Source organism: Rhizobium sp. Root708 (genome assembly GCF_001429725.1).
Taxonomy (GTDB): Bacteria; Pseudomonadota; Alphaproteobacteria; order Rhizobiales; family Rhizobiaceae; genus Rhizobium.
Window position 1 is genome coordinate 1 of sequence record NZ_LMHV01000004.1, and the last position, 55857, is coordinate 55857.

Here is a 55857-nt window from a genome sequence, read left to right on the forward strand (position 1 = left end):
TGGTCTGCCCCCTGAAAAGTGATCCTTCTTGAAGTATGGCTTATGAGCCGAAGAAGGACATTGGAATGGCAGCGAAAAGACACAAGGCAGAAGAGATCGTCACGAAGCTTCGTCAGGTTGACGTGCTGAATGCGCAGGGCAAATCAATGGCGGAAGCGATCCGGTCGATAGGCGTAACGGAAGTTACATATTACCGCTGGCGGGCTGAATACGGTGGCCTGAAGGGCGATCAGGTAAAGCGCCTGAAGGAATTGGAGACCGAGAACGCTCGCCTGCGCCGGGCAGTTTCCGATCTGACATTGGACAAGATGATCCTTGCGGAGGCTGCCAGGGGAAACTTCTAAGCCCCGCCCGCCGCCGTGCCTGTGTGGACCATGTCACCACTGAATTGGGCGTGTCCGAACGACGGGCATGCCGGGTTCTCGGCCAGCATCGTTCTACGCAGCGCAAAATCGCAAAGACACCGGATGACGAGGCGGCATTGACCGCCGACATCACGGCACTCGCTCTCCAGTATGGCCGCTATGGCTACCGTCGCATCGCCGCAATGCTGCACYRGGCTGGTTGGATAGTGAACGTCAAACGGGTCGAGCGAATATGGCGTCGTGAGGGGCTGAAAGTTCCTTCCAAGCAACCCAAGCGCGGTCGGCTCTGGCTGAACGACAGCTCGTGCATTCGGCTTCAGCCGGAATACCCCAACCACGTCTGGTCCTATGACTTTGTCGAAGACCGAACCCACAACGGAAAGAAAATCCGAATGCTCAATGTGATCGACGAGTTCACACGAGAATGCATTGCCATCAGGGTCGAGAGAAAACTGAAGGCGGTGGATGTCATTGATGTGCTCTCCGACCTCTTCATCCTGCGCGGCATCCCGGCACATATTCGTTCCGACAACGGTCCTGAGTTCATCGCCAAGGCTTTGAGGGAGTGGATTGCGCTGGTCGGTGCCAAAACGGCGTACATCATGCCGGGCAGTCCGTGGGAAAACGGCTACTGCGAGAGCTTCAACTCGAAGCTCAGGGACGAACTGCTCAACGGAGAAATCTTCTACACGCTCAAGGAGGCAAAGATCATCATCGAGGGCTGGCGGCAGCACTACAACACCGTACGTCCGCACTCAGCGCTCAACTACAAGCCACCAGCACCCGAAGCCACCGTGTGGCCGCGTCAGAACGGACCGGCATCAACCCCGGCGGTAGCGGCCAGACCCAGCATGCACTAACATTAAACCCGGATCACCCGATTGGGGCAGGCCANGTGGCCGCGTCAGAACGGACCGGCATCAACCCCGGCGGTAGCGGCCAGACCCAGCATGCACTAACATTAAACCCGGATCACCCGATTGGGGCAGGCCACTTGCCGGGGGCTTTGTCGTCGTCCCTGGGCGACGAGGCAACGATGGTTGCCATGGTAACGACGAGCACCGTCGTCACGCCGCTTCGCGGCAATCAAGGACCCACGGCCGCCCGTCGCTCGGAGCCAATCGTTGGCGTCGATCGGCCTCCCGGACGGCCCGCATTTTCGCCTCCCGGGCGGCCTGCTCGGCTGTCTCGAATGGAATTCGATCGTCAGCGCGTTTGCAGTCCAGCCGGACGACCGTGGCCCCCCCGAATACCTCGTCAACGATGCTCCGCAGCGCGGCCTCATCTTCCGCTCTCCGGGCGGTCAAGATATCCGCATCGCGCTCGGTCGCATCGACGGCATCGGCAAAGCCCTCCGCTCCGCCGTACTCGATGCGGCTCAAGAACGTTGCGGCGAGGCCGAACCGCATCCAGCGTCGCCAGATGGGAGCCTCCACCCGGCCGACGATGTCGTCGCGCTCGTGGAGTTCCTGTTCGCCTTCCTCCGTCTCCGAAGCTGTGATGCCCAGCTTCTTCGCCAGAGCGGCGGACACGACGCACGTTCTCGTGCCGGGCATCACGTCCACGTATTCGCGCCACCTCTGCACCATGAAGGCATTACCATCGATGGCGGCCGCCGCGACATCCCATGGGGTCATGGACGACGCGGCCTTCGTCACGTCCTTGTGACCGCCAGACACCTCCCACGCCATGCTCCCCTTAGCCGTGTATCCGCTCGCATCTTCACAGTCGTCAGCGACACGGACCCGGCAACCATGGCGATCGGAGACCTTGCCGCCCCTCGCACGAATCTGGTCCTTGTAGGCCGCCGCGAGCCACCGAGCGGCCTTCTCTGCCCGTTCGCGAACAAGGGCTTCAAGCACGGCCTCATTCTCGCCCGCACGGGCCTTTTCTTCGTCTGTCGGGCCGTCCACCGGAATGCAGAGGTGCTGGTGATAGTGCCAGCCGTTGACGCGGCTATAGGTTACTTCCTGCCCTACGACGACACCCATGATTCCGTACTCGTCCTGCGCATCGATCCACGCCCGGCCTTTCCGGGCCTTGCTGGAGGCGTCCTGAACGAGCTTCTTCACATCGGCCAGAGACATGTCATTCGAGTGGGAGGCCGTCAGAACCAGCATGCCGACTTGTCCACCCCTCCCGAAGGTTGCCTTGGCGACATCTTCAATCTTCTCTGCCCGTTCCAGCGCCTTCCACACCGCGCAGACCGGGCACAACCACGGCGACCCGCAGCGGTATACACCGGACACCCCCGCCCTGAATTCTCCGGTCGTCTCGTCACAACGGAGGTGGACGTTGACCGAAGCAGCGTCATATCCGGGGCGACCGCAGCCGCAGACGGCAGGTCCACGCTCGGCAGGATCGGCCGGACGGCAGAGCTTCTGGATGCCTCCTAGAAGTGACCACCTTTTGACAGAAGAAGAGCCCTGCGGGCGGGGGAGAGAAGGCCCTCCGATCCCACTGCGTGGAACCGTAGCTCCTCCACTCCCAAGGACCGGAGCTCCGCCCGGTCTCTGCGCGGCCTGACGGACTCGCCCAGCGGTGTCGTCGGCAGGACGTGGGACGCTTGCATGAATGGAGTCGAGGAGACCCGCAAATGCTCCCGAGGATGCGCCGGGCAGAGAAGCGAGGGAGAAGATGCCGGGTGCGGAAGCCTTGGCATCCAGCAAAATTTGTTGACGCTGTAGGGTAGGAAGTTCTGTCGATCGGGCTGGGCTATGTCCCAGCCCCCGGCTCAATTACCCGTCAATGGGGTATTTACAATTCTATCGCCGATGTTCATCATTATTGAACAGTCTCCAAAAAAGCCGCCGAGGGTTCCCAGCCCGATGACAGCGGCTTTTTTCATGCTCAGAGCATAATGCGCGTGGGTCAAGCGCCGATGCGAGACGATGCAAATATACCTGGGCTCCGGTTGTCCAGTCCGTTATGAGGTCAGCAGCCTCAAGAGCATTGTTCGAATCACAGGGATCAGTATTTTGGCTGGTATGAATGCAGAGCCTGTATTGCCGATCGACCGTGCCCCTGTTGTGAAGGTGGTTGACCTGTTCTGCGGAGCCGGGGGGCTTGCCTATGGCCTCAAGTCTGCAGGACTCGAAATAGCTGCGGGGGTCGACCTCGATCCGGCTTGTCGCCATCCATTCGAAAAGAATTGTGGCGGTGTATTCGCCGAGAAGAGTGTTGCGGACGTCACGCTCGATGAACTTTCCCACTGGTTTGCAGGGGCTGACGTTCGATTGTTGGCAGGCTGCGCTCCCTGCCAACCGTTCTCCACCTACTCGCAAAGCCGGAAGACTCCCGATGACCGCTGGTCTTTGCTTCGTTCGTTCTTAAGACTCGCGCTCGAATCGCGCCCAGAAATCGTCACGATGGAGAACGTACGGGGTCTCGCGAGCAAGCCAATATGGCAGGAGTTTGTCACCGGACTTCAAGAGGCAGGATATCAGACCGTCTGGGATGAAGTTCTCTGCAGTGACTACGGAGTACCGCAATCGCGCCGACGTCTTGTCTTAATCGCTTCCCTCATCGGGAAGATTTCCATGCCAACGGCAAGTACTCGGGGATCGAGTCCTACAGTTGCGCATGCGATCGCGGGCTTGCCTCGTCTGGAGGCGGGGGAGGCAGATCGTAAAGACCAACTTCATTCAGCCTGCCGATTGAGTCCAAAAAACCTCCAGCGCATTCGTGCCTCCAAGCCAGGCGGGACTTGGCGAGATTGGCCGGAGGCACTTCGCGCCGACTGCCACCTCAAGGAAACTGGCGAGACGTATCCGGCAGTATACGGTCGCATGAGCTGGGATGAACCAGCACCGACGATGACGACGCAGTGCTTTGGATATGGCAATGGACGCTTCGGACACCCGGAGCAAGACAGAGCTATAACGCTAAGGGAGGCCGCCATCATCCAGTCGTTCCCTGCTTCGTATTCTTTCCTGCCGAAAGGTGAAAGAGCGAGCTTCGCCAAAGTGGGTATGCTCATAGGCAACGCCGTCCCGCCCAAGCTCGGTGAAGCCATAGGCCACAGTGTAATGGCTCACCTTGATATCCCTGCTAGAACCGGTATCAACTCCGACGAGTATAACTCGTTGAGCGGAATCAGTTTGGGGGACATGAGTGGCGAAGGCACCGGAACACAAGGACTTCTCTTCTGAGCAGCAAGAGGCTGCCGAAAAAGAAATCATCGAACGATCGAAAAGGATCGACTCTTATCTGAGCGAATTCACCATCGAATACCTCGCCGACAAAATGAAAGGCGGGGAGTTCGTTGTTCCGCCATATCAGAGAGAATTCACATGGGAACCCTATCGAAAGTCGCGGTTCATCGAATCCGTTCTTATGGGACTTCCCATTCCATTTCTGTTCTTCTGGGAAATGCCGAACGGAAAACTGGAAGTGGTCGACGGATCCCAAAGACTTCGCACCATCGAGGAATGGATTCATGGTGATCTACAGTTGGGTGACCTTGAAGAACTGTCCTCGTTGTCGAATTCGAAGTTTTCCGATCTCCTGGAATCCCGTCAGCGCAAGATAAAGAACCGCTCCATTCGGGGAATCGTTCTTAACGAAAAAGCCGACGAGCAAGCTCGCTTCGACATGTTCGAGCGCATCAATACGGGTAGCAAGGCAGCGAACAAGGCTGAGGTGCGGCGGGGTGCTCTCGGCGGACCGTTCCTCAATCTCGTCATCGAACTGGCGAAACTGCCACGCTTCGCCAAGCTTGCACCAGTTCCTCAGAAGGCACTGAACGAACGCGAAAGGGAAGAGCTGGTCACGCGCTTCTTCGCGTACGGCGATGGCCTGCAAGGGTACAAAGATCGCCCTGCAGTCTTTCTTTTCGACTACGCGCGTCGAATGAACGAGGAGTTCACCAACAATCCAGCACTCGTCGCCGAATACCGTGCCCGGTTTGCTGACATGGTCGCATTCATTGAACAGAACAGCCCCAATGGATTCCGCAAGACCAAAACCAGCACCACAACCCCTCGTGTGCGCTTCGAGGCATTGGCGATCGGAACTTACCTCGCAATTAAGGATGACCCAGCGTTGAAGGTGAACGGGCCTGTAGATCCTGTCACGTCGTGGGTGGATTCGGATGGCTTCTCGAACGTCACCACTTCAGATGGCGCGAACGTGCTTTCCAAGCTTCGTGGCCGCATCAACTTTGTTAAAGAAAGGCTGTCCGGAAATGCCGGGAATCCTTGAAACTGCCTTTGATGAGCGTCTGAGCGAAGTTAACGCGTACCTGGACTTCCTCGATGCGTTGGAGGCCGCAACTCAGCGCGGCGCCCCGAGGTTTGGTGAGACAGGCGCGACCATATCGACCGACCAGACCGACATTCTAAAAGCTGGCGTCTTCGTTCAGCTTTACAACCTGATTGAGGCAACGATGACCCGTTGCCTGGAGGCACTTGCTTCGGCATCTTCAAACGGTCGATGGCTACCAGGCGATTTGACGCCAGCCTTCCGTAAGGAATGGGTGAAGGTGGTCGTGAACACCAATCAGGATCTAAATGCGGAGAACCGACTCCGTAACGCATTGACTCTAGCTGAGCTTCTGGTGACACCGCAGCCTCTCCGAGCCTTCAAGATTGAGAAAGGTGGAGGCGGCAACTGGAATGACACAGCGATAGAGGAAATGCTCGACCGCCTTGGTCTTCGCCTCGTCCTTGCGCCTACGGTTCGAACCGCTGCGAAACGTAGGGTCCGAGATAAGGATGGCCCGCTCGCGGTGGTGGTGAAGCTGCGGAACAAACTGGCCCACGGAAGCATCTCATTCAAAGAGTGCGGAGCAAACGAAACCGTCATTATTTTGCGAGCGATTGCAAGGGATACTGCAATGTACCTTCGAAGTGTCGTGCGGGCAGTCGAGCGTTCGATAGAACGCCATGAATTTCTTGTTCCCGCTAGGCGACCTGTCCCGGCATGACACGCGTCGATCCTAAGCGATCGGCGCTGATGGCCCATGTCAAAGGTAAGAACACCAAGCCAGAGATGATCGTCAGGCGCCTGCTTTTCGGGATGGGGCTGCGATATAGGGTTCACAGCAGGGATCTGCCCGGATCACCTGACATAGTGTTTCCGGGCAGGCGGAAAGTGATTTTTGTTCACGGCTGTTTCTGGCATCGCCATGCTGGGTGTCGGCTAGCGAGCACACCCAAGACGAGGGTCGATTTCTGGCAGGCAAAATTCGACGCCAACATCGCAAGGGATTCGAGAAATATTGATGCGCTTGAGAGGCTCGGGTGGTCAGTGCTTGTTGTGTGGCAGTGCGAGATCAAGGATCGCGCCGAACTGATCGACAGACTCGTTGCCTTCCTCCAAGTTGATCCGGAATGATGGCGGCTCTACGCCGAGACAGAAGCCTCCTATCGGCTCCGAAGGTTCGTGAATGGAGAAAAATCCACGCCTTTCGGACAAGGGATCGCCATCACCATCGCGACCTCCTCTGGCTCCAAGTCTTTGTAGCCGTAACGTTTGCTGACGCTGTCCAACGCGTGACCAAGCTGGAGATCTGCGATGCGCTCACCTAGATGATGACGGAACCAGTGCTTCGCGTTGTGCCGTAAGCTGTGAAAAACTTGGCTTTGATTCTCGTGAATGCCCAGATCGTGCATCCAATTGCTCATCTGTTTCTGCGCGGCGTCGGCCGGGTCCTTGGCGTTTAGGTAGCGGCTGAAAATAAACCCATCCGGTGCGCGAATTTTCTTGGCATAGTCGATGAACCCACACTCGTGCAACAAGGGGTGGATTGCAACAATTCGCTGGCTGGTCTTGGTCTTCGTGGGACGATCGACCTGCTCGCCTTTGATCAGCAACGGGAGACGCAGGTCGAAGACCTCGTTTCCATCGATTTTTACAATGTCGGTCTTCTGAAGGTAGACCAATTCAGCCATGCGCATGCCTGTCAGTAGTCCGACCAGTGGCAACCAAGCTTTGTGCGGTTTTTTCATCTTCCCGGGAGTCACACTGTCAAGGATCCAAATGTTCAGGGAACTGACCGAGAGAGGCTGGCGCACGATGGCCTCTTTCGCATCCTTCGGCATCGAGACGTTGTAGCTACTGAAGTCCTTGAGCCCGTGGAGGCCCGCCGAAACCTGACTCCATATCGTTCGAATCTCCTGCAGATGACCCGCGATTGTGGAGACCGCTAGGCGCTCCTTCCGCTCGCCCGCAGGCAACGCGTCATTTTTCTCGCCCATTTCGCGCAACGTAAGGCCGTCAAACATCGGGAACTTCGACCGATTGGCAGGAACACGAGCCATCACCGTCGCGAAGTCTTGTAGATGAACCGGAAGGTAGAAGCTTAGTGGCTCGTCGCCGATGACATCCAGCCACGCCGCGAAGGTCGTTTCCAACCGTTCCTGATATCTGGACCCCTTCTTGTCGGTGGGTTTCAATGTGCCCTTGCGTGCGTCAAGGACAGTTCGTCCGGCCACGCTGAACAGCGTCGAGAGCGAGTGCGCACGGGGATCGACTTTGGATGCAGACCGGGCGTCAGCCATAGGGGCCTCTATAGCGATTGGCTCGGCAGCCATAGGCGGCACTACGGCAGCCTGCCGTTCGATCCCTCCAAGGATGCGGACGGTGGTTTCGAATGTGCTCCGCTCGGCCTCCCATGCAACCTTGTCCATGGCGAGCGCGGAGCCGATCCTGTTCAACTGTGATCGCAATCCTACAAGGGTCTTCTTTCGCCGGACAACCGACGCCTTTTCCGACCGAATGTGGTCCGCCAACCTGCGGTCCATATCAGACGCGCCTTCGTCCCTGTCGAGCTCCTGAATCTCGTTTTCGAAGTTTCCAGCAGCGAATCCGAGATGGCGATCCTCCTTCGCTATGCCATCTAGCTCGGCGGCAACGGCTGCCAGGCTTGCAGACAGGATTTCTCGGGTCATCGTCTCATCCTCGATTAGAATCGTCATCGATCCTGCGAGAATCCGTGCCCTGCGCCGCGCCTCTCCAGCAGAAATCGGGCCGAGTCTCACTCGAATAGGTGATTTTCCCAGCCGTTCGCGGACGTTACTGGGGATCCCTTGCTGGAAAGTGAATCCCGCAGGACGGCGCCAAAGATACATGTCGAGCCCTTTCGTTGGCTCGCGATGTGTAAAGTCGGGCGTATCGGCGTGTGTAATCCGGAAAAATCGGCTTGAAATTAATCAATAAATTCAATGACTTGCAAATTTGGTGGGCCCGGAGGGACTCGAACCCCCAACCAAGCGGTTATGAGCCGATTGGGTTATCGTTCGGTAGTGAAGTTTAGCGCTGGTTAATGTGCATTAAAGCCCTGATTCTGCGCTATTATATCCGTGATAGTGTCGTTTAGCGGATGGTAATGCGGTTTAAAAGCGGCTAGATTTGTTGTCCAAACCGTTGTCCAATGTAGGCTGGCGTATGCCCAAGAAACATCTTACTCAGAACTGGCTCAAGGACGCTCCCAAAGCCCCCAAAGGCAAGAGGGTGGTCTATTCAGACAACACCGAAAAGCTGTGCGTTCGTGTAAATGATGAAGGGGAGGCGACGTTCATATTCGTTGCCCGCTTACCGGGAAAAATCCATCCTGCACCCCAGACGCTAGGCAAGTTCAACGCTCAGTCTTCCGACGACGAACTGCGATTGCGGAGTGAGGGGAAGCCACTTCCGCGTCCGCCAGTTGCGATGTCGCTGGCGCGGGCCAGAGAGTTGGCTGAGGAATGGAGCAGCCTGCTGAAGCGAGGCATCAATCCTGTCGAATACGAGAAGCGACTGGCGAACGATCGGCAGAAAGCGGCACGGCACACCTTCGCCAGTGTGGTCGAGGACTACCTCGCCGATATTCCAACCCGCAAGCGCAACCGTCACGTCGAGCAGGACGCACGCGAGATCCGTCGTGAGTTGCTTGAGCGCAAGGACAAGGATGATAACGTCATCTGGCAAAACACCTGGGCGGCCAAGAAGATCTCGGATGTCACCGACGCCGATATCGCGCAGCTTGTCGGTGCGATCCGCGATCGTCCGGCGCCGGGAATGGCATATAATGTCTGGGGTCACATCAAGGCGATATTCTCGTGGGCCATGTGGCCGGAACGTCGACAGGGTTACGAGCTGTCTATAAATCCCACAGCGCACCTGCAGCCGAAACATTTCAAGCTTAGCAAAACGGTAAGCACGCGCGTGTTTTCCGACGACGAGATCCGGGCCTACTGGGCGGCCGCCGAGGCGACACCGTATCCGCTTGGCGATTTTTACAAGCTCCTCATGCTTACCGGTCAGCGAAAGGCCGAGGTCTCCGATATGGAGCGTTCTGAGGTATCCCACAATCGACGGCTCTGGACGGTGCCGGACGAGCGGTTCAAAAGCGGTCAGTCCCACATCGTTCCGCTCTCCGATGATGCAATAGAGCTTATCGACAGCTTGCCGCGGTTCGAGGGGAAGGATTCGGGACAGTGCTTGTTCAGCACTACACTGGGCGTGAAGCCAATAAACGGGTTCAGCAGGGCGAAAGGTGCGCTCGATAAGGCAATGCTCGCCGAACTCCGCAAAGCGGACCCAGACGCGACCCTACCTGATTGGGTATTTCACGACGTACGCCGGACTGTGCGCACGAGGCTTTCTGGCTTGAGGATAAATGCTGATGTTGCGGAGATGGTGATCGGCCACGGCAAGACAGGTTTGCGCCGTGTCTATGACCAATATGAATTCGAACCCGAGATGCGGGAAGCCCTCGATCGTTGGGCCGTTGCGCTCAAGAATATCGTCGCACCGACGGCTCCTGACAACGTCATAAATTTCGACAGAAACACGGCTTGACGGTGCTTGATTTTCAGGGTTTCTGATGGATAACGCTGTTTAAGCGTTGATATGAAGCATCAAAAGGAGACGCCTAGAGAAGCTTGCCCTGACTAACGCATCCGCCAGTATCCCGGCACATACAAGTCCGACACTCTGCGCGCTGCATGTAGAAATCTCGATCGATCTTTCGACGGTTTCTCTGCGCGTGTTTGTTTCGGGCGAGCCGGTCGAGGCGGGTAAACGAAAGGCAAAGCTATGCGTCTACTGTCCCCGCAGGATCTCGTTGCGAAGGGAATTTCCTTCGAACGGTCACAACTCTTCGCACTGATCAAGATCGGCAAATTTCCTAAGCCGGTGAAAATGGGCCTGCGGCGCAATGCCTGGCTCGAGTCTGATGTCGATGACTGGATCAAGCAGCTTGTCGCTGAGCGTGATGGAGCCGCGGCATGACCGGGGCGGATCACGAGCACACGGACGCTGCCGTCGTTGCCGCCCAGTGGCTTGCCGAGCAGAACCCAGCGCCTCAGCCGATCATTCCCATCATGAGAGAACGGTTCGGTCTCACCCCTCTTGAAGCGTCTGAGGCATGCGCGCTGGCAAACAAGTTCCGTGTTTGTCGGAAGGCGTTCGGATGACCCGGCGCGCAGGCAGTAGCCGCTCCTTTGAAGCAGACCTATTCGAGGGGCCGGTCATGATCACGCGCATCTTCAGATGCTTGTCTTGTGGGCTGCAGTTTCCTGCCAGGCAGGTGCTCGATCCGGTCGAGCCGATGCCCTGCAAACGTTGCGGGAGGCCGGTATGAAAACAGACGCGTCAGAAAAGGTACCAGTCTCGGAACGTTTCTTCGCGATCGATCGCAATGTCTGGTCGCGGATTTGCGATCTCGGGCTTAACGAAGCGGTTTGCTACGTCGTGATCGCTGCAGGAGCGGGCAGAAGTCACACCGTCTCGAACTGGTCCGCCGAGGCCATCGAGAAACGCACCGGCATGCATCACGTTCGCGCGAAGGAAGCCATCGGAAGACTTGTCGAGCACGACTTCATGACGGTAACCCCCAAGGGCAAGCTCCGCCGCTATGATCTGAATATCAGCGTAGAGCCGGCGTTCATTTGGCTTCCGCTCTCCATTGTCGAGGGCGCCGCGGGGGAGCGTTCCCCGGTCCGCATTTTGCGGCAGGCGCAAGACATCAACGCTCTCAGGCTCTTTGTCGACCTCTACTTCTTCCATGACCTCGATGGGAACGGTGGGTGCGAGTGGCGACCCGGTGTCGGGATCAGAATTCCATACCAGCGCGAAATCGTGGGGGCATATGGCCCATACACGCTTTGGCGCTTCGATCCGATACCAAGCGAGCAAGGTGGCATTGTCATCAGCGCATATCAGGATGCGAAGTTCATCGTGCCGGATTTTTGGGGCGCATGGAGAATGCTGCGGCGTGCTGGCTTTGTCGATTTTGTCGAGCACCTCGTTGATGCTGATAGCCTTTCTGGCGAGGTCTATCATCCTCTTCCAATGGGCCGCCACGGCGAACCCGGTGAGCAGGCAATCACGAATGCGGCTTTAGCGGCCGGAAGGCGAATGATGTCGTGGCACGTCAGCGAGGACGCGGTGATCATCCCCGTTGAAGACCTGAAGCCAAACATACAGCTCATCGGGGTCGCGCGCCTCCTATACAAGCCACACACTAAGCAGACGAAAGCGTGGTTCGGACGAACCGGAGAGTGGGCGAAGATCGCCTCCGCTTTCGGTGAAATGGCTTCCGGTATCAAGGGCGCGTCGGATTCCGGTATCAAGGATAACTCAAGGAAGGCTCAAGGAGAGTTCTAGGAGGGATCAAGTTCTTGCTCCCCATTACTATCATGCGCTCATTGCCGCGCAGCTAGTCCTCATTGCCGGACCGGCTAGCCCGACCTTCGTTCGGACGCCAATCCTGAAATGCCAAACCTCTCAAGCGATGGAGAAAACGAAATGACCAGATTTGAAGACTGCTTCCCACCAGACATTGTCAGAGCTGTCTACGCTCGTCTCGGAAGGGAAGACGTCGACAGCCACCTGTCACGTCATCACCAGCAACAGGAGAGCAACGTGGTCTCGCTCATGGCCTATCGGCAGAAGATGAGGATTGAAGAGCAGAAGGTGGTGTTGTGATCGAGCGCGAGACACCCGCGAGCATTTCGCGACCATCAATCAGCGCCTGAAATGATACCAAGCGGTTGATAACCGGATGGCGAGTTTTGGAGTTATCGTTGCAAAGTCATGTTAATACAGTAATATAGGTTCCAGCGGGCAGCTCCTGCTTTCACGATATCCGCGCCGGTGACAACGCTTTGGACAACATCGGCGCGGATCCAGTGACGTTATTCAGCGAATGCGATCGACGGTAAGGCGATGGACCGGCGATCGAGAGCCTCAAACAGTGCCGATAAGGCCAAACGGAGTGTGCAATGCTTCCGACTGTAACCATCCATCGCATCAACGGCGAGACCGCCAACCTCCTCGAAATTGACGCCAAAGGCGCTGTGGAGAGATTTCCCCACGAGTGGTCGTTCAAGCCCTTCACGGCTGATCAGCGGCGTCAGGCTGAGCTTGCAGTCATGCAGGCTGACACTGCGGCAGCATCTTCTGCGCCAGGTGAGCACAAGGGGCCAGTGTCGTTGAAGAACGATCACCTGCTGACCAATCACGTCGACAAGGCAAACGCGGCTTAGCACCGTCCGCTTGAGGCGGCGGACGCTGTGAAAGCGGCGGCAGTCCCCACCCCCCTGCTCATGCCATCGCAACGCCGGCAGGGGGGTGGGGGCAAAAACCGCCCGCAAATTCCCAGTTCCACCCTCACGCTGTATTCGCGCCCATTGAGACATCGGGGTTCGAAATTTTCACCCACACGAGGAACATCGTGATGACCGAGCAGCAAACCATCTATCACCCCTACATGTGGGATCGCGGTATCGATCTTTCGAAGGCTGATGCGGAAGAAGCTTGTCGGCGCTGGCCGGACTCTTTCCGAAGCGACCGCCCTTGGACGACGGAGGAGGCCGATGCTCGTTTCGAAGCGCGGCGTGCCAACAGGCCTCCGGATGATGCCGTCGCGGAAGCCTTCATAGAGTTCATAGGTGTCCGCATGAGGCACGCCTATTGGACGTCTATCCCGACGCCGGCCGAAACCTTCTTCAACCAACTCTGAGGAATTTCCAATGCCCCTGAGCAACCCTTCTCCTCTCCCGTCGTCCCTGCCGCATCGCGCGGTGCCGCTGGATATCCAGACTGCGTTCTCGACTGGCCAGACGCTTACCGCGAGCGGCTATGTCAACAACATGCAGTCGCAGGTCGATATTGGCGTCGGGCTCTGGGAAGGTCGCCTGACGCTAGAATTGACGGCACTCGATCTGTCTTCGGGCGACGAAACGTACCGGCTACTGCTGCTGGCCTCGAATGATCCGGCCTTCGGTAACGGCAACGTCGAGGTGTTGGCGACACAGGACTTTGCCGCGGCGTCTGCTGGCCGGCTGCTGCCGACCGTGGTGCCGCCGTCGGTTGCCGTTCCTGCTGCTGGTCGACAGTCGAGCCGCTTCGTGGCCCCGGTGACGAACCTGCGCGGTCAATACCTGTTTCGATACCTTCAGCTCTATGCGCTGCTCGGCGGCACGACGCCCTCGATCTCGCTGGCGGCATGGCTGGCGGCGGAGTAGCCGATGCCAACCAGGCACGATGCAGATCCAAAGGCCTTGCTGGCGGCTCGCCGGCGTGAGGTCGCGAAACCCGGCCGTCACAAGGCGACGGGGCGCGGCTCCGGCCTGACTGCGTCGGTGCGGACCGCGATTGAGTATCTCGTCTTCGGTAAAGAGGGCGAACCCGCTACAATCCTCAAGCTGGAAGATGCCGCCTCCGCCGCCGGCATAACGGGTCGCGCGCTGCGCGCTGCGATGTTGAAGCCTTCAGTCGAGCAATTCTATCAGCAGCAGGTTGTCTCGCTGAGAAACGGCGAGAGAGCGGCCAGTATCAGGACGATTGCCCAGATCCGAGACGACGAAAAGTTGAAGGCGACCGCCGCCGGGCAGAACGTTCGGCTGAAAGCCGCTGACACTCTGGCGTTCGACAAGCCTGGAACGCAGGTGGTCAATCACACTCAGATCAACAATGTGAATGTAACCCCCGGATACGTCATCGACCTGACGCCAGATACGGATGACGAGGCGCGCGCGGCCGCGCGGCAGACACGTGGAATTTCGTCGACCATCGATCTGACGCCCGAGCCTGTGGTCGTAGCCAGCTCGCGCTAACTGAGGATATCGGAATGAGCATTGAGAACTGCCTTGCGCGCCTGGTCGCGGCGAACCGGATTAGCCAGAAAGCGGCGGATGATGCCCAGGCTCTGCACGAAGGTCTGCAGGGTCGGCTTTACCCATCGATGGGACCGGCGTCCGCTGATGCTGCGGGTGCGCTCGAAGCTGCCCGCGTGATGATGCAGGCGGCTCAAGAGCGAAAGCTGATGGCGGCAAAGCAGGCGATCCGGCAGTCCGAGATCGGCAATCGCATGGAGCTTCACCCGAAAGGGAAATCGACCGGCCTGATGTCTGCGCTGGTGCGCGACAACTGGGAAGGCGGGGCCGCAACCGGCGATGCGCTGAACATCGAGAGCCACGCCGAATCCGTCACCAAGAAGCTGCTCGGCATCATGAACGGCACGATGGACAAATATCGGTCCACGATGGCAGGTCTGCGGCAGGATACCGAAAGCATCTGGAATGTCGTCGACGAGGTTTACGGCGTCGATACCGGCGATGCGGATGCCAAGGCTGCGGCCCAGGCGTTCAGCGACACAGCGAAATATGCGGTCGAGCGGGTGAAGCGCGAGGGAAAACCGCTTTCTGTGCTCGAAGACTGGCGACTGCCGCAGAGCTGGGATGCGAAGCAGGTCAAGTCCGTCGGCGAAAATACGTTCCTCAATGATCTGATGACCGAATACCAGTCCGGCAATCTGAAGGTCATGGACAAGGCCGGTCAGGGCGATGCGCCGAAAGCTGCGGTTCCCGGCATCATCGCCAACGCGTACAAGGATATCACCATCGGCAAGGGCCAAGGCTCGGGTGCTGGCGGCTTCTCCAACCAGCTCCGCGTCTTCCGTTTCGAAAATCCAGACACCTACAAGCGCCTGATGCAGAAATACGGTGTTGGCTCGGGTGGGCTCTTCAATACGATGATGGGCCATGTGCAGTCGATGGCGAAGGAGATCGCGTTCGTCGAGGTTCTGGGTCCGAATTATGAGGGCACTTTCAACAAGCTGATCCAGTCGGCCCTTGAGGACCATTCGTCGCGCAAGTTGTCTCAGAGGGCTGAGGGGCGGCTGACGCTCAATGACCCCAGAACAGTCCAGCGGACCTTCGACGCTTTGACGGGCAAGCTCGGGGTTGCCCAGAGTGAGCTGATAGCCGGCATTGCTGGTGGCATGCGGAACCTGCAAACGGCATCGCGCCTCGGCTCCGCTGCCATCGCTGCGATCCCTGGCGATTCCATGACGGCAGTGCTCGCTGCCAATTACAACGATATCCCGGCCGCGGCAGTGATCGGTCGGCTGGTGAGAGATCTGTCGACCAACCGCGAAGGCGCCGAAATTCTCGCACGCCAGCTCAACCTGACCGCCGGCGCGGTGTTGGACACAGCGATCGGAACGCGCCGGTTTGATGACGAGGTACTTGGCCGAGGCTACACCGGCAGGATTGCCGACGGTCTGATGCGCGTCACTGGCATCAACACATGGACGGAAGGGCTCAAGCGCGCGTTCTCCATGGAATTCATGGGTATGATTGCGCGGCAGACAGAGCACAAGTTCGAGGATCTGGATCCGGTGTTCCGTGGTTTCCTCGGTCGATACGGCTTCGATGCCGGAGACTGGGACAAGCTGCGCGTTGCGCCGCACCTCGAAGCAGAGGGCGCCAAGTTCTTCGATGTCAACGGCGTCGAGGATCAGCGCCTGGCTGACCGGCTGATGTCTGCCATCATTGACGAGCGGCATTTCGCCGTAGTCGAGCCGGACTCGCGGGTGCGGAGTGTGATGACGGGTGGGATGCAGCGCGGCACCGTGCTGGGTGAAGCGGTACGGTCTGCGACCCAGTTCAAAAGCTTTCCCGTCAGCTTTATGATGACCCATATGATGCGCGCACTGACGCAGGGCAGCATGGCGAACCGGGCTTACCGGACGACGCAGCTTGTGCTGATGACAACAATCGGCGGCGCCGCCCTGGTACAGGCTCAGTCGCTCATCTCCGGTCGCGATCCGAACGATATGTCATCTCCTCTGTTTTGGGGGGAGGCCTTCCTGCGAGGCGGCGGCGGCGGCATGCTGGCCGACTTCCTCTACAGCTCGACCACACGCGGCAAAGAAGGCATTGCGCAGTATATCGCTGGTCCTGGACCTGGTGCGGTCATGGGCGCCACTGCAGATGTCATTCAGGAGGGCGCTTATCGCATAGGAAGGCTCTTCGGTCAGCGTGCCCAGCGCAGCCCGCCAATTAGCGGCAAGGACCTGGCGGACCATCTCAAGGCTTGGACGCCCGGATCGTCGCTCTGGTACACGAAGGCCGCAACCGATCGACTGATCTTCGACAACATCCAGGCGATGATCGATCCGAATTATCGGCAGTCGTTCAGTCGCTATGAAAAGCGGATGAAGAAGGATTTCGGGCAAACGTTCTGGTGGGCGCCGGGTGATGGTCTGCCCACGCGCGCACCACTATTGCGAAACGACTAAGCCGCTCGTCGAACTGGTCGGTCCCCTGAAATAATTTTGGGTTGTTCGACTGGCCCACTCGCAACCGCATTATGTTGCTGCTACCTCATCTAGATCAAGGCAGCGGGCTGGGGATAATGGACATCACAGAATTTTTGCAGACGATGCTTAAGGTATTAGGCAACGGCACGTTGAGCGTCTTCTTTGCAGTAGCAGTGGTTTCAGTGATCTTTTTTGCAGCCCCTGATCTGCTTCGGTACTGGTCAAGATTGTTGGTGTCTTTTCTTTCGAAAGACTCACCCAACTTGAGAGACACATTGGAGCGAGAGGCTTCATCTCGCATTCAGTTATCCGAGCGCCAGGTCTTCGATCGTTTGAAGACACAGGTGGAAAAAAGGATAGAAGAACACTTGCAGAGCGACGACTTTCTGAAAAAAGTCGTTCAGGCTAAGCTTGATGACACGCTGATTGAAGAAGTTGATGCCGCGCTATCGGCTCGTGTCCACGTCGAAGCCACCAAACTGAAAGCGTTGGATCATCTCAAGCTGACCTTGGACAGCAACAAGAAAAATCTCGAAGGACCAGCTTCAAGAGCTGAAGCAGCAGCAGCTGTTTCGAGGAGGCTTGCATACCTGTTCGCGATTGCGGGTGTACTTGTCGCGGGGCTCAGGTTGTATGTGGTGAATGATGCTCAAGTCGCGGGAGATATTCATTGGCCGACCGTTGCCTTGAGAAGCGGCCCTTGGGTCGGTTTGATCCTCCTCATAGAGTTTACGGCTCTCCTCTTCTTCAAATTCTATGGTCGTTCCATCGAGCTTCAAAGGTACTTCACGCGCGAACTGTCTGTCATTGAGAATCAATTTGCGGCGCTTCAGGTCACAATTGATCTCGGAGGTCCTTCGGATGCGGTACGCTCGGCGACCGCAATGTTGAAAGCGGGAGAGCCAAATGTTTTTCAGGATGAAAAGGCTGAAGACCTAAATTCGCTGACAAACGCGCTCACCGATCTTGCCGGCTTAATCAAGAAGGTAAAGCCAGGAGCCGAATGAAAAGCTGTGCTTTGCGACAGAAACGGTTCGATGTGAACGTATGTGAACAGATCGCAAACCACGCAGAGGACAAAAATGACCCAGACCAAGCGCGAGCGGCTTGAGGCCCTGACCACCGAACGAAGCCAGGCTGTCACCAACCTTGAAGGGCTCAAGCGGGCTCGCGCTCAAGCTCGGATCGACGGGGAGAGTTTCGACCGCGATGCCGAGATCGGCACTCTCCAAATCACCATTGAGGGGCTGGCGGAAGCGGTTGTGCTGGCGCAGGCCCAGGTCGATCGAGAAGAAGATCGCGCACTGGCTTTGTGGAAGGCAGACCGGGCTCGCAAGGTTGGGGAGGCAATCGGCACTCATGCTGATGCCTACCTCGCCTCCGTCGTGAAGGCTTCTGAGGCGATCGATACGCTGGTGGCTGAGTTGGGTAAGGTCAATTCAGCGGCTCTCTCGATTGTCGCACTCGGCCGCGAGATTCCCGGCCTGAACGATGTACCGCCGCTGAACAGCTCCACGGTCATGATGCGGCTCTCGGAACGGATCGGCCGCGCTTTCTCGCGCATTCAAGGGCTGGTGGCGCCGGGAAATTACGGTCGGCTGTCGTGGGTACCAGAACAAATGCGCGACGAGAACTGGGGCTCCGAGGAGCGCCTGCAGCTCCGCAGCGTGATCGAGGATCTTCTGCAGCGGCTTGAACAGGAGATCTCGAAGCAGCAAGCCCTCGCCAACGCCGAATAGGTGCCGGCGATGAAAGACCCGATCGAACGGAAGTATCTCGACAGCCGCGACATGATGGAGCGCTACCGCATCGGCCGCACCGCTCTGCACAACTGGATGAAAGAGGAGGGCTTCCCGAAGCCGGTCAAGCTGCGGCGGCGTAACTACTTCAAGCTTTCCGATCTGGTTGCCTGGGAGGAGGGCAACGGGGCGGACTATTCGCCACCCACGGCCAACGGTCTCCCGATCGTGTCGGACACCATTCAGGACTACAAGTCGTTCGTCAGGGCGATGGTGCTGCGCCGGCAGGCGTTGGGCCTACCGTGCACTGAGCTGGATATGCTGGCGGGCATGCAGGAAGGCTACACTTCCAAGCTCGAAAACTTCGGGCGGCCACAAGGCCGGGGGATGGGCCCTGAAGCCTTCCCACTGTGGCTGGGTGGCTTGAGGGTGGGCATCATCCTCGTCGATCTCGCTCGCCGGCCCTACAGAAAACGCAACTCGGCCGTCGGTATTGACGATGGCAAGGCCGCATGAACCATTATCCCGCCAACAAGCGGGGTTTTCTCATGGCCAAATCAGACAAGCTTTATGTGACCGACGCCGAGTGTGCCGAGCGGATCGGCTTGCAAACCCAAGACTTCAAAGACATGTTGCCGACCTTAGAGCGATCCGGGTTTCCGTTTCGAGATCCGCTCTTCAAAGACCGGCACTATTGGCCAGCGGTGAGGGCCTTCCTCGATAAACGCGCTGGGCTAGCGTCGTCATTCGTCCAGCGGAAGCCGTCCGTGCCGGTAGTCAAGGATGGCAAGGTATGGTGACTATGTCCCACGATTTAATTTTCGTCACCGAAGGGCAGCTTGCCAAGCGGCTCGGCTTGACCCTGGATATGCTGAAGACGGCACTGCCCGCCGCGACACAAGCGGGCTTCCCAGATCCAGATCCATTGTTCGCCAACCGCCGCTACTGGCCGGCGTGCAGCGCGTGGCTCGATCGACGATATGGGTTGTCTGGATCTGCAGACGGTCCATACCCGCCGGATGAGCAAGAACCTTGGAAGCCCAAGGCAGGCTGATAGGGCGAGTGCTTTGCAGGGCGAAAACATGCCGGTGATACTCACCGGCATGAGCATCACAACCGCCGATGATCGCGTCACCTCGTACGCACCAGTTGTCGCCACGACGAGCTTCGCGGCTGACTTTCCCGTGTTCGATGTCGCCGACATCTCGGTTTTCGTAAATGGAATCGAGCGCTTCGACTTCACCGTCAGCGCCACTTTCTCTGACGGGATATCCACAAACGCCACGGCTGTGTTCACGCCCGGGATCACTGGCGCTGTGGACGTGGTGGGCTCACGCGATCCTCGGCGTAGCAGCCGTTTTGTCAACGGCGCGGCGCTCCCAATTCCGGCGCAAAACCTTGCCCTCGATACCGTCGAAGCCGAAATGCAGGAGTCTGCCCGAGATCTGACGCGAGCTCATAAGGCTCCGTACGGTCAAGCTGGCGGGGTGTTCACCGCTGATCAGATACAGAATGCTCAACAGAATGCCGTAACTGCCAGCGCTGCTGCTGCTGCTGCCGCCGCGAGTGCTGCTGCCGCTGCGGTGTTTGATCCCACTAATTACTACACCAAGGCCGGGGCCGCAAAAGCGGCTCTGGCAGATGCCGATGTTCTTGGCCTGAATGACGGTGCCTTCAAGACGTTCACACTTGCCAATCTGATCAGCAGCATTTTTAAGGTAGCTCGAAAGATCGCTAACGCTGCATTTCAGGATGACGTCACATTCTATAGCGCTGCGGGTCTGACTAAAGGGTTTAAGTTTCTCGCGTCTGGAATCACTGCCGGGCAGACACGTGTCGTCACGTTGCCGGATAAAGACGGCACATTGGCCATGCTGTCAGATATCACTGGTGGTGGCCTTGCTCTCATTGCTGAAACAACGCCAAGCGGAGCAGCGATCGACTTCACCTCTCTGCCAGCCAACTTGAAGCACATCGTGGTTGTGTTTGATGAAGTTGTGAGCGGAGGTGCTGGCACATTTCTTGTGCGCCTTGGAACGTCGGGGGGATTCGTATCTACGGGATACACTAGTAGCGCGAGCTATTCAGCCTCATTTACGGGTCAGCAGGATACCGTTGGCTTTGGTCTGAATATTTCTACAGGCTCAAATACGTTCAAAGGCGTGGTCCATTTATATCGCCTAAACACAACTGATTGGATTTGCTCTTCAAGCCTCGGGCTCGGCTCAACCGCAATTATCCACTTCTCTGATGGTCGTTTGGCGCTTGGTGCAGCATTGACACAACTTCGCATTACCTCGGCTGCGGCCTTCGCCATCACTGGCACAAAAATCTCGATCTACGGAGAGTAGAGCATGGCCACGAGACTGGTTATCCCCTGTGATGGCAGCGATCCGTACGAAGAAGAGTTCGACCCGACACTCGAACCGGGTTATGAGCCATACGTCCCGGCGCCTGTCGAAAGTGTCACTGCTCGACAATTCAAAATGCAACTCGTGATCACCGGCATCAAACCGCAGGTCGATGCTTGGATCTCATCGCAGGATGAAATCGTACAAGTCGCTTACGAATACAGCGGCACCTTCGTGAAATCCGAACCGATGATGCAGGCAGGCTTTGTTGCACTCGGGTTTACCGACCAGCAACGCGATGACTTTTTCCTTGCAGCTTCCAAGCTTTGAACGCGAGAACCCGAATGTCAGATAAAATTCAGCTGCTCATCGATCGCCGCGAACGCGTCCAGTCGGACATTGCGGAGCTGGTGGCGGCCGACGTTGCATCAGTCCTCGCTGGGTCATCTTGCCAGTTCAGCGATTCGGTCAGCCGCCTGGCGCACGAGGTCAACATCCTCGACGCTGCGATCGAACGACTACGTTCGCTCGCGTAGTTCGCCAACAAGCCGCCGATAGCTACTTGTTGCCCCGGCCGAAGATGTAAGCGAGCGCACTGGCAGAGAAGGCCAGTGCACGTTCGGCTTGTGAGGACCAGAAGCCAGTGGCGTCTCCAGTGGCGCCGGCTTGCGACCAACAATAGAATGTGCCGGCTAAGCCAGCGACCATGACAAAAAAAGCAATGTAGGTCGGAGCCGTCTTCTCACCGCCAAGAGCGCGTCCAAGAAAGCCAAGGTCCTGTCGGCCCATGGTCTCGGCGTGACGATTGTTTTCTTGTGCAATCTTCAGCTGAAAGTCGTGCGCGCCGACTTGGGCTTCGTCGAACTCTGCATCATCACCACTTTTTGCTTGGATTGATTCCTTCGCTGCCTTCCGATCAAACGCCATATTCGAAAGCCAGCCTGTTCTTGATCACCGGAACGGATACCGCGAAGAGTTTTGAGAGCCCTTCTATCGAAGTTGTCTGCCAATATTGATCGAGAAGAAACCTTGGAACGAGTAAGTGGCCTGCGAACGCGTTCGCTTCCTTCTCGTGCGCCTCGCTGCCGCTGTAATCTGCATCTCGCATCAGGACGCTGTAATCCGATGAGCGAGCCCATTCCGCATGCAATATGTGGTGACCGAGCTCGTGCGCTATCGTGAAGGTCTGCCGAAGAGGATATTCCTGCTCGTTGGCGATGATGGTTTTTGTGTCGGCATCATAAAATCCAGAGATGTTGAAAAAGTCGCCTCCAAACCTGGCAAACTGCACCGCAACGCCAAGATTTCTCGCGATTGCTGCCGGGTTGATCGGAGGCGCAGTGATGCCGAACTCGTCGTGGATGCGCTTAACCTCACGTTTGACGCGGGCATAGTTCGGAATGGTCAACGTGTCCATTGATGCGCTCTCGGTGGGCTGATTTGCTTGAATATATGCGATGCAACGGTTTTTACCAATGCCGACGTGCATCTGGCGCTTCGATCGCGGTACTCACCTCTGCTTCTCGTCGGCATAGCTGAGGCGGATCCTGTTGCGGTCCTCGAACCATTCTCTCGGGGTCCGAACTCTTTTTTGATCCATCCGCATGTATGGGCTCAATAGTTCCGGCGCCCGGCGATAGAAGGCAATGATTTTATCAAAAGCTGCTCGTCGTTCTGGTGCCGCCCTTGCGTCAATCTCCATTTCGGCGTTTTTCGCGTTGAGAAGCGCAAACGTGTTCGCGAGTTCGTGAAGATACTCCCGCACATCACTGCCAAAGATGAAGGTCGATCCGTCAAGTGCTTCTAGAATTTCACGGTGAGCAACATGATCGGCTTTGCCGTCGATCATTACGCGATGGACAGCCTCACGCGCTTGCGTGAAAACCGAAAGACGCTTCTCAAAGAGATCGAGCACAACTTTTTGATGAGCCGTGCGCCATTGCAGGAAAGCGATGACGGCGACAGCAACCGCGACAACTGGGGTGAGTAGGGCCTGGAAAACCTGGATCCACGCCGGCATCACTGCTTTGCTCGTCGGTTGAAGGAGGAGACGATATCGTTGTATTCGGCCACGGCTTCTTTGCCCTCGATCTCGACGCAGGCCAGGTACTTCTCGACCGACGCCTTGAACTGCTGCACCTCGCGACGGCAGGAATCGAAATCGAAGCTGTCTGTGAACGGAAGATAGGTAGAGGTGCAGAATGGCTTGTCTGGGCGCTTGAGTTGCCGATCTTGCAACAGCGGCCGGAACTCTGAGCACTGAAAATCGAACGCGCTGGCATTTGATGACGCCATTAAACCCGCTGCAATTATCATGACGATCTTCATGCGACTCCCCCAGTTTGACAACGTGTGGCAGACTGGGGGTTGAGTAGTCAATGCTACTTCGCCGAGAGCCTCACTCCTGGCCCGCCCTCGATCATTGCGCCGTCATCTTGAAAGATCACACCCGCATCCTCCATCGCGCGCTGCATTGCGGTCAGGTTGTTGATGGACGGCACCCGGCGGCCCTTCTCAAAGTCGCGGACCGTGCTCTCGCTCAGGTTTGAGGATTGAGCCAATGCTGTCTGTGACCAATCGAGGAGGCCCCGAGCTGCGCGCGACTGTGCAGGTGTCATGCAATATCTCCGATCAATGAATTTCGTCTATCATAAACGAAAAACGTTGACAAAGACTTAAATCAACGGAATATGTTTGCTGTAAACGAAAACCGTTGAAGGGGTCTTTACATGTGCCTTCGGATTCTCACGTCGACTGGTCGAGGTGGCTACGTTGATGTTAGCAAGGTGAGCCTCGATGACATCCTCTACCTCTACGACCGATGTCCTGCCGAATATATCGACGAGCCTCGTGAGGATGTGATTGCTGCTTATCGGAAAGCCGAGCTGCAACGCGTCTTCTATGCCACCCAAAAGGATGAGGAATAAATCATGCCGAACACCACCGTTCCGGCCGCCGCCGAAGGCATGCCGTTAGTGACGCAGAGTGATGTCGATCGATCATATGACCTGCTTGCCCTGTTGGATATTGCAGCATTCGCGGCGGCGCATTTCGACGGCGCAGGAGAAAATATCCGCGATCGCCTGGACGGCAATCTCTCGGTTGTTCTCGACGTTGCGAGACGCTGGGCGAGCGAGAACCACGACGTGATCGAAAAGATGGAGGCGCGCCAGCCATGAAGTCGAAACCAGAGGCTATAGAGATCATCAACGCGCCCGATCACATCAGCGAATCAACGTGCTCGGCGCTCCTGGGGCTTCAAGATCGCCTCGGCAAGGTATGCGCACTCATCACACTCGTTGATTATGCCTTGATGGCGATGAGCGAGGACGATGACGGCAGTATCAATGCTTTGCAGGCCGGCATGTCGGAGATCCACGAGCAGGTGATCACCGTCTCAATGAAGATCGCCGAAATCCGCGCCGCAGACTGACGGGTATGTTGTCCAAACTGTTGTCCAGAAATGCTCAAGGGCTTAGCAGGAAAGCAATTTCCCTCGCTAAGCCCTTGATTTAACTGGTGGGCCCGGAGGGACTCGAACCCCCAACCAAGCGGTTATGAGCCGCCGGCTCTAACCATTGAGCTACAGGCCCGCGGCGGCTTTCAGCTGCCGTGCATCCGGCGCAATGGTTCGCCGCAGCGGTTTCGCTCTAACGTAAATCTCTTGCAGTCACAAGGGACTGCCGCAATAGCTTCACAATCGAACGGCAAGAGGATGACGTAATCCACAATCGGGGAGTGAAACATGCTGCCGCTGCGTACCAAGACGATCGCCTTCGGACTGCTCTTTGCCTTGCCTTTGACCGCGCTGCCCGCAGCTGCCGCCGAGCCGTCGGCGCGCGAGCCGGTTATCTCCGTTGCCGGGGAGGGGCGCTCGACGATGGCGCCCGACATGGCGGTTCTTACCTTCTCCGTCGTGAAGCAGGCGAAGGAAGCCCGCGAAGCCTTAGATCAGAACAACAAGGCGATGAGCGACGTGTTGGCGGCGCTCAAGAAGGGCGGGATCGCCGAGCGCGATCTGCAGACGTCGGGCTTCTCCGTTCAGCCGCAGTACCGCTATCCGCAGAACAATGACGGCGAGCAGAAGCCGCCGGAGCTCATCGGCTACCAAGTGTCGAATTCGCTGACGGTGCGGGTGCGGGATCTTTCCAAGCTTGGCGAAATCATCGACCAGTCGGTGACGCTGGGCGTCAACCAGGGCGGCGACATCCAGTTTACCAACGACAAGCCTGACGCCGCCATCGAAGCGGCCCGAAAGGATGCCGTCGCCGATGCGATCAAGAAGGCAAGAACGCTGGCGGAAGCTGCCGGCGTCAAGCTCGGCAACGTCATCGAGATCAATGAAAGCGGACCGCGGCCGCAGCCGGTTCCCGTCTATCGGGCTGCGATGATGAAGGAAGCAGCTGATTCGTCCGTGCCAGTTCAGGGCGGCGAAACGGGCTACAACGTCAGCGTCAACGTTACCTTCGCGATCGCACATTAAGGCTTTTTCCGGCCGATCCGAAGCCGGAAGCCCATTTTTATCGCCCTTGGTATCGAAAACGATATCAAGGGCTTACTTTTTGCCGAGGGGCGGAAAAGGGGCGATTGGGAACAAAAGGCTTCCTCACGCATATATTACACTATAACATTGATCGTGTTTCGATCGGCCGGAAACCTGGAGTTCTGTTTCCGCAGTGAATGCCGATCGTCAGGAGGAAATGGCCCCATTCCCCATCCAAGAGGAGACAGACATGACGAATGCCTTGCCGCCGCTTCACAATGGACATGCCCCATTCACCCTTCAGGAACTCTTCCGGGAAGCGCTTTATGCTTTCGAGGAATGGGATGCTGAACTCACCGAGCCGATCGTGACTTTCGAGGGACGTGTGTTTCCGATCGGACAAGTCTTCGAGGCCATGCGCCAGTGCGACGATATCGTTCCGATGAACATCGTCGGCGCTGTCACCGAGCGACTGACCAAGCCCTGGGAGGGTGAGGGGCCGCTCGATCAGATGACCTTCTCCACGGCCGCCCGCGTCATGGGCGTGCTCGTGCGCAAGCGGCTTCTTGCCAATGGAGCTCCCGACATCGTTGCTGTCGCCGAGCGTTCCGCAGAGCGTCGCTCTCGCGGCTGATAATGCGCTGCGGCTTCGGCCGCAGTTCGCCTTTCCGCAATCAACTACCGTTTCAGGGCCTCCTTGAGGCCGAGATTCTTTCGCTGTCGCAGATCGAGGTCCGCTTCGATGTGGGCGATGTGATGCAGCATCAGGCGACAGGCCTCGTCGAGATCCTTGTTCTCGATCGCGGTGACGATGTCGCCGTGTTCGGAATGGCCGCAACTGGAAACGGTGGACTGGCCGTAGAGTGCGATTACCAGCGAGGAGCGTGCGACCAGTTCGTCCATGAAGCGCTGCATGATGGCGTTGCCTGAAATCACCGCCAGCGCCAGGTGGAAATCGCCGGATGCCTTTATCTCGGCGCGGCGGGCGGTCTGTCCACGCTCTCCGATCAGGCGGCCTTCCTCCAACAGGAGCTGCTTGAGGTGCCTGATGTCGGTGGGGGTGATGCGTGTAGCGGCTTCCCGGAGGATGCCGGGCTCGACGAGCCGGCGTGCGGCGAAGATCTGGCGGGCCTCTTCGGGCGAGGGATAGGCGACAAAGGCGCCCCGATTTTTCTCGACGCTGACCAGCCCCTCATAGGAGAGGGCCTGCAGTGCTGCCCTCGCCAGCGTGCGGCTGACGTTGAACAGGTTGCCGACGTCGCTCTCGGAAAGCTTGGTTCCGGGCGACAGCCTGCGCTCGACGATCGCGTCGCGAATGGCGTCACGAATTTGCTGCGTGCCTGTTTCGGCTGAATCGTCAGCAGCCATGGAGGCGCCTGAAGCTGAACTCATGAAGATGGATACCCTATAGCGAGCGGATGATAGCTGCGTTCGCGGCAAAAGTTAAACGGAATTTGGTGTCAAAGTGACGCCTAGATTGTATACGATTTTTTGCTTTAATTGCAGACGATAGCCTATTTTGTGTGCACGGTTCCGGATGATGCAAAAATGATCATCGGTCGAGCTTTTGCAGGAAAATCCATGTACTGCAATGAGTTGATGCACTGCAGCGGAAACTGGCACGGCGAATGCATTGTCTTTCTCAAACAGGGGAAGACCAATGTCGAAGGCCGCAGAGATCGATATCGTATCCGTTTCCAAGGTGTATGGCGCCACCACGGCGGTCCATTCCATCAGCCTGAAGATACCGGCCGGTTCGTACTGCTGCTTTCTCGGCCCCTCCGGCTGCGGAAAGACCTCGACGCTGCGCATGATCGCCGGGCACGAAAGTATTTCGTCTGGCGATATCAGGCTTGGCAACACTGTCGTCACCGACTTTCCACCGGCCAAGCGCGGCACGGCAATGATGTTTCAGTCCTATGCGCTCTTCCCGCATCTCGACCTCGTCGACAACGTCGCTTTCAGCCTGAAGATGAAGGGTGTCGAGAAAGACGAACGCCGGACCAAGGCGCTCGAGTTGCTGAAACTCATGCAGATGGAAGCCTATGCGACGCGGCGACCGGCGCAGTTGTCAGGCGGGCAGCAGCAGCGTGTGGCGCTGGCGCGTGCGCTGATCACCGACCCGGAAGCGCTCTTGCTCGACGAGCCTTTGTCGGCGCTCGATCCGTTCCTGAAAATCCGCATGCGTGCCGAACTGAAAAAGCTGCAGAAGAGCCTCGGCATCACCTTCGTGCATGTGACGCACAGCCAGGAAGAGGCGATGGCGCTCGCCGATATCATCGTCATTATGAATGACGGCAAGATCGAGCAGGCGGCAACGCCGCGCAAGGTCTTCGAGGAGCCGGCCACCGCCTTCGTTGCCCGCTTCATGGGGGATCACAATGTTCTCTCCGGGCGGGTCGTTTCCTCGCAGGATGGCGTCACCACGCTTCAGGTTCCGGAAGGCCAGACATTCTCGGTACGCGGCAATGGCAAGCACGCCGGCGAGAGCGTCGATATCGGCATCCGCACCGACCGGGTTCGTCTGGCCAGCGCCACCGACAAGACGCTCGGCTTCAACGGCATCGTCTCCAACATCGAATATCGCGGCGCCTCGGTGAAGATCACCGTGGTCGGCGCGGGCAGCGATGACTTCACCGTCATTGCGTCCGACGGCGATTATTTCGCCAACCCCGCATCGGTCGGCGATGCGGTGTCCCTGAGTTGGGCCCTGGAGGACGCCGTTCTCCTCGGCCGCGTTTCGGCATGAATCTCAATTACCACAAAAACCAGAGGGAACCGACATGACTGATACAACGAAAACCACCAAGACGGGTCTCATGGCCAAGGGCGTGTCGCGCCGCGGCCTGCTGAAGACGGGTGCCGCCGCCATCGGTGCCGCCGCAGGCTCCGGGCTCATCGCCGGTTTCCCGACCATCTGGGCGCAGTCGAACATCACGCTTCGTCAGTTCGGCACCGGCGTTTCCAACATCAACGCCATTGCCGAGCAGTGCAAGAAGGACCTCGGCATCACGCTCGAGATGACGGCGACCGACAGCGACGCCGCCGCCCAGCGCGCCGTGACGCAGCCCGATAGCTACGATATCGCCGACATCGAATACTGGATCCTGAAGAAGGTCTATCCGACCGGCGTCATCCAGCCGATGGATGTGAAGAAGCTGAAGTATTACGACAAGGTCGTTCCGCTGTTCAAGAACGGCAAGCTGAAGGCCGATAGCGTCATCGCGCAGGGCACGGCGCCGCACACGGTCGGTTACGTCGAGAGCGCGGATGCCAAGACATTCGCCAAGGGCGAGACCGAGCTCTTCACCATGATGCCGACGATCTACAATGCCGACACGCTCGGCATTCGTCCCGACCTCGTCGGCCGCGATATCACCACCTGGGCCGATATCATGGACCCGAAGTTCAAGGGCAAGGCCTCGATCCTCAACATCCCGTCGATCGGCATCATGGACGCCGCGATGATCATGGAAGCGCTTGGCAACATCAAATACGCCGACAAGGGCAACATGACCAAGGAAGAGATCGACAAGACGATCGAGTTCCTGATCAAGGCCAAGCAGGACGGCCAGTTCCGCGCCTTCTGGAAGTCGTTCGACGAGTCGGTCAACCTGATGGCCTCGGGCGAAGTGGTGATCCAGTCGATGTGGTCGCCGGCCGTCGCCGCCGTCCGCTCCAAGGGCATCGCCTGCAAGTATCAGCCGCTCAAGGAAGGCTACCGCTCATGGGGCGGCGGTCTTGGCCTTGCCTCGCACCTCAAGGGCGCCGAACTCGATGCGGCCTATGAGTACATCAACTGGTACACATCCGGCTGGGTCGGCGGCTACCTCAACCGCCAGGGCTACTACTCGGCCTGCATGGACACCGCCAAGGGCTTCATGACCGAGGACGAATGGGGCTACTGGATCGAAGGCAAGGCCGCCAAGGGCGATATCATGTCGCCTGAAGGCAAAGTCATGGAGAAGGCCGGTGCGGTTCGCGACGGCGGCTCGTTCGACGAGCGCATGGGCCATGTCGCGTGCTGGAACTCCGTCATGGACGAGGACCGCTACATGGTTCGCCGCTGGAACGAGTTCATCGCGGCATAAGGCGGACTTCATCCGCCTCGGCGGGTGCCGCTTTCCCCTCCCCAAACCCTCCCCACAAGGGGGAGGGAGCGCGGGCGCTGCGGTACGGAGCCTGTTCCTCCCGGTGAGCGTGGTGGCAGAAAACTCCCTCGCTCTTGTGGGGAGGGTGCAGCAGAAGAACTCCCTCCCCCTTGTGGGGAGGGTTGGGGAGGGGTCTTCCGATCCCTCCCGCTTTCCATATCAAGGCAAATCCGAGAGGATGGCAGATGGCGACGATCGCTTCAGCAGAGACAAACGAGACGACTGAGCGGGTGCGCAGCCCGGGCTTTCCGCTGGCGCCATGGGCTGCCTCCTATCTCCAGGCGACGCCGCTCATCCTGATCCTCGGCTTCTTCTTCATCCTGCCGATTTTGATGATCGCGGTGGTCAGCTTCTGGGATTACGACTTCGCCGGTCTCTATCCCGATTTCCTCACGATGAACTACGCCGAGACGCTCGGCTCGTGGGTGACGTGGAAGACCTATCTGAACACGCTGAAGTTCACCGTCATTGTCTGGGCGCTCACCGTCTTCATCGGTTTCTGGGTCGCCTATTTCCTTGCCTTCCACATCCGCCGCACATCGACGCAGATGATCCTGTTCCTCGTCTGTACCGTGCCGTTCATGACCTCGAACATCATCCGCATGATCTCGTGGATCCCGGTGCTCGGCCGTAATGGTTTGGTCAATTCGGCGCTGATCGAGATGGGAATCATTCCGCGACCCATCGAGTGGCTGCTCTATTCCGATTTCGCCGTGGTGCTCGCCATGGTGCATCTCTACACGCTGTTCATGGTGACGCCGATCTTCAACACGCTGATGCGTATCGATCGCTCGCTGTTCGAGGCGGCGCGCGATGCTGGCGCCAGCGGCTGGCAGATCCTCTGGAATGTCGTCATTCCGCTCGCCAAGCCCGGCATCGCCATCGGTTCGATCTTCGTCGTCACGCTCGTCATGGCCGATTTCTCGACGGTGCAGGTCATGTCCGGCGGGCAGAGCGCCTCGGTGGCGCTGATGATGAAGAACCAGATGTCGCTGCTGCAATATCCGGCCGCCGCCGCCAATGCCGTCGTGCTTCTGATCGTCGTGCTGATGATGGTTGCCGCCATCCTGCGCGTCGTCGACATCCGCAAGGAGCTTTGAGATGGGCCACGAAAAGCGCACCATCGAATTCTACGTGCTCGCCGCCTTCTTCATCCTGTTCGTGCTGTTCCTCTACGGCCCGCTGTCGGCGATCCTGATCCTCTCCTTCCAGGGACCGGATGGCGGCCTGACATTCCCGCTCAATGGCGTTTCCGTCCACTGGTTCTTCAACCTGTTCGAAAAGCAGGCGGTGGGCGATTTCGGGGCCTCGTTCCGCCGCTCCTTCACGCTCGGCTTTATGGTGATGATCGTCACCGTCGTGGTGTCGCTGCTCGCAGGCCTTGCCTTCCGCCGCCGGTTCCGCGGCGCGACGCTGCTGTTCTACGCGACGGTTGCCAGCCTCGTGGTACCGTCGATCATCATTTCGCTCGGCATCGGCGTGGTGTTCCAGCAAGGCGGGTTGAAGCCGGCCTGGTACTCGTCGGCCTTCGGCGCGCATCTGACATGGACGCTGCCGTTCGGCGTGCTGATCATGTTCGCCGTCTTCAACCGTTTCTCGCCGGCCTACGAAGAGGCGGCGCGCGATCTCGGGGCGACGTCGTGGCAGACCTTCGTGCATGTCGTGCTGCCGATGATCGCGCCCAGCCTTATCGGCGTCGGCCTGTTCGGTTTCACGCTCTCCTATGACGAATTCGCCCGCACGCTGATGACGTCAGGAAGCTACAACACGCTGCCGCTTGAGATCTACGGGATGACGACCAACGTGACGACACCGGTGCTTTATGCGCTGGGCACTGTGACGACGCTGTTCTCCTTCACCATCATTCTCGTCGCGCTCGGCATCATGATGATGCTGCGCGGACGCCAGGCAAAGACAAGCTGATCTCATGCGCATCCTGATCGTCAATCCGAACACGACCGCCAGCATGACCGAGAAGGCGGCGACCGCCGCACGGCTCGTCGCCGCCAGCGGCACCGAGATCATCGCCGCCACATCGAGAATGGGGCCGGTGTCGATCGAGGGGCATTACGACGGGGCGCTCGCCATTCCCGGCTTGCTGACGGAGCTCAAGGAGCGGGCAGGGACCTATGACGCGGCCGTCATCGCCTGTTTCGACGATACGGGGCTGGAGGCAGCTCGCAGTTTCGCCGATGTGCCTGTGCTCGGGCTTTGCGAATCCGCCGTCGCCACCGCCGGCTTCCTGGCGCAGCGCTTCACCGTGGTGACGACGCTGGAGCGCTCGCGGGTGCTGATCGACAATCTCGTGCGCCGCTATGGCATGGGCGACCGGGCGAAGGTCCGGGCGTCGGATATCCCGGTGCTGGAACTCGAGGACGAAGCCTCCGGCGCCATCGGCAAGCTGCGGGCGGAAATCGAGCGGGCATTGTCGGAAGATGGGGCGGAGGCGATCGTTCTCGGCTGCGCAGGGATGACCGATCTGGCGCGGGAGCTGCAGGAGATTTACGGTGTGCCCGTGGTGGATGGGGTGGCCGCGGCCGTCAAACAGGCCGAGGCGCTGGTGTCGCTGGGTCTGTCGACCAGCAAGCGCGGCTCCTACGCATCGCCATTGGCCAAGCCCTTCAGTGGAGCGATGAGCGCCTTTGCGCCGATGCGGGCGGCAAGCTGACCGATGACAATATCCTTTGATTTCGAAGCGCTCTCGGAGCGCGAGCGCTACAAGCTGATGATCGGCACGATCATTCCGCGGCCGATCGCGCTGGTGACGACCGTCGACGAACATGGGCGCATCAATGCGGCGCCGTTCAGCTTTTTCAATTGCCTCTCCGCCGATCCGCCCATTCTCGCGCTCGGTGTCGAGAACAATCCGGATATGTCGTTCAAGGACACCGGCCACAACATCCGCATGACGGAGGTCTTCACCGTCAACATCGTGTCGTTCGCCATTGCCGAAGCCATGCATGTCTGCGGGTCCAAATATCCGCGCGGAGTCGACGAACTGAAGCAGGCGGGACTGACCGCCATGTCCGGTCACAAGGTGGCATCGCCATGGATCGCCGAGGCACCGGCATCCTTCGAATGCAAGCGCCATGTGACGCTGGAGCTTGGAAAGTCCCGGCAGATCATCATGGGCGAAATCGTCTACGCTCATTACCGCGACGGCGTCGTGGATCCGGAACGCCTGCGTGTCGATCCGGCTGAGGTCGATGCTATCGCGCGTCTCGGCGGCGATACGTGCGCGACTATCCGCGATCGGTTCGAAATGCTGACGCCCAAATTGTGAGCTTCCGGGCGCCGCCACGATTCCGCTTTACTTTTCCACTCCGCTTGCCTTTTCTCAGGAAAAAGCATTGCAGGAGAGGAAGCACAACGTGACGATGCCAGAAGAAGACCTCAAGCGGATCGCGGAACAGGAAGCGGTGTTGACTTTCGACACCTTCGATCTCACGACCGGATGGCAGCTCGGCAAACTCCTGCAGGAGCTAGGCGCGGAGCGCAGCCTGGGCATCGCGATCGACATCACGCTGCATTCGATGCCGGTCTTCTACGCCGTGCTTCCGGGTGTCACCCCTGACAACGTGCAGTGGGTGCGACGCAAGCGCAATCTGGTGCTGCGCTACTTCAGGAGCAGCTATTCCATCGGGCTCGATCTCAAGCAGAAGGGCAAGACGGTGGCGGACAACGGTCTTTCGGATGTGGACTACGCGCCGCATGGCGGCAGCTTCCCGATCAACGTCAAGGGTACGGGCTGCATCGGCGCGGTGACCGTTTCCGGCCTGCCGCAACGCGACGATCACAATCTCGTCGTCGAAGCTCTGGCGTTGATGTTGGCAAAAGACCTCGACGCGTTGCGCCTTGCCTGAGAAGCGTGCGAGCGAAAGAACCAACCGGGCCCGGTGCGAAATGACGCCGGGCTTCGGCTGTACTCCTGATTGATCTTTGGTCGGGTGATCAGACCTTGTTGGTCATCCACACTTTAGGAGCGCCAAGTACGCCGCCTGTTCGCATCGCCGCTCTGAGTTCTTCCAGTTTGCCAAAGGCCTCAGCGGCTTCGGGCGTGGCAAACTCATGCGTCACGGTGACGTCGTTGGGATTGTCGATCGCCTGGAAGACGGCCTCGGAAACCACCCCGTTTGCCTTCTGGACGGACCTGAACGCGTCGTAGACCTTGCGCCAGGCCGCGTAGTCCGAAACCTCATGCCTTACGAACAGCATCGTCATCTCACCCTCCTACTTTGCATCGACACGTTTCGTTGGGATATCGTCCGCACCCTATCACCGATGGGAATTTTGCGCGCGGTGAAATGCGGTTGAGGCCGATCGGTCGCACCCCGCGCGGCTTGAGATTCAGGCCATGGCTTCGTTGCGCGCAGCCAATGCGACGCGCCCTTTGAAATTCGCCGCTTCGCTGCGATACTTCCACCGAAGGATCGAGATCGATGACGCGTCATTGGGGAATTCTGGCGGCGTTGCTATCACTGGCGCTCATCAGTGCCGGACCGGCTGATGACGGGCGCTGGTATGCCGGAGGCTATTCCTTCTCTGATGAACTCGGTGGCTTCCGAATCCTATCGGTGAGCGGCTCCGGCACGCTAGACGATCCGATCGAAATCCAGGAGCAGTTGAACCTCTCAACGCCCGTCACCCTTGTGATCCGGGGGGCAAATCCCTCCCGGCTCGATGCCACGGAACAGACCGGCGTTCACTTCCGCATTACCATCGTGAACAGGAGTGGACTTGGATGGATCGGTTTCGGCTTCGAACTCCAGGAAATCCGCGGCAAGCCAAGCGATTTCGATGATGGGCTGTCGTTCGGACAGACGAACCCCAATCCCGATTTTATTTCATCCAATCGGTTTTCGCGTTTTGAAAGCCGTTTCGAAAGCTACGACCGGTTGAGCTTCGAAGACGGCCATGTCGATCCGCTGGATCTCGCCGCGTTCGGATTCTTCGTCACCGACATGACGCCGGTGCCGGAGTTCTATCTTGTGCAGGATCCGCGCATACCATCGTCATGAGGCGCAGGTCGACTGAAAGAAAGCGGCGCCATCGATGGCGCCGCTTTCCTGTCGTTTCAGATCTTGCCGCCCGCCTCGGGGATCACCTTGGTCAGGCTGCCGTTTGCCGGGAAGAGGGGGATCAGGCAGGCCTGCAGGGCGTGGTAGATGTCGCCCTTGCCCGGGAACAGGCTGTGCGAGGGAACGAGGTTTTCCGTCAGTTCCTCATGCCAGCCGCCGTTCTTGTGATCGATGAAGGCGCGTTCGATCACGTTCCAGATTCGGCGGTAGTGTTCCTCGTGGTAGTCGCTCGGCAGGTGCTCGTTCAGGAAGTGTGCGGCAGCAGCGCCTTCGCAGGCCGGCCACCACAGCTTGTTGCGCTTGGCGGGCTTGTCGTCCCAGTCGAGCGTATAGAAGAAGCCGCCCTTGTCGTTGTCCCAACCGAGTGCGATCGACTGCGAGAACAGGCTCTTGGCCGCATCCGGCATCCATTCCTGCTTCTTGCCGCCGAGCACCCAGAGCTGCAGGAGGAGACGCGCCCATTCCAGCCAGTGGCCGGGGGTGGTGCCTGCCGGGCGGAACATCTCGTTCGGATGATAGTAATCCTTGTCGAGGCCCCAATCGGTGCTGAAGTGTTCGGCAACGCGCCAGCCGACCGAGCCTGCCGCGCGGCGGATGACGAGGTCGGCGATGCTTTCGGCCTTGGCGAGATAATCGCGGTCACCAGTCGCCTCGAAGGCCGCCATCAGAGCTTCGGTGAGGTGCATGTTGGAGTTCTGGCCACGGTAGTTGCCGCCGTCGAGCGCCTGCCAGTCGGCGGTGAACTCCTCGGCAATCGCACCGTGCTTGGCTTCCCAGAACTTCGTGTTCAGGACTTCGGTGATGTCGGCAAGCATGCCGTCGGCCAGCGGATGGCCGACCGTCTTGGCGGAAGACGCCGCGAGTAGCACGAAGGCGTGACCATAGCCTTGCTTGTTTGAATCAACAGGGCCGTTGTCGTCGAGCGACCAGAAATAGCCACCGTTCTTGGTGTCGCGGTGATGGTTCCAGATGTACTGCATGCCGTGATCGACAACGTCGGCGGCGCCGGGGCGGCCGAGAAGGGTGCCGATCGAAAAGCAGTGGACGGCGCGCGACGCGATATGGATCGGACGCACTTGGCCGGCGGCGTTCAGCGGCTTGCCGGTATCATCGAGATCGAAGAAGCCGCCCTTGGGGTTGATAGAGTCGTGCTGGAAGAAATCGAAGAGGCCGTTTGCCTGTGCTAGAAGCCAGTCGCGGTGATAGGGGCGGGTGGTCCAGTTTCCGAGCGCGGCGTCGCCGTTTGCAAGTGCCATGTTACTCCTCCGATTTCGTGCACAAAGCCTTTGCAACCGCCTATATAGGGGCCGCTCGAGTCTGTCATCTGCCCAGCGCCGCAAAGGCGCCACATGAGATGGATATATTGACATAAAGATATCTTTATGTGATTGGACCATTTGGTCTGTAACGACGTCAAGGAGTCCGCCCGTGTTTGATACTCTGTTTGGTTCCGAAGGGGCAAAGCGCGACGGTAGTGAAGTGTTTGCTGCGCTCAAGAAAGCCGCGAGCGAACGCATCCTCGTTCTTGACGGCGCCATGGGCACGCAGATCCAGGGGCTGGGCTTCGATGAAGACCATTTCCGCGGCGATCGTTTCATCGGCTGTGCCTGTCACCAGAAGGGCAACAACGACCTCCTGATCCTGTCGCAGCCTGATGCGATCGAGGAGATCCATTACAAATACGCCAAGGCCGGCGCCGATATCCTCGAGACCAACACCTTCTCGTCGACCCGCATCGCGCAGGCCGACTATGCGATGGAAGGCGAAGTCTACGCCCTCAACAAGGAAGGCGCTGAGATCGTGCGCCGCGCTTGCATTCGCGCCGAGCGTGAAGATGGCCGCCGCCGGTTCGTGGCCGGTGCCATCGGCCCGACGAACCGCACCGCGTCGATTTCGCCCGATGTCAACAATCCGGGCTTCCGCGCTGTCAGTTTCGACGACCTGCGCATTGCTTATGGCGAGCAGATCGACGGCCTGATCGACGGTGGCGCCGACATCATCCTGATCGAGACGATCTTCGACACGCTGAACGCCAAGGCTGCGATCTTCGCCTGCGAGGAGCGCTTCGAAGCGAAGGGCATCCGCCTTCCTGTCATGATCTCAGGCACAATCACCGATCTTTCCGGCCGCACGCTGTCGGGCCAGACGCCGTCGGCGTTCTGGAACTCGGTGCGTCACACCAACCCGTTCACGATCGGCCTCAACTGCGCGCTCGGCGCCAACGCCATGCGTCCGCACCTGCAGGAGCTGTCGGGCGTTGCCGATACCTTCATCTGCGCCTATCCGAATGCCGGCCTGCCCAACGAGTTCGGCCAGTATGACGAGACGCCTGAGCTGATGGCGGCGCAGATCGACGAGTTCGCCCGCGAGGGTCTCGTCAATATCGTCGGCGGCTGCTGCGGCTCGACGCCGGAGCATATCAAGGCGATTGCCGAAGTCGTTTCCAAGTACAAGCCGCGTCCGATCCCTGAGCATCGGCCGTTCATGTCGCTGTCGGGCCTCGAGCCTTTCGAGCTCACCAAGGACATCCCCTTCGTCAACGTCGGTGAGCGCACCAACGTTACGGGTTCGGCTCGCTTCCGCAAGCTGATCACCAATGCCGATTACACGGCAGCGCTCGATGTGGCGCGCGATCAAGTGGAGAACGGCGCGCAGATCATCGACATCAACATGGACGAAGGCCTGATCGATTCCGAAAAGGCGATGGTCGAATTCCTGAACCTGATCGCCGCCGAGCCGGATATCGCTCGCGTGCCCGTCATGATCGACAGTTCCAAGTTCTCGATCATCGAATCCGGTCTGAAGCGGGTTCAGGGCAAGCCGATCGTCAACTCGATCTCGCTCAAGGAAGGCGAGGAGAACTTCCTGGCGCAGGCGAGGTTGCTGCATGCCTATGGCGCGGCTGTCGTCGTCATGGCCTTCGACGAGACCGGGCAGGCGGATACCTATGACCGCAAGGTCGAGATCTGCACGCGCGCCTACAAGCTCTTGACCGAGAAGGCGGGCTTCCCGCCCGAGGACATCATCTTCGACCCGAACGTCTTTGCGGTCGCGACCGGTATCGAAGAGCACAACAATTACGGCGTCGACTTCATCGAGGCGACACGGACGATCCGCGAGCGCATGCCGCTGGTGCATATTTCGGGCGGCGTTTCGAACCTCTCCTTCTCGTTCCGCGGCAACGAGCCGGTGCGCGAGGCGATGCACGCCGTGTTTCTCTACCACGCCATCCAGGCGGGCATGGACATGGGCATCGTCAACGCCGGCCAGCTGGCGGTCTACGACCAGATTGATGCGGAACTACGCGAGGCCTGCGAGGACGTGGTGCTGAACCGCCGCGCTGATGCGACCGAGCGGCTGCTTGAAGTGGCGGAGAAGTTCCGTGGCGGTGCGGCGCGCGAGGGACGCGTGCAGGATCTCTCCTGGCGTGAATGGTCGGTCGAGAAGCGGCTTGAACACGCTTTGGTCAACGGCATTACCGAATATATCGATGCCGATACGGAAGAGGCGCGCCTTGCCGCGGCCCGTCCGCTGCACGTCATCGAAGGCCCACTGATGGCCGGCATGAACGTCGTCGGCGATCTCTTCGGCTCGGGCAAGATGTTCCTGCCGCAGGTCGTCAAGTCGGCGCGCGTGATGAAGCAGGCCGTGGCCGTGCTGCTCCCCTACATGGAAGAGGAGAAGCGGCTGAATGGCGGCGATGAGCGCAAGGCTGCCGGCAAGATTCTGATGGCGACCGTCAAGGGCGATGTCCACGATATCGGCAAGAACATCGTCGGCGTCGTGCTTGCCTGCAACAATTACGAGATCATCGACCTCGGCGTCATGGTGCCGGCGACGAAGATCCTCGAGACCGCCGTTGCCGAGAAAGTTGATATCATCGGTCTTTCCGGCCTGATCACGCCGTCGCTCGACGAAATGGTGCATGTCGCCGCTGAAATGGAGCGTCAGGGACTGGATCTGCCGCTGCTGATCGGTGGCGCGACGACGAGCCGTGTCCACACGGCGGTCAAGATCCATCCGGGCTACAACAAGGGCCAGGCCGTGTATGTGACGGATGCCAGCCGCGCCGTCGGTGTCGTCTCGACGCTGCTGTCGCCCGACAATCGCGATGGCTATGTGGCCGATATCCGCGCCGAATACGCCAAGGTCGCAGCGGCGCATGCGCGCAGCGAGGCCGAGAAGGTGCGCCTGCCGCTCGTCCGCGCCCGCGAAAATGCGCAACAGGTCGATTGGGCGGCCTACAAGCCGACCAAGCCGAGCTTCCTCGGCACCAAGGTTTTCGACGGCTACGATCTGGCCGATATCGCGACGTACATCGATTGGACGCCGTTCTTCCAGACTTGGGAGCTGCGTGGCCGGTTCCCGGCCATTCTCGAGGACGAGAAGCAGGGCGAGGCTGCTCGTGCGCTCTGGGCCGATGCGCAGGCGATGCTGAAGCAGATTATCGACGAGAAGTGGTTCCACCCGCGCGCCGTCATCGGCTTTTGGCCGGCGAACGCGGTTGGCGACGATATCCGTCTGTTCAAGGACGAGAGCCGCAAGGACGAGCTCGCCACCTTCTTCACGCTGCGCCAGCAGTTGTCGAAGCGTGACGGGCGGCCGAACGTCGCGTTGTCGGACTTCGTTGCGCCTGCCGAGAGCGGTGTGCAGGACTATGTCGGCGGTTTCGTCGTCACGGCTGGTATCGAGGAAGTCGCGATCGCGGAACGCTTCGAACGCGCCAACGACGACTATTCGTCGATTCTGGTCAAGGCGCTGGCCGATCGCTTCGCTGAAGCCTTCGCCGAACGCATGCATGAACAGGTTCGCCGCGAGTATTGGGGTTACGCCAAGGATGAGCAGCTCAGCAACATGCAGCTCATCACAGAGGAATATGCCGGTATCCGTCCGGCACCAGGCTATCCGGCGCAGCCCGACCATACCGAAAAGAAGACGCTGTTCGGCCTGCTCGATGCGGAGAAGGCGGCAGGCGTGACGCTCACCGAGAGCTACGCGATGTGGCCGGGCTCTTCCGTTTCCGGCATCTACATCGGCCACCCCGATTCCTACTACTTCGGCGTTGCCAAGGTGGAGCGGGATCAGGTCGAGGATTACGCGAAACGCAAGGGCATGGAGGTTGCCGAGGTCGAGCGTTGGCTTGGGCCGGTTCTCAACTACGTGCCGCGCAAGCGTGACGAAGACATCGAGGACGCGGCCTGATCGGCTGCGTCTTCAGAACTTGATTCAAAGGCTGGACAGATTGATTCAGTTTGTCGCCGCAAGGTGCTGATCCTGAATCGAAATCAGCTATTGCTCAGGCGGTCATCTCGACGAGGATTGCCGTCGTATCGTCGCTCTGCTTGAAGCGCGGGTAGCGAAGACCCTCCGGGTCCGTCTCCCGCTCGAAGCGCCGGAGTTCTTCGATCATCGGTGCGAGACCCTTTTCGAGGGCTGTGCGGACGAGGCTTGCCGCATCGTAGGCGGCGTAGAGAACCACGAGATCCGCGAAGCCGTCGCTGCAGACGATGGCGTGCGCCTTGCCGTTGATCTCCAGCCGTTCCGAAACCAGATGATCCGCCGATTCAGGCACGAGGCCCAGTGTCCAGATGCCGCCTGCGGTGTTCTGGCTTTCACGGTGCCGGCGCAGGGCCGTCAGCGTTTCCGGATTGCCGAGCGCGCCGCCATCCTTGGTAATGCCGCCGGTGCGAGCGATATGGCTTTGCGCATGTGCCTGCTCCCTGATGTAGGCGTCGGGAATGGCCATGTGAAAGCTCACCGATCCATCTGCCTGCAAGAGGAAGACGCAGGAATCGCCGAGGCCATAGAAGGTCAAACCGTGATCGGTTGCATGGATCATCGAGAAGGCGGAAAGCGGCCAGGCGTAGCGCGGTACATCAGGGTTACTGCCGAGGAATGTCGCCCGGGCATCGACCGAAACTGCGCGGGCGACATCGGAAACCGACGTCTCGCGTGTGATCTGTTGCCGAAAGCCATCCGCGAAGCGTGCCGCGACCCAGGCGGCGTCGCTGCCTGATGCGTCCATGTACTGGCGGTCGCCGAGGCCCGTTGCGCCATCGATCACGAAGGCGCAGGCCTCGTTGTAGCCGAAGCGGTCGTCGTTCGGCTTTTCGGGATTTCCCGGTACGGAGAGCGCGTCGAGGATCTTGATCGCAGGCGCCGGCATCGTTCTTCAATTCCTCGTGGTGGGGGGCGATGGAAGGCCGAACACGTCGGCCTTCGCTTGGGTGGTCAGGCGCTGCTCAGCCGAGAACGGGCCGCATGAAGCTGCGCTCATAGCTGATGATGCTGCGGTTGCGCTTGTCGAGATCGAAGGCCGCCTGGCACTCGGGATCGACGGCCATGCGGGTGCGGTAGTCTTCGTAGGAGAACAATGCGACCGCGATGTTGTTGGCGCCCTCGGAGGGCAGGAAATAGCCGTGATGGTTGCCGCCCATGCGGTTGACGATCGGAATCCAGAGCCTGGCGTATTCTTCAAATTCGGCGACCTTGTAGGGGTCGATGACGTAGCGCAGATGGCAAGTAATCATATGAAATATCTCTGATTGATAGGGCCGGCAGAAACGCCTGTCGGCCGGTTGCTAGCGTAGTGTGTTGTCGTCAGGCGCTCGTGGCAAGCCGTTCATTCAACTCCTCGATGCCAACCTCGGCTTCGACGCTGTCGCCCTTGGCGATCAGGTATAGCCCGAGCGCGAAGGCAAGCGCTGCGATGAACAGCAGATAGTAGGCATGCGCCATCGGGTTCAGCGGCAGCAACGAGGCCACCGCAAGCGGTGTCAGGCCGCCGAAGATGGCGTAGGAGACATTGTAGGAGAAGGAGAGGCCGCTAAAGCGGACGCGAGCCGGGAAGGCGCGCACCATGACATAGGGCACGGCGCCGACCATGCCGACCGACAGGCCCATGATGGCATAGAGCACGAACAGGACCGTGAGCGACGTCGCGGCATAGGTGTAGAAGGCGAAGGTCGCAGCAGCAAAGAAGATGCTGGAGACGACGAAGAAGCGTCCCGACCCCACCCGATCGACGATCGCGCCGGCGGCCGCCGTACTGAAGATCAGGAAGAGCGTGCCGAAGCTGGTGGCGGCAAGTGATTGCTGCGCGGTGTAGCCATAGAGTTTTTGCAGGAAGGTCGCCGTCATCAGCGTCGTGACGACGATGCCGGCCGAGAGGATCCAGGTCAGCAGCATGGAGATGATGACGCCGCGCTTGTAGTCACGCAGGACTGACTTCAGCGGCAGTTCGGGCGTAAGCGAGCGGGCCTGCTTCATTTCCGCGAAGACCGGTGTCTCCTGCAGCCAGCGGCGCAGGTAGACGGCAACGAGGCCGAAGATGCCGCCGAGCAGGAACGGGATGCGCCAGGCGTAGGCCGCGACATCCTCTGGCGTGAAGACGGAATTGATGATCGTGGCGATAAAGGATCCGAGCAGGATGCCGAGCGTCAGGCCGGAGCAGAGGAAGCCGCAGGCAAAGCCGACGCGGCGAAAGGGAACGTGCTCGGCTACGAAGGTCCAGGCGCCGGGCACTTCGCCGCCGATCGCCGCACCCTGCAGGATGCGCATCAGGATGAGCAGGATCGGCGCTGCAACGCCTATCGTTGCGTAGGTGGGCATGGCGGCCATGCCGAGCGTCGAGAGCGCCATCAGAAGGATCGAGAAGGCGAAGACCCGCTTGCGGCCGAAGAGATCGCCGAAATGGGCAAGCACGATGCCGCCAAGCGGGCGGACCAGATAGCCGGCGGCAAAGATGCCGAAGGTCTGGACGGTCACCAGCCACTCCGGCATGTCGGTCGGAAAGAACAGCTTGCCGATCACCGCCGCGAAGAAGACGAAGATGATGAAATCGTAGAACTCAAGCGCGCCACCGAGGGCCGAGAGGCCGAGTGTGCGGAAATCCTGCGCGGTGAGGCGGCGTGGAGGGGTGACTGATGTGATGGGGGACATGATGCTGACTTTGCTGAACAAAAAACGTTTAAGCAGTCGTCGCGCATCGAGGTTGTCATTTCAAGCAATTTCCGGCGCTGCAAAATTGAAGCGCCGGAAATGTGGAAACGAGTGTGGCAAAGCCGCAAAAACTGGGTGCGGCGGCCGGATCAGTCGCGGATGACGAGGAGGTCGGCCGCCATGAAGCGCAGCGTTACCGTTTCGCCGGCCTGCGGCGGGGTTACACCCGGGCTGTTGAACATGTCGAAGGAAATGACATTGCCGCCGACGTTCATACGGGTGCGGATGACCGAGCCGAGGAAGTGGGCGGAGACGACCTGGCCTGTCAGCCTGGTATCGCATGGCGCGCTTTCGGCCAACGATCCGGCTTCTGGACGCAGTGCGAGCGAGACGGTGTCGCCTGCCTTGAAGGCCGCCACCGACTGCTTCAGCGTCACGCCCTGATCGCCGATCTGGATGCGGTTGATGGCGGGATCGACAACCTTCGCCTCAATCATGTTCAGCGTACCGACGAAGGAGGCGACGAAGCGGGTCGACGGCGTGTTGTAGATCTCGAAGGGCGTTCCGATCTGGTCGGCGCGGCCGCCGTTCATGACCACGATGCGGTCGGAGATCGAAAGGGCCTCTTCCTGGTCGTGCGTCACGAAGACGGTGGTGATGCCGAGCTTCTGCTGGATGGCGCGGATTTCCTCGCGCAGCGATACGCGGATCTTGGCATCGAGCGCCGACAGCGGCTCGTCGAGCAGCAGAACCTGCGGGCGCACGGCAAGCGCGCGGGCAAGGGCGACGCGCTGCTGCTGGCCGCCCGAGAGCTGGTAGGGGTAGCGGTCTGCGAGATGGTCGAGCTTGATAAGGCCAAGCATTTCCTTGACGCGCTGGTCGATCTCGGGCTGCGCGGTGCCGGCAACCTTGAGGCCGAAGGCGACGTTGTCGTGAACCGTCATGTTGGGGAACAGCGCATAGGCCTGGAAGACCATGCCGATGTTGCGCTTGTTCGGCTTGAGACTGTTCTGCTCCTTGCCGCCGATCGCGATACGACCGGAGGAGGGTGTTTCGAAGCCTGCGATCATGCGCAGGACCGTCGTCTTGCCACAGCCCGACGGGCCGAGGAAGGAGATGAATTCACCCTTCTCGATCTGCATGTTGAAGTCATGCACGACCTGCGTTGCGCCGAAGGATTTCTTGAGGTTTGCGAGTTCGAGGAAAGCCATGAAAACCAGATACCTTACGACTTGGCCGGAGCGGCCCGGTGGAAGCGGGAGGCGAGATTGAGAAGGCCCATGCTGAGCCAGGTGATCGAGAAGGCGATAACCGCCAGTGCCGACGGCTCGTAGGCACGGTTGGCTCCGACCAGCTGCAGGTAGGGGCCGAAGGCCGGACGATTGAGCAAAGCGGCCATGGTGAATTCGCCCATGACGATCGCAAGCGTGATGAAGGCGCCGGAGAGAACGCCGCTCATGACGTTCGGGAAGATGCACTTGAACATGATGGTCGTCCAGCTCGCGCCGAGGCTTTCGGCCGCCTCGGTCAGAGTGCGGACATCGATCGCGCGCATCGCCGTGTCGACGGCGCGGTACATGTAGGGCAGCGACAGCGTGATGTAGGAGAAGACGAGCAGTACGTTGGTGCCCGAGGTCGAGCCCGTCAGCGGCAGGATCGAGGACGAGTTGTACATTCTGAGGTAGCCGAAGACGATGACGATCGCCGGGATGACCAGCGGCAGCAGCGTGATGAACTCGACCACAGGGCGGATCTGCGGCAGGCGCAGGCGGACCCAATAGGCGGTCGGCACGACGAGCAGCATGCCGAAGACGATGGTCAGAAGCGCCATCATCATCGAATAGCCGAAGGTCTCGCGAAACTGCACCTCGGAAAAGACCGATGCGTAGGCGTCGAAGCTGTAGGCACCGCGGCGCATGCGCAGCGAAAACTCGATCGTGGCAATGAGCGGCAGCAGGAAGTAAGTCGCGCCGATCGCTATGGCGATCCAGGCTCCAAGGCGTGAAGTCTTCATTTTTGCCACCGTTCAGCGCGCATGCGCAGCAGGATGTAGACGAGGTTGGACAGACCGGTGATGACGATCATGCCGAGCGCCAAGGCGTAACCGAGGTTGGCGTTGTGAAGAACGTCGCCGCGGATCTGCGCATAGAGCAGGATCGGCACGATATTGAGCGAGCTGCCGGTCAGAGCGTAGGCCGTGGCGATGGCGCCGAAGGCATTCGCGAACAGAAGCAGCGTCGTGCCCATCAGGCTCGGCCAGAGGATCGGGAATGCGACCATTCGCCAGTATTGACCATTGGTGGCGCCGAGGATCGATGCGGCTTCCTTCCACTCCTTCTTCATGCCGTCGAGCGCCGGCGTCAGGATCAGCACCATCAGCGGGATCTGGAAGTACATGTAGGTGAGGGTGAGCCCGAAGAAGCTCAGCAGGTTGAAGCCGGTAGAGTAGAGATTGAAGCCGAACCAGTCACGCATCAGGACGGTGACAAGACCGGTGCGACCGAGCGTGGAGAGAAAGGCGAAAGCCAGCGGCACGCCGGCGAAATTCGAGGCGACGCCGGAGAACGTCAGGAGGCCGGAGCGCACCCAGCCGGGCAGGCCGCCGAGCACGACGGCCCAGGCGAGAAAGAAGCCGATCAGCGCGCCACCGAGAGCCGACGCCACCGAGACCTTGATGCTGATCCAGTAGGCGCTGAGGATCGTCGGCGTGAACAGGTCGGCGATGTTCTTGAGCGTCAGGTTGCCTTCCGGCGTCAGAAACGCGCCGGCGACGAGATAAAGCGTCGGTACGATAAGGAACAGCAGCGCGAATATCATAAAGGGTGCGATGCCGAGCCAGTCTATGACCCTGTCGCGATTTATCATGGGCGCGGCCGGAACCACGGATGTTGAAACAGTGCTCATAAACGACAGCCTTATCGGGCAATGAAAAACGAAACCTCTCCGCCACGGGGGCGGAGAGGCCTTGCGTCAAAGATTACTTGACGTTGGCGCCAACGACGCTGTCCCACTTCGTGGTGATAGCGGTCTTGCCTGCAGCCTGTTCGTCGAGCGTCGGGAACACGGCCTTTTCATAGGCAGCGGCCGGCGGCAGCTTGTCGAGCATAGCCTGCGGGATCTTCTTGTTCTTCGCCAGATCGTTGAAGCGGATCGGGTGGCAATAGCCCTTCAGCCAGCCAAGCTGACCTTCGTCCGAGTACAGGTATTCCATCCAGAGCTTCGCAGCGTTCGGATGCGGAGCGAAAGCGGAGATCGCCTGGACGTAGACGCCAGCGTTGACGCCCGATGCCGGAACGACGACTTCAACCGGCGGGTTGCCCTTCAGCGTGTCGCGCCAGGACAGGCCGTTGTAGTCCCATGCGATGACGATCGGCGTGGAGCCCTGTGCCAGCGAAGCGGACTTGCCGATAACAGGAACCAGATTGCCGGCCTTGTTGAGCTCAGCGAAGTAAGCGAGACCGGCTTCACCAGCCTTGGTCGCATCCTTTTCGCCAGATGCGATACCGGCTGCGTAAACTGCCTGGACAGCCTGGTTCGAAGCGCGCGGGTCGCCGGCGAGAGCGATGCTGTTGGCGTAGTCGGACTTCTTCAGGTCGGCCCAGTCCTTCGGGACTTCCTTGACGATGTCGGTGTTCACCACGAAGGAGAGAACGCCGTAGTAGTCGCCGTACCAGAAGCCGTCGGCATCCTTGGCGCTGTCAGGGATCGAATCCCAGGTCGAAACCTTGTAAGGCTGGATCAGGCCGTCAGCCTTGGCGGACGGGCCGAAGGAGAGACCAACGTCGATCACGTCAGGAGCCTGCGGGCCGGTGTTGCCCTTGTTGGCCTTGATGGCTTCGATTTCGTCGCCCGAGCCAGCGTCCGGGTTCAGTTCGTTGACTTCGATGCCATACTTCGCCTTGAAGCCGGCGATAACGTCGCCGTAGCCGCACCAGTCGTGCGGAAGCGCGATGGTCGTCAGCGTGCCTTCCTTCTTGGCGGCAGCAATGAGTTCAGCGCTTGGTTCAGCGGCTGCGATTGCAGTCGAAGCAACAACAATTGCAGTAGAAAGCGAAAGTATTCTTGAAATATTAGAGATCACTGTTGTTCTCCTTCGGGTTTCAGTGTCCGACGATGCTGTTACTGACGTTACGTGAAGCTTTCGTGACGGTTTGATGACCTTATTTTTTCTTTGTATAGCAGGCAGTTGGCGGCGGTGTTTCAATTGCGACACGTCGTTCGCTCAAGCGCCGCACGTCATCTCACTGTCGTATTTTCCCTCCTAACTGAGTTTGCGGAATAGCCTGGTTTGTTCAAACAGGCCCTCCAGGGTTTTCATGCGTTCTTTCGTCTCGTCCCAGGTCGAGCTCTGAACGGCTTCGATCAGGGCTTCGACGATGAAAAGGGTGACGACGGACGAGTCCCAGGCCGACGGCGCCTCGATCTGCACACGAAAGGTGTGGCGGGCGAGCTTGGCGGCAGGCGATCCCCATTGGTCGGTGAAGACGACGATTTCGGCGCCGCGCTTGCGTGCCGCGGTCGCGAGGCTGACCATCTCCTGCTCGTAGCGCCTGATGTCGAAAATGACGAGAAGATCGCCGGGATTCATGTTGAGTACATATTGCGGCCAGCTGCTCGAATTGGACGACAGCAGCGCAGTGTTCGGCCTGATGACCTGCATATGTGTAAAGAAATACTCGGCCAGCGCACCGGTGATGCGTCCGCCGACAAAATAGAGGCCGCGCTTGCGGTCCGAAAGGAGCGAGGCGACGCTGTCGAAGGTCGCGGTATCGAGCGCGCTCAGCGTCTGGCGCAGATTGCCCATGATCGCATCGGCGAAGCGGTTGAGAATGTGCGTGCCGGGCGCGTTGGAGGCCCATCGGTCATGTTTGGCGATAGGGTTCGAGATGGTCGCCTCTACCTCCTGATGAAGGTGGGACTGAAAATCCGGATAGCCCTTGAAGCCGAGTTTCTGCACCATGCGAACGACCGTCGGCGTCGACACGCCGGCGTTCTCGGCGATCGTCGTGATGCTCCCCAGTCCCGAGACTGGGTAGTTATCCAGCAGACTTTCAGCCAGCTGCTTCTCGGCGCGCGTCAGCTTGCCGAAATGCGAATGGATTACGTCCGAAACTGTCTTCGACGCAGCGGTCACGCGATCTTGCTCCCCGGGATTGGTCTTGTGCCACTTTCCCACTGAAAGTTAACAACGCTGTCACAATCCATGTCAACCACTGTCATGAAAAGAAATTTTCAGCCTGCGCTTGACAGTAGCCGAAACCTGAAGAATTCTTTTCTTATACATTCTTTATTAATGATCGGGACGCGCCTGTGGTGGCTGCTCAGTTCAAGGTCCTAAGCGAAGCGGAAGGTGCATGCGTTTCGGTCGAGCGACCGAACGGCACGAGCCCGTTGCTGGTGATCTGCGAGCATGCGTCCCGATTGCTGCCGGAGCAGTTCGGAACGCTCGGCCTCTCCCGCGAGGCGTTGGAAAGCCACATCGCGTGGGATCCGGGCGCGCTGGCCGTGGCGCGCGGAATTTCCGAAGCTCTTGATGCGACGCTTGTCTACCAGCGGTTTTCGCGACTGATCTATGATTGCAACAGGCCGCCGGAGTCGCCGGGCGCCATGCCGGAGAAGAGCGAAGTCTTCGAAATTCCGGGCAATGCCCATCTCAGCGCAGAAGAACGCGTCGCGCGCACCGAAGCGTTGTATGTCCCTTTTCACGACGCCATTCGCGAACTGATTCGCGAACGCAAGGCGAGGGGGCAGGATACGGTGATTGCAACGGTCCATAGCTTCACTCCTGTTTACCACGGCAAGACGCGTGCCGTGGAAATCGGCATATTGCATGATGACGACAGCCGTCTTGCCGACAGCGTTTTGAACGCCGCGTCGGCTGGTTCGTCCCTTTATAAAATCGAACGCAACGAGCCCTATGGCCCCGCGGATGGCGTGACCCACACGCTTGTTCTGCATGGGCTTTCGAACGGGCTCCGCAATGTAATGATCGAGGTCCGCAACGACCTCATCTCAGATCAAGACGGTCAAGGGGTCATGGCCGGCTATCTGACAGGGCTTCTCCGGCACAGCCTGGACGCCTGACAACAAAGAAAAAGACCCCAGGGAGCAGTCTAACTGCGATCCGCTCGTAGGCGCACACGTCGCGGGCACTTTGGCACTGGATGATCAACCGCAATCCCGCGGTCGATCGCTAAACAGGGGGAAGTCATGTCCGATTACTCGGAACTCGACAAAAAGCAGGATGTGCACATCCTGCACTCCATGGGCTATGCCCAGGAGCTGGAACGACGCATGAGCTCGTTCTCGAATTTTGCCGTCTCGTTTTCCATCATTTGCATTCTCTCCGGCGGCATCAACTCACTGGCACAGGCAACAGCCGGTGCCGGTGGTGCTGCCATCGGCATCGGCTGGCCGATCGGCTGCTTCGTTTCGCTGGTGTTCGCCGTCGCCATGGCGCAGATCAGCTCGGCCTATCCGACGGCCGGCGGCCTCTATCACTGGGGGTCGATCCTCGGCAACCGCTTCACCGGCTGGCTGACCGCGTGGTTCAACCTGCTCGGTCTCGTCACGGTTCTCGGCGCGATCAACGTCGGTACCTACTACTTCTTCATGGGCTCCTTCGGCACGACCTATTTCGGCCTGACGGACACCACGTTGGTTCGCATCCTGTTCCTGGTGATCATCACCGGCGCGCAGGCGCTTGTGAACCACATGGGCATCGGTCTGACCGCGAAGCTTACCGACTTCTCGGGCTACCTGATCTTCGCAACGGCGATCGTTCTGTCGGCGGTATGCCTCATGGCCGCGCCGTCCTACGACATCGCTCGCCTCTTCACCTTCGCCAACTATTCCGGCGAAGCGGGCGGTAATGTCTGGCCGGCAACGTCGGGTGCCTGGGTCTTCCTGCTCGGCCTGCTACTGCCGATCTACACAATCACCGGCTATGATGCTTCGGCGCATACGTCCGAAGAAACGGTCAAGGCTGCCCATTCTGTTCCGCGCGGCATGGTGTCCTCCGTTCTCTGGTCGGCGCTGTTCGGCTACATCATGCTTTGCTCGTTCGTCCTCATGCTGCCGAACATGGACGACGCCGCCAAGCAGGGCTGGAACGTGTTCTTCTGGGCGATGGACAGCCAGGTCAATCCTGTCGTCAAGGATCTGCTCTACTTCGCGATCCTCGTCAGCCAATGGCTGTGCGGCCTTGCGACCGTGACGTCGGTCTCGCGCATGATCTTCGCCTTCTCGCGTGACGGCGGCCTGCCGGCCTCCAAGGCGCTCGCAAAGGTCAGCCCGAAGTACCGCACGCCGGTTGCGGCGATCTGGACCGGATCGATCCTCTCGGTGCTCTTCGTCTGGGGTTCGTCGCTCGTTTCGATCGGTGATACGCCGGTTTATACGATCGTTGTGTCCTGCACGGTCATCTTCCTGTTCTTCTCCTTCGCGATCCCGATCACGCTCGGCCTCTTCGCCTGGGGAACGTCGAAGTGGGACAAGATGGGGCCGTGGAACATCGGCGAGGGCATGTACAAGCTGTTCTCCGTGCTTACGATCCTGGCGATGATCCTGATCTTCGTTCTCGGCGTTCAGCCACCGAACGGTCCGGCACTCTATGTCACGGTCGGCTTCCTCGTGCTGACCGCGATCGTGTGGTTCGGCTTCGAAAGCCGCCGCTTCAAGGGACCGCCGATCGGCGAAGAAGTGGCACGTCGTCAGGCCGAGATTGCGGCTGCCGAAAAGGCTGTCGGCGAAAGCTGAGGTTTCGACTTCCCTCTTTAACGGCGGGGCCGCCTTGGCGGCCCCGTTTCCCGGCTCAACGAAAACGCATCAGATGCGGCGCGTCCGTTTCACGGCATGCCCTTTCGTTGCCCCGATTTTTCAGTTCCAGGTTCAGGCGGATTCAATATGAGCATCTATACTCTCGACGATCTCAAGCAGGATGTTGCCGACGGCCGCATCGACACGGTCCTAGCATGCCAGGTGGACATGCAGGGTCGCTTGATGGGCAAGCGTTTCCAGGCCGAATACTTCCTCGAGAGCGCATGGAAGGAAACGCATAGCTGCAACTATCTCGTCGCTACCGACATGGAGATGGAAACCGTCTCCGGCTACAAGGCGACCAGCTGGGAAAAGGGCTACGGCGACTACACGATGAAGCCCGATCTTTCGACGCTGCGCCGCATTCCGTGGCTCGAAGGAACGGCGCTGGTGCTCTGCGACCTGCTCGACCATCATACGCATGAGGAAGTGCCGCACTCGCCGCGCGCCATCCTGAAGAAACAGGTCAAGCGGCTGGAAGTCATGGGCATGAAGGCCTTCATGGCCTCCGAGCTCGAGTTCTTCCTGTTCGACCAGACCTACGAATCGGCCCACGCCTCCGGCTATCGCAACCTCAAGCTCGCCAGCGCCTATAACGAGGATTACCACATCTTCCAGACCACCAAGGAAGAAGAGGTGATGCGGGCGATCCGCACCGGGCTGCAGGGCGCCGCTATTCCGGTGGAGAACTCCAAGGGTGAGGCATCCGCCGGCCAGGAGGAAATCAACGTGCGCTACGCCGACGCGCTAACGATGGCGGACCGGCACGCGATCATCAAGAACGGCTGCAAGGAAATTGCCTGGTCAAAGGGCAAGGCCATCACCTTCCTCGCGAAGTGGCACTACAACGCCGCCGGCAGCTCGTCGCACATTCACCAGTCGCTGTGGAGCGCTGATGGCAAGACGCCGCTGTTTGCTGACGACAAGGGCAAGTACGGCATGTCACCGCTGATGGAAAACTACATTGCCGGGCTGCTCGCGCATGCGAGCGAGATCACCTATTTCCTGGCGCCCTACATCAACTCCTACAAGCGCTTCATGGCCGGCACATTCGCGCCGACCAAGGCGATCTGGAGCAAGGACAACCGCACGGCCGGCTATCGCCTCTGCGGTGACGGCACCAAGGCGATCCGCATCGAATGCCGCGTCGGCGGCTCGGACCTCAATCCCTATCTCGCCTTTGCGGCACTGCTCGCCGCAGGCATCGACGGTATCGAGAACAAGATGGAACTCGAAGCGCCGTTCGTCGGTGACGCCTATGGCGCACGCAAGGTTCGTGAAATCCCGCGCACGCTGCGCGCTGCGACCGCCACGATGACGAAATCGAAGATGCTTCGCAGCGCCTTCGGCGACGACGTCATCGATCACTACACGCGTGCTGCCGAATGGGAGCAGGAAGAGTACGATCGTCGCATCACCGACTGGGAAGTGGCGCGCGGTTTCGAAAGAGCATAATAGGCGTAGCAACGGCCGGACGGCGTCCTGTCATACGATCTCCATATCTTGCGGGATTGTTTGTGGGCGGCGGCCGGCTTCGGCACGCGAAAACATAGGAAGATGATCATGGGAATGATCCAATGCATTTCGCCGATCGACGGATCGGTTTACGCCGAGCGTTCGGCACTGTCGCTGGAGGCGGCGAAGGACGTCGTGGCGCGCGCTCGCAAGGCGCAGAAGTCCTGGGCGAAGCGGCCGCTTGAAGACCGCGTCCAGCTGGTGCTGAAGGGTGCTGCGCGGCTGAACGAGATGTCCGACGTCGTCGTTCCCGAGCTTGCCTGGCAGATGGGCCGGCCGATCCGCTACGGCGGCGAGTACAAGGGCTTCAACGAGCGCTCCAACTACGTGGCCTCGATCGCCGCCGATGCGCTGGCGCCGCTGGTGGTCGAAGAGAGCGACAAGTTCGAGCGCCGCATCGAGCGCGAGGCGCATGGCGTGGTCTTCGTCGTGGCGCCGTGGAACTATCCCTACATGACGGCGATCAACACGATCGCTCCGGCGCTGATGGCGGGCAATACGGTTGTCTTGAAGCATGCGTCGCAGACGCTGCTCGTCGGCGAACGGCTGGTTCAGGCCTTCGTCGAGGCCGGCGTTCCTGAGGACGTGTTCCAGAACATCTTCCTCGATCATGAGACAACGTCGGCACTGATTGCGGCCGGCAGCTTCAACTTCGTGAACTTCACCGGCTCGGTCGAAGGCGGGCGCTCGATGGAGCGTGCGGCGGCCGGCACGTTTACCGGTCTTGGCCTCGAGCTTGGCGGCAAGGATCCGGGTTACGTCATGGAAGACGCCGATCTTGATGCGGCCGTCGATACGCTGATGGACGGCGCGACCTACAATTCCGGGCAGTGCTGCTGCGGTATCGAGCGCATCTATGTGCATGAATCGCTCTATGACAGCTTCGTCGAGAAGTCGGTCGCCTGGGTCTCGAACTACAAGCTTGGCAATCCGCTTGATCCGGAAACGTCGCTCGGTCCGATGGCGAACAAGCGTTTCGCCAAGGTGGTGCGCGAGCAGATCGCCGATGCCGTCTCGAAGGGCGCCAAGGCGCTGGTCGACCCCAAGCTCTTCCCGCAGGATGATGGCGGCGCCTATCTGGCTCCGCAGGTCCTTGTCAATGTCGATCACTCGATGGTCTTCATGCGCGAAGAAACCTTCGGCCCTGCGGTCGGCATCATGAAGGTGAAGAGCGACGACGAAGCCATCGCCTTGATGAACGACAGCCAATATGGCCTTACGGCCTCGCTGTGGACGAAGGATGCCGAACGGGCAGGGCGGCTTGGTCGCGAGATCGAAACCGGCACCGTGTTCATGAACCGCGCCGACTATTTGGATCCTGCATTGTGCTGGACTGGCGTCAAGGAAACCGGCCGTGGCGGCTCGCTGTCGATCATCGGATTCCAGAACCTGACGCGTCCGAAATCCTACCATCTGAAGAAAGTGACAGCATGAGCGCGCACATCACTGCCAACTGGAGCTATCCCACCGCGTTCAAGCTCGGCCGCGGCCGCATCAAGGAACTGGCGGATGCCTGCAAGAGCCTCGGCATCAAGAAGCCGCTGTTGATCACCGATCGCGGCCTGGCCTCGATGGCGATCACATCGAACGCGCTCGACATCCTGGAAGAGGCCGGACTTGGCCGAGCGATCTTCGCAGATGTCGATCCGAACCCGAACGAGAAGAACCTCGAGGCCGGCGTCAAGGCGTTCAAGGATGGCGGCCATGACGGGGTCGTTGCCTTCGGTGGCGGCTCGGGCCTCGATCTCGGCAAGTGCGTGGCCTTCATGGCCGGTCAGACGCGTCCCGTGTGGGACTTCGAGGATATCGGTGACTGGTGGACGCGCGCCTCCGTCGAGGGCATCGCGCCGATCGTGGCGGTGCCGACGACGGCGGGCACAGGGTCGGAAGTAGGCCGCGCCAGCGTCATCACCAACTCGCAGACGCATGTGAAGAAGATCATCTTCCATCCGAAGTTCCTGCCGGGCGTCGTCATAGCCGATCCGGAACTGACGGTTGGCATGCCGAAGATCATCACCGCCGGTACCGGCATGGATGCCTTCGCGCATTGCCTGGAAGCCTATTCCTCGCCTTTTTATCATCCGATGTCGGCGGGCATTGCGCTTGAGGGCATGCGTCTCGTCAAGGAATACCTGCCGCGCGCCTACAAAGAAGGCACGGATCTCGAAGCCCGCGCCAACATGATGTCGGCCGCCGCCATGGGCGCCGTCGCGTTTCAGAAGGGGCTTGGCGCCATCCATGCGCTGTCGCATCCTGTTGGAGCCGTCTATAACACCCATCACGGCATGACCAATGCCGTCGTGATGCCGGCGGTGCTGCGCTTCAACCGTTCGGTGATCGAAGACAAGATCGCGCGTGCGGCAGCCTATCTCGGCATCTCCGGCGGCTTCGACGGCTTCTATGACTACGTACTGCAGCTTCGCTCCGAGCTTAGCGTTCCGGACAGCCTTTCGGCGATGGGAATCAAGCCGGATCGAATCGATGAATTGTCCGCAATGGCGATCGAGGACCCGAGCGCGGGCGGCAATCCGGTTGCAATGACGCTTGAGAACACCAAGCAGCTGTTCGCGGATTGCTTCTGATCGCCAGCCGGCAGGAAAATAATAGCCCGGAAAGCCCTGCTTTCCGGGCTATTTCTTTGCTGTCGACGGTGACTGCGAGAATAGCCGGCTGAATCTGAGGAGGGTGCGTTTAGGAGTTGTTAACCATGATCGGAAAGGATGCATTAACCGCACAATGCTTCCCACGGTGCGCTGAAGAGCCAATCGCGCGGCTCGCGACTTTCCCCTCGAGGACCAACATGCCAGTCATTACATTTGCGAACACCAAGGGCGGCGCCGGCAAGACAACGGCTGTACTGCTGCTTGCGACCGAGCTCGCCAATAAGGGCTATCGCGTGACGGTTCTCGATGCTGACCCGCAACACTGGATCACGCGCTGGCACGAAGTTTCCGGTCATGTTCCCAACGTGGAGGTGATCGACTTCGTCACCTCGGCGTCGCTGCCGCAGCATATTTCCGAGAACAAGCACAATACCGACTATTTCATCGTAGACCTTCCGGGCGCGCGTAATCCGCTGCTCGCTACCGCGATCGGCCTCTCCGACCACGTGCTGATCCCGATCCAGGGCTGCGCGATGGACGCTCGCGGCGGTGCGCAGGTGCTTGAGTTGCTTCAATACCTGGACGAGAAGGCCGGTATCAAGATCGGGCATTCCGTCGTCCTGACGCGCGTCAACTCCATGGTCACCACCCGCGCACTCGCGCTGGTCAAATCGCTGCTGAGCGAACGGCAGGTGCCGGTTCTGGATACGGCGATCATCGAGCGCTCGGCCTTCCGTGACCTCTTCGACGTCGGAGGCACGCTGCATTCGCTCGACCCGGCACGGGTGAGCAACCTTGATCGGGCGAAGGAAAATGCGCTCTGTTTCGCCGAGGAGATCATGCGCAAGCTGCCGGTGCGGTTGCCTGCGGCAGCGCGGATGACCGGGCCCTTCGTCCGCTCCGCTGCGTGACGAATGGTCTCGCGGCGGCGGCTACCGGTAGCTGTGGCGGGCAGGCCGTAGCATTTCAAAAGTCATCTTCAATTAGAAAAGCCCATGACCGGCCGGGTCATGGGCTTTTCTAATTCCTTCGTTATTTTTGTTAGGTGGTCAGAAATCCAGTTTCGTCCGCTTCGTGCGTCGAGGCGTCATATAAAGAGCATCGACAAAACAAAAAGAAACGCCGCACCGATCAAAAGGACATTCAAGGATCGTGTAAGTCCCATGTCTTTCTCCTCGCGTTAACGAGGTGATAATATGTCCGGACTGTGATGGTTGAAAAGCGATTTTTGTGCTGCGGTGCGGCAAAAATGTCACGAAAAGCAAGGTCTCTTTTGGTT

The 55857-nt window shown here is 59.3% G+C and carries 60 protein-coding genes and 1 tRNA gene; 42 read left to right on the forward strand and 19 right to left on the reverse strand.

All coding sequences use genetic code 11. The features are described 5' to 3' along the window. Positions 1 to 65: 65 nt before the first annotated feature. A protein-coding gene (locus ASE04_RS04055; RefSeq protein WP_156408704.1) for an IS3 family transposase occupies positions 66 to 1225 on the forward strand; the annotation gives its coding sequence in 2 pieces (ribosomal slippage) (positions 66 to 330 and positions 330 to 1225; 1161 coding nt in all). 207 nt (positions 1226 to 1432) lie between these two features. Here ASE04_RS04055 and ASE04_RS04060 read toward each other — a convergent pair. Continuing rightward, positions 1433 to 2614 (reverse strand): hypothetical protein, encoded by a 1182-nt coding sequence (locus ASE04_RS04060; RefSeq protein WP_056812416.1) that lies wholly within the window; start codon positions 2612 to 2614, stop codon positions 1433 to 1435. Positions 2615 to 3256: 642 nt separating this feature from the next. On the opposite strand from ASE04_RS04060, the gene ASE04_RS04065 reads away from it, so the two are divergent. Genes ASE04_RS04065 through ASE04_RS04080 form a run of 4 tightly spaced genes read left to right on the forward strand, consistent with a single transcriptional unit; the run spans position 3257 to position 6701 of the window. Further along, positions 3257 to 4516 carry a DNA cytosine methyltransferase gene (locus ASE04_RS04065; RefSeq protein WP_244490329.1) on the forward strand — a complete coding sequence of 420 codons (1260 nt, stop codon included), beginning with the start codon at positions 3257 to 3259 and terminating at the stop codon, positions 4514 to 4516. Further along, a complete protein-coding gene (locus ASE04_RS04070) occupies positions 4479 to 5567 on the forward strand; it encodes a DUF262 domain-containing protein (RefSeq protein WP_056812419.1) in 1089 nt (362 codons plus the stop codon). The genes ASE04_RS04065 and ASE04_RS04070 overlap by 38 nt, the downstream gene beginning before the upstream one ends. Next, positions 5551 to 6291, forward strand: a complete 741-nt coding sequence (locus ASE04_RS04075) for an MAE_28990/MAE_18760 family HEPN-like nuclease (protein ID WP_056812422.1) — start codon at positions 5551 to 5553, stop codon at positions 6289 to 6291. Before ASE04_RS04070 ends, ASE04_RS04075 begins: the two co-directional genes overlap by 17 nt. Continuing rightward, positions 6288 to 6701, forward strand: a complete 414-nt coding sequence (locus tag ASE04_RS04080; RefSeq protein ID WP_056812425.1) for a very short patch repair endonuclease — start codon at positions 6288 to 6290, stop codon at positions 6699 to 6701. Before ASE04_RS04075 ends, ASE04_RS04080 begins: the two co-directional genes overlap by 4 nt. Before the next feature lie 29 nt (positions 6702 to 6730). On the opposite strand, the gene ASE04_RS04085 is transcribed toward ASE04_RS04080, so the two are convergent. Continuing rightward, the gene (locus tag ASE04_RS04085) at positions 6731 to 8284 is read right to left on the reverse strand and encodes a hypothetical protein (RefSeq protein WP_056812428.1); all 1554 of its coding nucleotides are present in this window, start codon (positions 8282 to 8284) and stop codon (positions 6731 to 6733) included. 436 nt (positions 8285 to 8720) lie between these two features. Between ASE04_RS04085 and ASE04_RS04090 the strand changes: the two genes are divergently transcribed. The 18 genes from ASE04_RS04090 to ASE04_RS04175 all read left to right on the forward strand — a co-directional run bounded on the left by ASE04_RS04090 (position 8721) and on the right by ASE04_RS04175 (position 21525). Continuing rightward, entirely contained in the window at positions 8721 to 10148 is a 1428-nt protein-coding gene (locus ASE04_RS04090; RefSeq protein WP_244490330.1) for a site-specific integrase, read from the forward strand. Between the two features lie 237 nt (positions 10149 to 10385). Then, the gene (locus ASE04_RS04095; RefSeq protein ID WP_056812434.1) at positions 10386 to 10580 is read left to right on the forward strand and encodes a helix-turn-helix transcriptional regulator; all 195 of its coding nucleotides are present in this window, start codon (positions 10386 to 10388) and stop codon (positions 10578 to 10580) included. Continuing rightward, positions 10577 to 10765: a hypothetical protein gene (locus ASE04_RS04100; RefSeq protein ID WP_056812437.1), complete on the forward strand. Its 189-nt coding sequence runs from the start codon at positions 10577 to 10579 to the stop codon at positions 10763 to 10765. Before ASE04_RS04095 ends, ASE04_RS04100 begins: the two co-directional genes overlap by 4 nt. A gap of 163 nt (positions 10766 to 10928) precedes the next feature. After that, positions 10929 to 11957 (forward strand): hypothetical protein, encoded by a 1029-nt coding sequence (locus ASE04_RS04105; protein WP_056812440.1) that lies wholly within the window; start codon positions 10929 to 10931, stop codon positions 11955 to 11957. 141 nt (positions 11958 to 12098) lie between these two features. Then, the gene (locus tag ASE04_RS04110; protein ID WP_056812441.1) at positions 12099 to 12278 is read left to right on the forward strand and encodes a hypothetical protein; all 180 of its coding nucleotides are present in this window, start codon (positions 12099 to 12101) and stop codon (positions 12276 to 12278) included. Positions 12279 to 12574: 296 nt separating this feature from the next. After that, complete coding sequence (locus ASE04_RS04115) at positions 12575 to 12838, forward strand: hypothetical protein (RefSeq protein ID WP_056812446.1); 264 nt, start codon at positions 12575 to 12577, stop codon at positions 12836 to 12838. Between the two features lie 191 nt (positions 12839 to 13029). Further along, a complete protein-coding gene (locus tag ASE04_RS04120; protein WP_056812449.1) occupies positions 13030 to 13314 on the forward strand; it encodes a hypothetical protein in 285 nt (94 codons plus the stop codon). A 10-nt stretch (positions 13315 to 13324) separates the two neighbouring features. Then, complete coding sequence (locus tag ASE04_RS04125) at positions 13325 to 13819, forward strand: hypothetical protein (RefSeq protein ID WP_056812452.1); 495 nt, start codon at positions 13325 to 13327, stop codon at positions 13817 to 13819. Between the two features lie 3 nt (positions 13820 to 13822). After that, a complete protein-coding gene (locus ASE04_RS04130; protein ID WP_056812455.1) occupies positions 13823 to 14410 on the forward strand; it encodes a hypothetical protein in 588 nt (195 codons plus the stop codon). 14 nt (positions 14411 to 14424) lie between these two features. Then, entirely contained in the window at positions 14425 to 16878 is a 2454-nt protein-coding gene (locus tag ASE04_RS04135) for a hypothetical protein (RefSeq protein ID WP_056812458.1), read from the forward strand. A 116-nt stretch (positions 16879 to 16994) separates the two neighbouring features. After that, entirely contained in the window at positions 16995 to 17906 is a 912-nt protein-coding gene (locus ASE04_RS04140; RefSeq protein ID WP_156408705.1) for a hypothetical protein, read from the forward strand. 75 nt (positions 17907 to 17981) lie between these two features. Next, positions 17982 to 18638 (forward strand): hypothetical protein, encoded by a 657-nt coding sequence (locus tag ASE04_RS04145; protein WP_056812464.1) that lies wholly within the window; start codon positions 17982 to 17984, stop codon positions 18636 to 18638. Positions 18639 to 18647: 9 nt separating this feature from the next. Further along, positions 18648 to 19154, forward strand: coding sequence for a helix-turn-helix transcriptional regulator (locus tag ASE04_RS04150; protein WP_056813120.1), 507 nt, complete (start codon positions 18648 to 18650; stop codon positions 19152 to 19154). Further along, complete coding sequence (locus tag ASE04_RS04155; RefSeq protein WP_244490331.1) at positions 19151 to 19438, forward strand: winged helix-turn-helix domain-containing protein; 288 nt, start codon at positions 19151 to 19153, stop codon at positions 19436 to 19438. The genes ASE04_RS04150 and ASE04_RS04155 overlap by 4 nt, the downstream gene beginning before the upstream one ends. Then, positions 19432 to 19692, forward strand: a complete 261-nt coding sequence (locus ASE04_RS04160) for a winged helix-turn-helix domain-containing protein (protein ID WP_244490332.1) — start codon at positions 19432 to 19434, stop codon at positions 19690 to 19692. The genes ASE04_RS04155 and ASE04_RS04160 overlap by 7 nt, the downstream gene beginning before the upstream one ends. A 28-nt stretch (positions 19693 to 19720) precedes the next feature. Continuing rightward, positions 19721 to 20989: a hypothetical protein gene (locus ASE04_RS04165; RefSeq protein ID WP_056812468.1), complete on the forward strand. Its 1269-nt coding sequence runs from the start codon at positions 19721 to 19723 to the stop codon at positions 20987 to 20989. A 3-nt stretch (positions 20990 to 20992) separates the two neighbouring features. After that, positions 20993 to 21319, forward strand: coding sequence for a hypothetical protein (locus ASE04_RS31420; protein WP_244490333.1), 327 nt, complete (start codon positions 20993 to 20995; stop codon positions 21317 to 21319). Between the two features lie 14 nt (positions 21320 to 21333). Next, a complete protein-coding gene (locus tag ASE04_RS04175; protein WP_056812470.1) occupies positions 21334 to 21525 on the forward strand; it encodes a hypothetical protein in 192 nt (63 codons plus the stop codon). Between the two features lie 22 nt (positions 21526 to 21547). Here the strand turns inward: ASE04_RS04175 and ASE04_RS04180 are convergent, their stop codons facing one another. Genes ASE04_RS04180 through ASE04_RS04200 form a run of 5 tightly spaced genes read right to left on the reverse strand, consistent with a single transcriptional unit; the run spans position 21548 to position 23607 of the window. Beyond that, positions 21548 to 21916 carry a hypothetical protein gene (locus ASE04_RS04180; RefSeq protein ID WP_056812473.1) on the reverse strand — a complete coding sequence of 123 codons (369 nt, stop codon included), beginning with the start codon at positions 21914 to 21916 and terminating at the stop codon, positions 21548 to 21550. After that, a complete protein-coding gene (locus ASE04_RS29830; protein WP_156408706.1) occupies positions 21906 to 22478 on the reverse strand; it encodes an ImmA/IrrE family metallo-endopeptidase in 573 nt (190 codons plus the stop codon). Before ASE04_RS29830 ends, ASE04_RS04180 begins: the two co-directional genes overlap by 11 nt. Before the next feature lie 21 nt (positions 22479 to 22499). Then, on the reverse strand, positions 22500 to 23009 hold the full coding sequence (locus ASE04_RS04190) for a hypothetical protein (protein ID WP_056812477.1): 510 nt from the start codon (positions 23007 to 23009) through the stop codon (positions 22500 to 22502). Next, on the reverse strand, positions 23009 to 23317 hold the full coding sequence (locus tag ASE04_RS04195) for a hypothetical protein (protein WP_156408707.1): 309 nt from the start codon (positions 23315 to 23317) through the stop codon (positions 23009 to 23011). Before ASE04_RS04195 ends, ASE04_RS04190 begins: the two co-directional genes overlap by 1 nt. Before the next feature lie 53 nt (positions 23318 to 23370). Further along, complete coding sequence (locus ASE04_RS04200) at positions 23371 to 23607, reverse strand: helix-turn-helix domain-containing protein (protein WP_056812484.1); 237 nt, start codon at positions 23605 to 23607, stop codon at positions 23371 to 23373. Between the two features lie 312 nt (positions 23608 to 23919). Here ASE04_RS04200 and ASE04_RS04210 point away from each other — a divergent pair, with 312 nt between their 5' ends. Both ASE04_RS04210 and ASE04_RS04215 read left to right on the forward strand, forming a co-directional pair. Then, positions 23920 to 24168: a hypothetical protein gene (locus ASE04_RS04210; protein ID WP_056812489.1), complete on the forward strand. Its 249-nt coding sequence runs from the start codon at positions 23920 to 23922 to the stop codon at positions 24166 to 24168. Further along, the gene (locus tag ASE04_RS04215; RefSeq protein ID WP_056812492.1) at positions 24165 to 24422 is read left to right on the forward strand and encodes a hypothetical protein; all 258 of its coding nucleotides are present in this window, start codon (positions 24165 to 24167) and stop codon (positions 24420 to 24422) included. Before ASE04_RS04210 ends, ASE04_RS04215 begins: the two co-directional genes overlap by 4 nt. Before the next feature lie 84 nt (positions 24423 to 24506). Here ASE04_RS04215 and ASE04_RS04220 read toward each other — a convergent pair. Then, positions 24507 to 24582 (reverse strand) — tRNA-Ile (locus tag ASE04_RS04220). A 152-nt stretch (positions 24583 to 24734) separates the two neighbouring features. Between ASE04_RS04220 and ASE04_RS04225 the strand changes: the two genes are divergently transcribed. Both ASE04_RS04225 and ASE04_RS04230 read left to right on the forward strand, forming a co-directional pair. Continuing rightward, positions 24735 to 25472, forward strand: a complete 738-nt coding sequence (locus tag ASE04_RS04225; protein ID WP_056812495.1) for an SIMPL domain-containing protein — start codon at positions 24735 to 24737, stop codon at positions 25470 to 25472. A 250-nt stretch (positions 25473 to 25722) separates the two neighbouring features. After that, on the forward strand, positions 25723 to 26106 hold the full coding sequence (locus ASE04_RS04230; protein ID WP_056812499.1) for a hypothetical protein: 384 nt from the start codon (positions 25723 to 25725) through the stop codon (positions 26104 to 26106). Between the two features lie 44 nt (positions 26107 to 26150). Here the strand turns inward: ASE04_RS04230 and ASE04_RS04235 are convergent, their stop codons facing one another. Continuing rightward, on the reverse strand, positions 26151 to 26864 hold the full coding sequence (locus tag ASE04_RS04235; protein WP_056812501.1) for a GntR family transcriptional regulator: 714 nt from the start codon (positions 26862 to 26864) through the stop codon (positions 26151 to 26153). Positions 26865 to 27132: 268 nt separating this feature from the next. Between ASE04_RS04235 and ASE04_RS04240 the strand changes: the two genes are divergently transcribed. From ASE04_RS04240 to ASE04_RS04270, 7 genes are all read left to right on the forward strand, one after another. Next, a complete protein-coding gene (locus ASE04_RS04240; protein WP_056812504.1) occupies positions 27133 to 28221 on the forward strand; it encodes an ABC transporter ATP-binding protein in 1089 nt (362 codons plus the stop codon). A 34-nt stretch (positions 28222 to 28255) separates the two neighbouring features. Continuing rightward, positions 28256 to 29563, forward strand: a complete 1308-nt coding sequence (locus ASE04_RS04245) for an ABC transporter substrate-binding protein (RefSeq protein WP_056812506.1) — start codon at positions 28256 to 28258, stop codon at positions 29561 to 29563. Between the two features lie 245 nt (positions 29564 to 29808). Then, a complete protein-coding gene (locus ASE04_RS04250) occupies positions 29809 to 30723 on the forward strand; it encodes an ABC transporter permease (protein WP_056812509.1) in 915 nt (304 codons plus the stop codon). A gap of 1 nt (position 30724) precedes the next feature. After that, positions 30725 to 31546, forward strand: a complete 822-nt coding sequence (locus ASE04_RS04255) for an ABC transporter permease (RefSeq protein WP_056812512.1) — start codon at positions 30725 to 30727, stop codon at positions 31544 to 31546. A gap of 4 nt (positions 31547 to 31550) precedes the next feature. After that, entirely contained in the window at positions 31551 to 32291 is a 741-nt protein-coding gene (locus ASE04_RS04260) for an aspartate/glutamate racemase family protein (RefSeq protein WP_056812516.1), read from the forward strand. A gap of 3 nt (positions 32292 to 32294) precedes the next feature. After that, on the forward strand, positions 32295 to 32906 hold the full coding sequence (locus ASE04_RS04265; protein WP_056812519.1) for a flavin reductase family protein: 612 nt from the start codon (positions 32295 to 32297) through the stop codon (positions 32904 to 32906). A 94-nt stretch (positions 32907 to 33000) separates the two neighbouring features. Then, a complete protein-coding gene (locus ASE04_RS04270) occupies positions 33001 to 33486 on the forward strand; it encodes a heme-degrading domain-containing protein (RefSeq protein ID WP_443216843.1) in 486 nt (161 codons plus the stop codon). Between the two features lie 88 nt (positions 33487 to 33574). Here the strand turns inward: ASE04_RS04270 and ASE04_RS04275 are convergent, their stop codons facing one another. Then, positions 33575 to 33844 carry an antibiotic biosynthesis monooxygenase gene (locus tag ASE04_RS04275; protein ID WP_056812523.1) on the reverse strand — a complete coding sequence of 90 codons (270 nt, stop codon included), beginning with the start codon at positions 33842 to 33844 and terminating at the stop codon, positions 33575 to 33577. Between the two features lie 218 nt (positions 33845 to 34062). Between ASE04_RS04275 and ASE04_RS04280 the strand changes: the two genes are divergently transcribed. Further along, positions 34063 to 34641, forward strand: coding sequence for a hypothetical protein (locus tag ASE04_RS04280; protein ID WP_056812526.1), 579 nt, complete (start codon positions 34063 to 34065; stop codon positions 34639 to 34641). Between the two features lie 56 nt (positions 34642 to 34697). Here the strand turns inward: ASE04_RS04280 and ASE04_RS04285 are convergent, their stop codons facing one another. After that, positions 34698 to 35957 (reverse strand): AGE family epimerase/isomerase, encoded by a 1260-nt coding sequence (locus ASE04_RS04285; protein WP_056812529.1) that lies wholly within the window; start codon positions 35955 to 35957, stop codon positions 34698 to 34700. A gap of 172 nt (positions 35958 to 36129) precedes the next feature. Between ASE04_RS04285 and metH the strand changes: the two genes are divergently transcribed. Continuing rightward, the gene (gene metH, locus ASE04_RS04290; protein ID WP_056812531.1) at positions 36130 to 39903 is read left to right on the forward strand and encodes a methionine synthase; all 3774 of its coding nucleotides are present in this window, start codon (positions 36130 to 36132) and stop codon (positions 39901 to 39903) included. Positions 39904 to 39997: 94 nt separating this feature from the next. On the opposite strand, the gene ASE04_RS04295 is transcribed toward metH, so the two are convergent. The 8 genes from ASE04_RS04295 to ASE04_RS04330 all read right to left on the reverse strand — a co-directional run bounded on the left by ASE04_RS04295 (position 39998) and on the right by ASE04_RS04330 (position 47776). Next, positions 39998 to 40867, reverse strand: a complete 870-nt coding sequence (locus ASE04_RS04295) for a hypothetical protein (protein WP_056812534.1) — start codon at positions 40865 to 40867, stop codon at positions 39998 to 40000. 76 nt (positions 40868 to 40943) lie between these two features. After that, a complete protein-coding gene (locus ASE04_RS04300) occupies positions 40944 to 41231 on the reverse strand; it encodes an NIPSNAP family protein (protein ID WP_056812535.1) in 288 nt (95 codons plus the stop codon). Between the two features lie 70 nt (positions 41232 to 41301). Then, positions 41302 to 42642 (reverse strand): MFS transporter, encoded by a 1341-nt coding sequence (locus ASE04_RS04305; RefSeq protein ID WP_056812537.1) that lies wholly within the window; start codon positions 42640 to 42642, stop codon positions 41302 to 41304. A 149-nt stretch (positions 42643 to 42791) separates the two neighbouring features. Continuing rightward, positions 42792 to 43853: an ABC transporter ATP-binding protein gene (locus tag ASE04_RS04310; RefSeq protein ID WP_056812541.1), complete on the reverse strand. Its 1062-nt coding sequence runs from the start codon at positions 43851 to 43853 to the stop codon at positions 42792 to 42794. A gap of 14 nt (positions 43854 to 43867) precedes the next feature. Continuing rightward, positions 43868 to 44656 carry an ABC transporter permease gene (locus tag ASE04_RS04315; RefSeq protein ID WP_056812544.1) on the reverse strand — a complete coding sequence of 263 codons (789 nt, stop codon included), beginning with the start codon at positions 44654 to 44656 and terminating at the stop codon, positions 43868 to 43870. Beyond that, the gene (locus tag ASE04_RS04320; RefSeq protein WP_056812549.1) at positions 44653 to 45546 is read right to left on the reverse strand and encodes an ABC transporter permease; all 894 of its coding nucleotides are present in this window, start codon (positions 45544 to 45546) and stop codon (positions 44653 to 44655) included. Before ASE04_RS04320 ends, ASE04_RS04315 begins: the two co-directional genes overlap by 4 nt. Before the next feature lie 73 nt (positions 45547 to 45619). Then, entirely contained in the window at positions 45620 to 46723 is a 1104-nt protein-coding gene (locus ASE04_RS04325) for an ABC transporter substrate-binding protein (RefSeq protein WP_056812551.1), read from the reverse strand. Positions 46724 to 46903: 180 nt separating this feature from the next. After that, positions 46904 to 47776: a MurR/RpiR family transcriptional regulator gene (locus tag ASE04_RS04330; protein ID WP_056812554.1), complete on the reverse strand. Its 873-nt coding sequence runs from the start codon at positions 47774 to 47776 to the stop codon at positions 46904 to 46906. A gap of 176 nt (positions 47777 to 47952) precedes the next feature. Between ASE04_RS04330 and ASE04_RS04335 the strand changes: the two genes are divergently transcribed. From ASE04_RS04335 to ASE04_RS04360, 6 genes are all read left to right on the forward strand, one after another. After that, positions 47953 to 48726: an N-formylglutamate amidohydrolase gene (locus ASE04_RS04335; protein ID WP_056812557.1), complete on the forward strand. Its 774-nt coding sequence runs from the start codon at positions 47953 to 47955 to the stop codon at positions 48724 to 48726. 126 nt (positions 48727 to 48852) lie between these two features. Then, a complete protein-coding gene (locus ASE04_RS04340) occupies positions 48853 to 50400 on the forward strand; it encodes an amino acid permease (protein WP_056812559.1) in 1548 nt (515 codons plus the stop codon). A 147-nt stretch (positions 50401 to 50547) separates the two neighbouring features. Further along, on the forward strand, positions 50548 to 51915 hold the full coding sequence (locus ASE04_RS04345; RefSeq protein WP_056812565.1) for a glutamine synthetase family protein: 1368 nt from the start codon (positions 50548 to 50550) through the stop codon (positions 51913 to 51915). 108 nt (positions 51916 to 52023) lie between these two features. Continuing rightward, the gene (locus ASE04_RS04350) at positions 52024 to 53409 is read left to right on the forward strand and encodes an aldehyde dehydrogenase family protein (protein ID WP_056812569.1); all 1386 of its coding nucleotides are present in this window, start codon (positions 52024 to 52026) and stop codon (positions 53407 to 53409) included. Continuing rightward, the gene (locus tag ASE04_RS04355) at positions 53406 to 54557 is read left to right on the forward strand and encodes an iron-containing alcohol dehydrogenase (protein ID WP_056812572.1); all 1152 of its coding nucleotides are present in this window, start codon (positions 53406 to 53408) and stop codon (positions 54555 to 54557) included. Before ASE04_RS04350 ends, ASE04_RS04355 begins: the two co-directional genes overlap by 4 nt. 218 nt (positions 54558 to 54775) lie before the next feature. After that, a complete protein-coding gene (locus ASE04_RS04360) occupies positions 54776 to 55489 on the forward strand; it encodes a ParA family protein (RefSeq protein WP_056812576.1) in 714 nt (237 codons plus the stop codon). Positions 55490 to 55857 lie beyond the last annotated feature (368 nt).

Coding starts and splice junctions, on each gene's coding strand:
- ASE04_RS04280 (WP_056812526.1), top strand. CDS start 34,063: ATGACGCGTCATTGGGGAATTCTGGCGGCGTTGCTATCACTGGCGCTC.
- ASE04_RS04315 (WP_056812544.1), bottom strand. CDS start 44,656: ATGAAGACTTCACGCCTTGGAGCCTGGATCGCCATAGCGATCGGCGCG.
- ASE04_RS04130 (WP_056812455.1), top strand. CDS start 13,823: ATGCCAACCAGGCACGATGCAGATCCAAAGGCCTTGCTGGCGGCTCGC.
- ASE04_RS04075 (WP_056812422.1), top strand. CDS start 5,551: ATGCCGGGAATCCTTGAAACTGCCTTTGATGAGCGTCTGAGCGAAGTT.
- ASE04_RS04115 (WP_056812446.1), top strand. CDS start 12,575: ATGCTTCCGACTGTAACCATCCATCGCATCAACGGCGAGACCGCCAAC.
- ASE04_RS04135 (WP_056812458.1), top strand. CDS start 14,425: ATGAGCATTGAGAACTGCCTTGCGCGCCTGGTCGCGGCGAACCGGATT.
- ASE04_RS04095 (WP_056812434.1), top strand. CDS start 10,386: ATGCGTCTACTGTCCCCGCAGGATCTCGTTGCGAAGGGAATTTCCTTC.
- ASE04_RS04190 (WP_056812477.1), bottom strand. CDS start 23,009: ATGCCGGCGTGGATCCAGGTTTTCCAGGCCCTACTCACCCCAGTTGTC.
- ASE04_RS04235 (WP_056812501.1), bottom strand. CDS start 26,864: ATGAGTTCAGCTTCAGGCGCCTCCATGGCTGCTGACGATTCAGCCGAA.
- ASE04_RS04180 (WP_056812473.1), bottom strand. CDS start 21,916: ATGGCGTTTGATCGGAAGGCAGCGAAGGAATCAATCCAAGCAAAAAGT.
- ASE04_RS04285 (WP_056812529.1), bottom strand. CDS start 35,957: ATGGCACTTGCAAACGGCGACGCCGCGCTCGGAAACTGGACCACCCGC.
- ASE04_RS04065 (WP_244490329.1), top strand. CDS start 3,257: ATGCAAATATACCTGGGCTCCGGTTGTCCAGTCCGTTATGAGGTCAGC.
- ASE04_RS04225 (WP_056812495.1), top strand. CDS start 24,735: ATGCTGCCGCTGCGTACCAAGACGATCGCCTTCGGACTGCTCTTTGCC.
- ASE04_RS04230 (WP_056812499.1), top strand. CDS start 25,723: ATGACGAATGCCTTGCCGCCGCTTCACAATGGACATGCCCCATTCACC.
- ASE04_RS04275 (WP_056812523.1), bottom strand. CDS start 33,844: ATGACGATGCTGTTCGTAAGGCATGAGGTTTCGGACTACGCGGCCTGG.
- ASE04_RS04195 (WP_156408707.1), bottom strand. CDS start 23,317: ATGAAGATCGTCATGATAATTGCAGCGGGTTTAATGGCGTCATCAAAT.
- ASE04_RS04295 (WP_056812534.1), bottom strand. CDS start 40,867: ATGCCGGCGCCTGCGATCAAGATCCTCGACGCGCTCTCCGTACCGGGA.
- ASE04_RS04240 (WP_056812504.1), top strand. CDS start 27,133: ATGTCGAAGGCCGCAGAGATCGATATCGTATCCGTTTCCAAGGTGTAT.
- ASE04_RS04210 (WP_056812489.1), top strand. CDS start 23,920: ATGCCGAACACCACCGTTCCGGCCGCCGCCGAAGGCATGCCGTTAGTG.
- ASE04_RS04200 (WP_056812484.1), bottom strand. CDS start 23,607: ATGACACCTGCACAGTCGCGCGCAGCTCGGGGCCTCCTCGATTGGTCA.
- ASE04_RS04360 (WP_056812576.1), top strand. CDS start 54,776: ATGCCAGTCATTACATTTGCGAACACCAAGGGCGGCGCCGGCAAGACA.
- ASE04_RS29830 (WP_156408706.1), bottom strand. CDS start 22,478: ATGCACGTCGGCATTGGTAAAAACCGTTGCATCGCATATATTCAAGCA.
- ASE04_RS04110 (WP_056812441.1), top strand. CDS start 12,099: ATGACCAGATTTGAAGACTGCTTCCCACCAGACATTGTCAGAGCTGTC.
- ASE04_RS04215 (WP_056812492.1), top strand. CDS start 24,165: ATGAAGTCGAAACCAGAGGCTATAGAGATCATCAACGCGCCCGATCAC.
- ASE04_RS04350 (WP_056812569.1), top strand. CDS start 52,024: ATGGGAATGATCCAATGCATTTCGCCGATCGACGGATCGGTTTACGCC.
- ASE04_RS04305 (WP_056812537.1), bottom strand. CDS start 42,642: ATGTCCCCCATCACATCAGTCACCCCTCCACGCCGCCTCACCGCGCAG.
- ASE04_RS04165 (WP_056812468.1), top strand. CDS start 19,721: ATGCCGGTGATACTCACCGGCATGAGCATCACAACCGCCGATGATCGC.
- ASE04_RS04245 (WP_056812506.1), top strand. CDS start 28,256: ATGACTGATACAACGAAAACCACCAAGACGGGTCTCATGGCCAAGGGC.
- ASE04_RS04145 (WP_056812464.1), top strand. CDS start 17,982: ATGACCCAGACCAAGCGCGAGCGGCTTGAGGCCCTGACCACCGAACGA.
- ASE04_RS04340 (WP_056812559.1), top strand. CDS start 48,853: ATGTCCGATTACTCGGAACTCGACAAAAAGCAGGATGTGCACATCCTG.
- ASE04_RS04175 (WP_056812470.1), top strand. CDS start 21,334: ATGTCAGATAAAATTCAGCTGCTCATCGATCGCCGCGAACGCGTCCAG.
- ASE04_RS04265 (WP_056812519.1), top strand. CDS start 32,295: ATGACAATATCCTTTGATTTCGAAGCGCTCTCGGAGCGCGAGCGCTAC.
- ASE04_RS04310 (WP_056812541.1), bottom strand. CDS start 43,853: ATGGCTTTCCTCGAACTCGCAAACCTCAAGAAATCCTTCGGCGCAACG.
- ASE04_RS04105 (WP_056812440.1), top strand. CDS start 10,929: ATGAAAACAGACGCGTCAGAAAAGGTACCAGTCTCGGAACGTTTCTTC.
- ASE04_RS04320 (WP_056812549.1), bottom strand. CDS start 45,546: ATGAGCACTGTTTCAACATCCGTGGTTCCGGCCGCGCCCATGATAAAT.
- ASE04_RS04250 (WP_056812509.1), top strand. CDS start 29,809: ATGGCGACGATCGCTTCAGCAGAGACAAACGAGACGACTGAGCGGGTG.
- ASE04_RS04080 (WP_056812425.1), top strand. CDS start 6,288: ATGACACGCGTCGATCCTAAGCGATCGGCGCTGATGGCCCATGTCAAA.
- ASE04_RS04255 (WP_056812512.1), top strand. CDS start 30,725: ATGGGCCACGAAAAGCGCACCATCGAATTCTACGTGCTCGCCGCCTTC.
- ASE04_RS04155 (WP_244490331.1), top strand. CDS start 19,151: ATGAACCATTATCCCGCCAACAAGCGGGGTTTTCTCATGGCCAAATCA.
- ASE04_RS04270 (WP_443216843.1), top strand. CDS start 33,001: ATGCCAGAAGAAGACCTCAAGCGGATCGCGGAACAGGAAGCGGTGTTG.
- ASE04_RS04120 (WP_056812449.1), top strand. CDS start 13,030: ATGACCGAGCAGCAAACCATCTATCACCCCTACATGTGGGATCGCGGT.
- ASE04_RS04300 (WP_056812535.1), bottom strand. CDS start 41,231: ATGATTACTTGCCATCTGCGCTACGTCATCGACCCCTACAAGGTCGCC.
- ASE04_RS04355 (WP_056812572.1), top strand. CDS start 53,406: ATGAGCGCGCACATCACTGCCAACTGGAGCTATCCCACCGCGTTCAAG.
- ASE04_RS04150 (WP_056813120.1), top strand. CDS start 18,648: ATGAAAGACCCGATCGAACGGAAGTATCTCGACAGCCGCGACATGATG.
- ASE04_RS04085 (WP_056812428.1), bottom strand. CDS start 8,284: ATGACGATTCTAATCGAGGATGAGACGATGACCCGAGAAATCCTGTCT.
- ASE04_RS04260 (WP_056812516.1), top strand. CDS start 31,551: ATGCGCATCCTGATCGTCAATCCGAACACGACCGCCAGCATGACCGAG.
- ASE04_RS04160 (WP_244490332.1), top strand. CDS start 19,432: ATGGTGACTATGTCCCACGATTTAATTTTCGTCACCGAAGGGCAGCTT.
- ASE04_RS31420 (WP_244490333.1), top strand. CDS start 20,993: ATGGCCACGAGACTGGTTATCCCCTGTGATGGCAGCGATCCGTACGAA.
- ASE04_RS04100 (WP_056812437.1), top strand. CDS start 10,577: ATGACCGGGGCGGATCACGAGCACACGGACGCTGCCGTCGTTGCCGCC.
- ASE04_RS04345 (WP_056812565.1), top strand. CDS start 50,548: ATGAGCATCTATACTCTCGACGATCTCAAGCAGGATGTTGCCGACGGC.
- ASE04_RS04125 (WP_056812452.1), top strand. CDS start 13,325: ATGCCCCTGAGCAACCCTTCTCCTCTCCCGTCGTCCCTGCCGCATCGC.
- ASE04_RS04140 (WP_156408705.1), top strand. CDS start 16,995: ATGGACATCACAGAATTTTTGCAGACGATGCTTAAGGTATTAGGCAAC.